Raw genomic sequence first — 54494 nt, 5'->3', positions numbered from 1 at the left:
CGCCGCGCGCGCCGTCGACGGGATCAGCTTCGACATCGAGGAGGGCGAGACGCTCGGCCTCGTCGGCGAGTCCGGGTGCGGGAAGTCGACCGCGGCGAGCTCCGTCATCCACCTGGAGGAGCCGACCTCGGGAGAGGTCATCTTCAACGGGAACGGCCGGAAGGGCGCGACGCGTAACCCCGACGGGACCCACCCCAACGACGTGACGGAGTTCGACGACGAGGAGATGATGGAGTTCCGACGGGGCGCCCAGATGATCTTCCAGGACCCGTCGTCGAGCTTCGACCCGCGGGTGTCCGTCGGCAACGCGGTCGGCGAGCTGCTCAAGGTTCACGGCATGAGCGACCGCCACCGGCGCCGCGCGATCGTCGAGGACCTGCTTGAACGCGTCGGGCTCTCGGCGAACGACTTCGACCGGTACCCGCACGAGTTCTCCGGCGGGCAGAAACAGCGGATCGCGCTCGCCCGGGCGCTCGTGTTGAACCCGGACCTCATCATCGCCGACGAGCCGGTGAGCGCGCTCGACGTCTCCATCCAGGCGGAGATCCTCTCGCTGATCAACGACCTCCAGGACGAGTTCGGGCTGTCGCTGCTGTTCATCAGCCACGACATGTCCGTCATCCGTCAGATCTGCGACCGCGTCGCCGTGATGTACCTCGGCGAGATCGTCGAGATCGGCCCGGTCGAGGAGATCTTCACCAACCCGCAGCACCCCTACACGGAGGCGCTGCTGTCCTCGATCCCGACGCCGGACCCGCGCGCGAGCGTCGGCGGCATCGAGCTGAAGGGCACCGTCCCGAGCCCGACGAACCCGCCGAGCGGCTGTCGGTTCCACACGCGGTGTCACAAGGTGATCCAGCCGGACGGCGTCGACGTCGATCAGGAGGACTGGCGGGGGCTGTTGAACCTGCGCGACAACGTCAACGCCGGCGAGATCGACGTCGAAGGAGTCCGCGAGAACGTCGCCGCCAGCGGCACCGAGCCGACCAGCGCGGAGATCCGCGCGGAGATCCGCCGCGAGTTCGACATCGGCGAGACCGTCGACGACCCCGAACTCGAACGGACGCTCTCGGAGGCGCTCGATCTCCTCATCGAGGAGGACGAGGAACAGGCCGGAAGCGTTCTGTCGGACGCGATCACGACGCCGTGCGCCGAGACGGAGCCGCAGCGCACGGCGCACTCGGCCGACCACGAGTCCGCCTGCCTCCTCCACGGGGAGCGCGCGCCCGCGGAGCCGAACCCCGCGGACGACTGATCCGGGCGCGGCTCGGGTCGGAGATATTTACTCGGCCGCCGGACCGACCGACGACGGATCGATCCGTCTCGGTTCCGGAACGTCCGCGTCCGGCGAGGCCACCGCCACGTCTCCGCGCGGTTCCCCGTCCGATTCGCCGTCGCCGTCCGGCGGCGCGAGCACTGCCGTCGCACCGACCGAGAGCGGCGCGACGAGCCCGGCCGCGAGCGCCGGCGGATCGGAGAAGGGGCGACGGAGGACGACGCGCGTCCCCGCGTCCATCGCGACGGCCTCGACGGCCGCCGCCGCGGTCGAACACAACTCGCGGTGGCTGAACGCCCGGTCCGGCGCGACGACGGCGTCGTCGTCGGGGGCGACGTCGCTCGGCGGGGTTCCCGGATTCTCGCTCCACAGCTCCTGTTCCCAGTGCGTGGTCTCGGGGCGCTCCGGCGACCCGCCGAACGCGGCGAGGTTCGTGCCCGGCGCCGGGTCGAAGGCGGCGGCTGTCGCGACGGGCGCGAGCACGACGCGGTCGCCGGCCTCGATCCCCGCCGCCGGGTCGAACCGGACCGGTGCGCCGACGGCGGCGGCGCCGAGGAACGCGAGCGTCGTGTGAAACCCCGGCGTCGGGTCGACCGCGACGGTCGCACCCGTGCGGACGCCGAGGTACCGGAGCACGTTCGCCGCCTTGTACCCGTTCGTGATCAGGTCGTGGTAGCTCCGCTCCCGGCCGTCCGCCGTGACGAGCGCCGTCTCGCGAGTGCGTCGGTCGCGCGCGAGCAGATCCCCGACGAGGTCCATAAGCGATGTTCGGAGCGCGCGAGCCTTAACGCTGCGGCGTCGGCGAAACGGGTCCGGGACCGTACCGAGTCGGAGCCGGCGTCACGGGGCGCCGGCGATGACCATCTTCGAGCCGTCGGCCGAGAAGGCGAGGTCCCGGGTGGACCCGGGGTCGACGCGGACCGCGTCGCCGGGAGCGAGGTCGACGGCGTCCCCGTCGACGGTGAGCGTCGCCTCGCCGTGGAGCAGCACGTACACCTCCTCGTGGTCGGCGTCGGCGTGGTCGTGTTCCATCCCCTCCCAGCCGGCGTCTGCCTCGACGACGGTCACGCCGAGGCGCTCGCAGTCGAGCGCGTCGCGGAGGAAGTACATGCCGGGCGCGCGGGGTTCGACGTCGTCGTAGGCGGTCGTGTCGTAGCCCATGCCTCGACGGACGACTCGAAAGGCCGAAAAGCTACGGCCCTCGGAAGGAGGGCGCCCCGACCGCCGGGCGAGGACCCCGCTCAGAACGAGCTCTTCAGCTTCTCGAAGAACCCGCCGCCGACGTCGATGTCCTCGCCGCCGGCCTCCGCGAACGCCTCCAGCGCCTCGCGCTGCTCGTCGTTGAGCGACTCGGGGACGACGACGGCGACCTGCACGTAGAGGTCGCCACGTCCGCGGCGCCGAAGCCGGGGCATTCCCTTCCCCTGGAGGCGGAACGTCTCGCCGCTCTGCGTCCCGGCGGGGACGTCCATCTCGACGCTGCCGTCGACCGTCTCCACCTCGACGGTGTCGCCGAAGACGGCCTGCGGGAAGGAGATGGCCTCGTTGACCCGGAGGTCGTCGCCGTCGCGCTCGAACCGGTCGCCGACGTCGACGTCGACCTCGATGAGCAGGTCGCCTTTCGGGCCGCCGTTCTCGCCGGGCGCGCCCTCGCGCTCCATCCGGAGGCTCTGTCCGGAGCGGATCCCGGCGGGTATCTCGACCGAGAGCGTCGCCTCCTCGCGGACGACGCCGTCGCCGCCGCAGTCGGAACAGTCCTCGCTGTACAGCTCGCCCTCGCCCTCGCAGCGGGGACACGTCGACGTCTGCTGGACGCGGCCGAGCGGCGTCTGCTGGACCTGCTGGACCTGCCCGCGACCGTTACACTGCGGACACGTCTCCACGTCCGCGTCCGGGGGATGGCCCGCGCCGTCGCAGGTGGCGCAGGTGGTGGGTCGCGTGAGCGTGACCTCCTTGGTCGCGCCCTCGAACGCCTCTTCGAGGTCGATGGTCAGCCCCGTCTTGAGGTCGCGCCCCTGCCGCGGCCGGTTGCCGCCGCCACCGCCGCCGCGGCCGCGACCGCCGCCGCCACCGAAGAACTGGTTGAAGATGTCCTCGAAGCCGCCGGCGCCCCCGGCGCCGCCCGCGCCGCCGAAGGGTCCGCCGGCGCCGCCCGGGCCACCGCCGCCGGTCGCGCCGCGCTTGTCGGCCTCGGTGAAGCGGTCGTGGCCCATCTGGTCGTACTGCTGTCGCTTCTGCTCGTCGGTGAGCACCTCCTTCGCCTTCTGGATCTTCTTGAACCGCTCCTCGGCGTTCTCGTCGTCGCTGACGTCGGGGTGGTGTTCGGCGGCCTGCTTGCGGTACGCCTTCTTTATCTCCTCCTCGCTGGCGTCCCGCGACACGCCGAGGACGTCGTAGAAATCTTCGCTCATGCGTTGCGTTCGTTGGTTGGTGTTGATCGACGGGTCGATTTAAACGGCGGGGTCGCGGCGTCGAGAATCGGGTCGGAGCGGCCTACTCCTCGTCGTCGTCCACGTCCTCGAAGTCGGCGTCGACGTACTCCTCGTCGTCGCCGTCGGGCCCGGCGCCGCCGGGGCCCGCCGCGCCGCCCGGACCGGCGGCGCCGCCCATGCCACCCATGCCGCCGGGACCGGCGCCGCCCGCGCCGCCCGGACCGGCCTGCGCGGCCTGGCCCTCGTACATCTGCTTGCCGATCTCCTGGAGCTCCTCGGTGAGCGCCTCGGTGGCGGACTCGATCTCGTCGGTGTCGGCGTCCTCGTCTTCGAGCACGTCCTCGACGTCCTCGATCGCCGCCTCGATGTCGGCGACGAGCGCGTCGTCGTCGAGCTCCTCCTCGTTCTCTTCGAGCAGGGTCTCGGCGCGCTGGATCGTCGTCTCGGCCTCGTTGCGGGCCTCGATCCGCTCGCGGCGGGCCTCGTCCTCTTCGGCGTGCTTCTCGGCCTCCTCTTGCATCTCCTCGATCTCCTCGTCGGAGAGGCCGACGCCGCCCTCGATGGTGATCGACTCGGCGTTGCCCGAGCCCTGATCCTCGGCCTCGACGTTGACGATGCCGTTCTCGTCGATGTTGAACGAGACCTCGATCTGCGGGGTGCCCGCGGGCGCCGGCGGGATGCCGGACAGCTGGAACGCGCCGAGCAGCTCGTTCTCCTCGGCGATCTCGCGTTCGCCCTGGAAGACGCGGACGTTGACGGAGGTCTGGTTGTCAGCGGCCGTGGTGAACACCTTCGACTCCTCGGTGGGGATCGTGGTGTTCTTCTCGATGAGCCGCTCGAAGAGGCCGCCCTTCACCTCGATCCCGAGCGAGAGCGGGGTGACGTCCAACAGCACGATGTCGTCGACGTCGCCGGAGAGCACGCCGCCCTGGACCGCCGCGCCGAGCGCGACCGCCTCGTCGGGGTTGACGTTCTTCTTCGGCTCCTGCCCGACGAGCTCCTCGACCTGCTCCTGGACCTGCGGCATCCGCGTGGAGCCGCCGACGAGGATGACCTCGTCGATGTCGGACTTCGAGTAGTCGGCGTCGGCGAGCGCCTGCTCGGTCGGCTCGACGGTGCGCTCGATGAGGTCCGAGGTGAGGTTCTCGAACGTCGCGCGGGTGACGGACTGTTCGAGGTGGACCGGGCCGCTGTCGGTCGCGGTGATGAACGGGAGGTTGACCGTGGTCTCCTTCTTGTTCGACAGTTCGATCTTCGCCTCCTCGGCGGCGTCTTTCAGCCGCTGGAGCGCCTGCCGGTCGTCGCGGAGGTCGATCCCGTGGTCGTTCTGGAACTCGTCGGCCAGGTGGTCGATGAGCGCCTCGTCCCAGTCGTCGCCGCCGAGGTCGTTGTCCCCGTTCGTGGCGACGACCTCGTAGACGCCGCCGCCGAGGTCGAGGACCGACACGTCGAACGTGCCGCCGCCGAGGTCGTACACGAGGACGGTCTGGTCGGACTCGTCGTCGAGGCCGTACGCCATGGAGGCCGCGGTCGGCTCGTTGACGATGCGTTCGACCTCGAAGCCGGCGATCTCGCCGGCGTCCTTCGTCGCCTGGCGCTGCTTGTCGTTGAAGTAGGCGGGGACGGTGATGACCGCCTTCTCGACGTCGTCGCCGAGGTACTCCTCGGCGTCGCGTTTGATCTTCTGGAGGATCATCGCCGAGACCTGCTCCGGCGTGTAGTCGTCGTCGCCGATCTCGACGGTGTAGTCGTCGTCGCCCATGTGCCGCTTGATCGACTGGATCGTGCGGTCGGGGTTCTGGACGGCCTGGTTCTTCGCCGGCTTGCCGACGAGGCGCTCGCCGTCGTCGGCGAAGGCGACGACCGACGGGGTGGTCCGGTCGCCTTCCGCGTTGGCGATGATCTCGGGCTCGTCGCCCTCCATCACCGCGAACGCGGAGTTGGTGGTACCGAGGTCGATACCGAGAATCTTGTTGCTCGCCATCTTGGTCATAGGTAGCGGCTTGTTTCGGTTAAAGGTTACTAGATGCTGCCATACGGCCGCACAAACGAACCCGCTGCCGTCGTGCGATTTCTCGATCGTGTGAGTCGCTCACATCGATGTATTTATACAGATCCGCAAACGCAGCGGCTCCGGGACGGAAGGGGGAAGGTCACTTGCCACGACCGGGCCGCTGAGATCGGGGCGTCGAGCCCCCGCAGCGGCTCAGATGCCACTCACGAGGTCTTCGAGCACGGCCTCGGGGTCGTCCGCCTTCGCGACGCCGGAGGCCAGCAGGACGCCGGCGGCGCCGAGGTCGCCGGCGGTCGACACGTCCTCGCCGGTCGAGACGCCGGCGCCGCAGAACACGTCGACCGCGGGGTCGACGGCCTCGGCGGCCGCGACCGCGTCCTCGACGATCCCCGGGTCGGCGGTGGCGACGGAGACGTCGCCGCCGATGAGCGCGGGGGGCTCGACGGCGACCGCGTCGGGGCCGAGCGCGGCCGCGGCGCCGACCTGCGCGGGGTTGTTCGCGCAGACGATCGTCTCCAGGTCGGCCCGCTCGGCCGCCCGCACGGAGCCGTCGACGTCCGCGAGCTTCAGCCGGTTCTCGGAGTGGTTGATCAGCGTCCCCTCGGCGCCGTTGTCGGCGACGGCCTCAGCGAGCGTCGAGCCCGTGTGCGAGCCGTGCCCGTTCGGCGAGACGTGCTGCGCCCACGTCTCGACGCCGGTCTCGGCGACGCGGGCGACGTCCGCGGCCTGCGGCGAGACGGCGATGCGCGCGCCGGACGCCTCGGCGACGTCGCGGGCCGCGGTCGCTACCTCGATCGGATCGCACGGGTACGCCTTGAGGTTCACCAGGATGAACATACCCACGCTGGGGGAGCGCGGCGCAAATAGGTTCGTGCTTCGCGCACGCCGCGCCCGGCGGCGGCCCGGTTCGCCGGTCCCCGCCCGAACCCCGGTTCCCGAGGACGGTCGCGGTCCCGGGAGCAGAAACGTCCTTATACCCCGCTGTTGTGGGTCGGACAAGGGATGTCCCTCATCGAGCTCATCGCGGGCGTGGAGGCGCACGAGGCCACGCTGACCGTGTTCAACGCCGATCCGGCGGTGACCGACGAACTCCGGGAGCACTTCGCCGACCGCAACGTCCGGATCGTCGACGACCAGACCGCCTCGGGCCCGGAGGAGTTCGCCGTCCTCGCGCGGGACGGGGAGTTCGTCACGGCCGTGACCGTCGACGAACTGCTGTCGCGGCCGGGCGAGGGGGAAACGGCGGCCACCGGCGTGGGAGTCGCCGAGTCCGACGAGGGAGGCGGCGAATCGAGGGAACGAGGCGGCGCGGGTGACCGCGTCGGGCGGCCGGTGTTGGACCACCTCGACGAGACGATGTTCACCTCCTACTCCCGGGAGGACATGGTCGCCGCGTCGAGGGAGATCGAGGACCGCGCGTGGCGGGTCGGCGACGGCGAGCTCCACGCGGGGTTCCAGACGCTCGACGTGCTCACCGGCGAGGCGGACACCTACGACCTGCTCGGCGAGAAGGAGCGGCTCGACGTCCACGCGTACGCGGCCGACGAGGGCGACGCGCCCGACGTGGAACACTACACCGTCCACGTCGGCGAGACCGCCGAGATCCGCGAGACGTGGTTCGTCGCGTACGACGGGGGCGGCTACGACGAGGCGAAGTGCGCGCTGCTCGCCGAGGAGCGCGCGCCGGGCGAGTTCTACGGCTTCTGGAGCTACGACCCCGAGACCGTCGATTACATCATCGACTACCTCACGGAGCGGTACGGCGGCTCGGAGCAGACGGACGACGGCGGCGCGACGGTGTGACCGCCCGCCCGTCCCCGGCGACCGCGTGGCTGTCGGCCGCGACGGTCGTCGCGGCGGTCGCGACCGCGGGGAGCCTCTGGTTCAGCCTCGGACTCGGGCTCGTGCCCTGCGACCTGTGCTGGTACCAGCGGATCCTCATGTACCCGCTCGTCGCGGTCCTTGGGGTCGCGACCGTCGAGCGGCGGCCCGCGGTCTGGCGGACCGCGCTGCCGCTCGTGTCCGTCGGCCTCCCGCTCGCCGCGTACCACTCGTACCTCCAGGCGACGATGACGCAGTGTACGGTCGGCGGCCCCTGTGCGACCGTTCAGTGGCAGAGCCCGCTGCTCGGGCTCACGATCCCGAACCTGTCGCTCGTCGCGTTCGGACTGCTCGCGGTCGCGCTGGTCGGGCTCCGGCGACGCGTCTGAGAAAGGGCAGTCGAGGGGAAACGAGAAGGTCGGGCGGGGCGAGCGGGCCGGTCAGTCCTTCCGCTTGACGACGTCGCCGAGCGTCATCGTGCCCGCGTCGTCGGTCTCCCAGTCGGCGTCGTCGGCCGACTGGCCCTCGACCAGGGAGATGTCGAGCGCGCGTTCGAGCTTCCGCTGGACCTCGTCGGTCGGGAGGGTGTCGCCGCGTTCGAGCTTGCGGATGAGGCTCGCCTTCTCGTTGAGCTGGTCGGCCAGCTCCTCCTGGCTCAGCCCGCGCGACTCGCGGGCCTCCCGGATCCGCTCGTCGTAGTCGGTGGCGATCTCGTCCATGTCGTCGAACATGTCGCGGCGGCGGGTCGAGCTCCCCGAGGAGCCACCGGAGCCCGAGGAGCCGGACGACGAGGACGACTTCCCGGTGCTGGAGCTGGTGGAGTACTTGCCGCCGCCGGAGCTCGTCGACTCGTCGCGGACCTCGGTGCCGAAGTCCGTACACGAGCTACAGAGCTCCAGTTCGGCGCCTTCGACCTTCGTCGTCGTCAGCGAGGCCTCCTCGGCGCCACACATCTCACACTGGGGCATACGCGACGCTAACGCTCCCGTTGGTATAAAGGGTGTGCCGCGGCGTCGCGGGGAGGGTCCGCGGCGCGTCGCCCGCCGCCGACCGCGCGGCCGCAATCGTGCCGCGGCCGGTACCGACTTGTCACCGGGGGCGGGAGAGTGGGTATGGACGTCCACGTCACGCGCTCGACCCTCCGAGGGACCGCCCGCGCGCCGCCGTCGAAGAGCTACACGCACCGCGCGCTCCTCGCCGCGGGGTACAGCGACGGCGCGACCGTCGAGTCGCCGCTCGTCTCCGCCGACACGCGGGCGACCGCCCGCGCGGTCACCGCGTTCGGCGGGGCGGTCGCGCCCGCGGGGGCCGACGGCGGAGCCGAGGCCGAGCCGGACCTCGCCGACGCGCTCGCCGTCGAGGGGTTCGGCGGCCGCCCCGTCGTCCCGGACGACGTGATCGACTGCGCGAACTCGGGGACGACGATGCGGCTCGTCACGGCCGCGGCCGCGCTCGCCGACGGCGCCACCGTCCTCACCGGGGACGGGTCGCTGCGCTCGCGGCCGCAAGGTCCGCTCCTCGACGCGCTCGGCGACCTCGGCGTCCGCGCGGAGTCGACGCGGTCGAACGGGCAGGCCCCGCTCGTGGTCGCCGGCCCGCTCGCGGGCGGCGAGGTGGCGATCCCGGGCGACGTCTCCTCGCAGTACGTCACCGCGCTGCTGATGGCCGGCGCGGTCACCGACGAGGGGGTCGAGGTCGAGCTCACGACCGAGCTCAAGTCCGCGCCGTACGTCGACATCACGCTCGAACTGCTCGCCGACTTCGGCGTCGAGGCGACGCCGGTCGACGCCGACGGCGACCCGCTCGACGGCGCCGCGGGCGCGGCCGGCTTCTCGGTCCCGGGCGGGCAGACGTACGCGCCGAGCGGCGGGACGTACGCGGTGCCCGGCGACTTCTCGTCCATCTCGTACCTGCTCGGCGCGGGCGCGGTCGCGGCCGACCCCGGCGAGGCGGTCCGGATCGAGGGCGCGCGACCGAGCGCGCAGGGTGACGCCGCGATCGTCGGAATCGTCGAGGAGATGGGCGCGGCCGTCGACTGGGACCGCGAGGCCGGCGAGATCGCGGTCGAGCGCGCCGACCTCACCGGCGTCACCGTCGACGTGGGCGACACCCCCGACCTCCTCCCGACGATCGCCGCGCTCGGCGCGGTCGCGGACGGCGACACCCGGATCGAGAACTGCGAGCACGTCCGCTACAAGGAGACGGACCGCGTCTCGGCGATGGCCGAGGAACTCGGAAAGATGGGCGCGGAGACCACGGAGGAGCCCGACGTGCTCACGGTCCACGGCTCCGAGAGCGACCTTCGGGGCGCGACGGTCGACGGCCGCGGCGACCACCGGATCGTGATGGCGCTGTCCGTCGCCGCGCTCGCGGCCGAGGGGACGACGACGGTCCGCGGCGCCGAGCACGTCGACGTCTCGTTCCCCGGCTTCTTCGACGCGATGGCCGATCTCGGGATGGACGTCGAGCGCGAGGGAGCCGAGTAGAACTCGTACGCGTCGAAGCCCCGCTCCCGACAAACGGCGGCGTAACCGACCGCGTCTCAGGGCGCTCGGGCGCGTGGGTCCGACAGAATTATTGTCAGAGAATAAGGGTATAAGTCGTGGACGTACGCGAACCGGAGAGCGCGGCGGAGGTTCGGGCCGGAAGGGAACTGACCGTTCGGGCGTGGGCGGAGGGCTACGGGGACCTCCTCTCGCCGGACGCGCTGTCGACGATAGAGGAGGTGATGCTCGACCAGGACTTCGAACAGGAACACGCGGAGTTCACCGGGTCGGAGGTCGACAACCGCGCGCTCGTCGCGGTCGCCGACGACGGGGCGGGTGGTTCGACGACCGTCGTCGGCTGGGCGACCCTCGTGTGGGACGACGAGTGGACCGGCGAGTTCGTCGGCGACGACGAGGCGGAGCTCCGGGCCTGTTACGTCGACCCCGAGCATCAGGGCGCCGGCGTCGGGGGCGCGCTGGTCGAGGCGGTCCTGTCGCGCGTTCCGACGGGGTACGATCGCCTCGTCTTGGAGGCGTTCGAAGCCCACGACGAGAGCCGCGCGTTCTACGAGGGGCAGGGATTCGAGCCGCGCGCGACGGGCGAGATCGTCGTGGTCGGCGAGTCGAACCCGTCGGTCGTCTACGCGCGGGAGTGCTGAGCGCGGCGGACGGTGCCGCGACCCGCGCCGAGCGGGGCCTCGGGGCCCGCGCGATCGCCTTCTCGGGACCGACGGGTACAGGTGTCCGCCGAAACGAAACGGGCATATGGACGACATCGACGTCGAGCCCGTCGACCGAGTCGACGGGCCCGAAGACGAGGGGGGAGACGGCGCCGCCGTCGAGCCCGCGGAGACGGACGAGGCGCTGACCGTCGACGACGACCTCGCCGACCTCCCGGCGGGCGTCGACGCGCCCGACTACGTGCTGTACGGCGGGAAGGGCGGCGTGGGGAAGACGACGATGGCGGCCGCGACGGGGCTCGCCTCGGCCGCGGGCGGCGTCCGGACGCTCGTCGTCTCCACCGACCCCGCGCACTCGCTGTCGGACACCTACGAGACGGAGATCCCGGCAGAGCCCGCGCGCATCCGCGAGGACCTGCCCCTGTACGCCGCGGAGATCGACCCCGACGCCGCGATGGAAGAGGGGATGTTCGGCGCCGACGCCGACCCGCTCGGCGGGCTCGGCGAGATGGGCGACGCGATGGGCGGGATGGGCCCCGGCGGCGAGACGGGCGACGAAGCCGGCGAGGGCGAGGGGCTCGGCGGCCTCCTCGGCGGGACGATGCCGGGCGCCGACGAGGCCGCGGCGATGCGCCAGCTGCTGGAGTACCTCGACGACCCGCGCTTCGACCGCGTCGTCGTCGACACCGCGCCGACCGGCCACACGCTCCGGCTGCTCCAACTGCCCGAGATCATGGACTCGATGCTGGGGCGCGTGATGAAGCTCCGCCAGCGCTTCTCCGGGATGATGGACGGACTCAAGGGGATGTTCGGCGGGGGCGACGACGAGCCCGACCCGTCGGCCGACCTCGACGAGCTCCGCGAGCGCATCGAGCGCCTGCGGGCCGTCCTCCGCGACCCGGCGAAGACCGACTTCCGCGTCGTGATGATCCCCGAGGAGATGAGCGTCGTCGAGTCCGAGCGGCTGGTCGCGCGCCTCGACGAGTTCTCGATCCCGGTGGACACGCTCGTCGTGAACCGGGTGATGGAGGGCGTCGGCGACGTGACCGGCGGGAGCGGCGCGGGCATCGACCCCGACTGGGTGGTCGAGCCGAACCCGGACACCTGCGAGTTCTGCGCGCGCCGCTGGGAGGTCCAGAAGAACGCGCTCCGCGAGGCCACCGACCTGTTCCGCGGCCGCGAGGTGAAGCGCGTGCCGCTGCTCGCGAACGAGGTGCGCGGCGAGGCCGCGCTGCGGGTCGTGGCCGCCTGCCTGAGCTGAGCGGCGCCGGCCGATCCGACCTCGCGCCCGTCGCCGCTACTCGGGCGCGCTCCCGAGGATCCGGTCCCGGACAAGCTCCGCGACCCCGGTGAGGTGCGCCTGTCCGAACAGCCCGACGAGGACCGCGCCGATGGTGTTGTAGGTGAGGTCTTTGACGGTGTCGTCGAGGCCGTGCTGCGCGAGCGGCATGTCGATGCCCGTCTCCGTCGCGACGATGTCGAGCCCGAACTCGAACAGCTCCCAGAGCACGCCGAACGCGAGCACGACGACGACGATGAAGACGAACGCGAACCGCGGCGGGATGCGGATGCCGTCGCTGTGGAGGTCGACGGCCCGGAGCGTCGTGTACCCGACCGCGGCGACCAGCGAGGCCGACAGCGCGTGAGTCATGTGGTCCCACCACTCGACGCGGGCGTAGAACCCGGCGGACCCGACCGTGTGGAGGAACACCGCCATCGTGATCCACAGGGCGAGCCACGGGTCCAGGGGGAGGTCGTACCGCCGTTCCAGCGTCGCCGGGACCAGCGTGACGAGGAAAGCGATGATCCCGTTGCTTATGGCCTTCTGCTCGCCGGCGAGGAAGCCGTAGGCCACGATGGCGATCAGGAGGACCTGCATCGCGCCGGTGAGGCGCCGCTGCGACCGGATGGAGGGGCGCGGGAGGAGCCTCATCGCCGCACCACCCGTCGGATGGCGCGGCGGAGGCGGCGCCCGCGGCCGCGGAAGTAGCCGTCGAAGAGGAGCCCCGCGGCGAGCCCCGCCAGCGTGACGTACAGCCACTCGATCATCAGCGCGTCGTTCGTCGTGAGGTACGCCGTCCCGCCGCGCAGGTCGAGGTTCCAGCGCAGCACCGTCCACACCGCCGCCGTCGCCAGCGTCGCCATCACGACGAAGACGACCGCGAACCAGTGGGTCACCCGCAGCGACGTGAACATGTGGAGGTCGACGGTGACCACGAGCGCCAGCGCCGCGATGGCGACGTAGGTGGCGAACGTCCCTAGCTCGCCGCCGAACACCGCGCGCACGAGGACCGGCAGCAGCGCGAGGCCGACCAGTTCCGCCGGCAGCATCGCCCGCCAGTCCCGCGCCGCGACCGTCGGCGCGAGGACGACCGCCCCGAGGCCGACGACGATGACCGCCGAGAGGAGGTCGTAGTCGAGCGCGCTCTCGACGAGCACCCCCGCCAGGACCGCGATCATCGTCCACGCCGCGAGCGCGTTGAACCGCCCGTCGCGGACCAGCCGCGCCAGCCGGTCCTCGACGGTCTCCGGCTCCCCGGCGTCCCGCTCGGCGCCGTCGTCGCCGCGGCGGCGTCGGTCTCCGTCCATACCCGGTAGGGAGACCGGCGAGGGTTATAACCTGTTGCTCCGGCCCGGGCACCGACCGCGGAGCGCGGCCCGTCGGGGCGGTCGCACGGCGAACGGACGACCTTTTAGCCCACACGACCGTCCGATCGGTATGAACTGCCGGCGGTGCGGGACCCCGTTAGAGAAGCCCGGGGACTACTGTCTGACCTGTAACACCGCCAACGCCGACGCCGTCGTCGCCGAGTTCGAGCCCGACCGCGCGCACCTGACGCTGCTGGACGAGGACGACGTCGTGGGGGAGACGACCGTCACCACGCGCCCGGAGGACCGGGAGCGGCTAAGCGAGGTCCAACTGCGGAACTTCGCGGGCCGCGTGGCCGACGAGATCCGTCGGAAGCGCCCCGAGACCGTCTACGCCGCCGGGGAGCGCGAGCCGCTCCGCGAGACGCGCGCACAGCTCCACCACGAGTTCTACCGCGTGCCGGACGGCGGCGCGAGCGAGGGCGCCCACGACGGGGCCGGAACCGCGGGCGACCCCTCGGACGACGACCGCGAGGCGGACGTGAGCCCGGTCGTTCGCTGGGTCCTCGACCGCCGGGGGGACCGGTCGCTCGCGGTGGTCGAGACGCCGCCGCGGGAGAAGATCGGCGGCTCGCACTCGACGCTCATCGGCGACCGCAAGGGGCGGAAGGCCGTCCAGACCGTCGCGGAACACCCGCACGTCAAGAAGATCGTTCCCGGCCCCATCGACGCCGGCGGGACGGGCTCGCGGACCGGCCTCCGAGCGAAGGCGACGCGCGCGGGGACGAACGGCAACGTCCGACTGCTCCTCCGGGACGGCTCCAGCGTCCAGGAGAACCGGATCGTCACCACGGCGATGGACCGCGAGACCGGCGAGCGCGTCCGCGAGGACCTCAACGAGGCGCTCCGTGACGCCGAGCTCCAGGACGCGTAAGCGCGGGGCCGCCGCCGGGCGGGGGCGGTCGTCCGCCGCGCGCACCGACGGTCGGATCCGTCCGTCGATGCCCCGATCCCGGGCGTGACGGCCGGAGCCGTCCGCTGCTGTCCGCCCCTTCTTCGCGGGCTTTTTCACGAAATCGGCCGTTTCGAGCGACGTGAGTTCCCTCGTCACGCTCGGTGCGGGCGTCGTCTTCGGCCTGGCGCTCGCGGCGCCGCCCGGGCCGATGAACGCGGTGATCGCCGAGGAGTCCGTCCTCCGCGGCCGCCTCGCCGGCTTCCGGGCCGGGCTCGGCGCGGCGACCGCCGACGCGATCTTCTTCGTCCTCGCGTACGTCGGCGTCGTCGCGGTCGTCGAGTCGTTCCCGCTGTTACAGGGCCTCATGGTCGCGGTCGGCGGCGTGCTGATGCTGTACTTCGCCGCCGGGGCCGCCCGGGGGGCCCGGGAGTCGTTCCGGCCGACCGCCGGCGAGGAGCCGATGGTCGCGGAGGGGAAGGGGTTCCGCAAGGCGCTGGTGCTCGCCCTGACGAACCCGTACCAGGTGCTGTTCTGGCTGACGATCGGCGTCGGGCTGCTTCAGCCGGGCGAGCTCGACGTGCTCGCGCGGCTCCCCGTGGTCGGGAGCGACCTCGCGGGGACGCTCGTGGTCGCGACCGGCTCGCCGGCGCTCATCGGCGGGTTCTTCCTCGGCGTGCTGACGTGGATCGTCGGCTTCCCGACCGGGCTCGTCGCCGCCGAGCGCCGGATCGAGACGTTCGCGCCGATCGTCGCGGTGCTGTCCGCGGTCGTGCTCGCCGGGTTCGGCGTGTACTTCCTCTACGACGCGGCGACGACGCTGGCCGCCCTCGGCGCGTAGCGGGCGACCGCTCGCGCCCGCCGCCCGGCCGCGTCCGCGCGGCCCGCGACGCGCATGGACAACGGCTTTGACCCGTCGGCGCGACCGCCCGATATGTTCGAGAAGACGACGTGGATCAAGCTCCCGCGGAACGTCCTCGTGGGACACGACGTCATCGACGACCTCGGCGAGGCGGTCGGCGAGCTCTACCTGACGGGGCGGCCGCTGATCGTGACGAGCCCGACGCCGAACGAGATCGCCGGCGACCGCGTCCGGGCGCAGTTCGACGACCCCGCGACCGCCGTCGTCGAGGACGCCTCCTTCGACGCGGTCGAGGAGCTGAAGGCGACCGCCGAGGCGGTCGACCCCGGCTACCTGATCGCCCTCGGCGGCGGGAAGCCGATCGACATCGCGAAGATGGCCGCCGACCACCTCGACGTCGGCTTCGTCTCCGTCCCGACCGTCGCCTCCCACGACGGCATCGTCTCCGGCCGCTCCTCGATCCCCGAGGGCGACACGCGCCACTCGGTCGCGGCCGACCCCCCGCTCGCCGTCGTCGCGGACACGACGCTGCTCGCTGAGGCGCCGTGGCGGCTCACCACCGCCGGCTGCGCCGACATCATCTCCAACTACACCGCCGTGAAGGACTGGCGGCTCGCCCGCCGCCTCCGCAACGTCGAGTACAGCGAGTACGCGGGCGCGCTCTCGGAGATGACCGCGGAGCTGCTCGTCGAGAACGCCGACATGATCCGCCCGGGCCTAGAGGAGTCGGCGTGGGTGGTCGTGAAGGCGCTCGTCTCCTCCGGCGTCGCGATGTCCATCGCGGGCTCCTCGCGGCCCGCCTCCGGCGCGGAGCACCTCATCTCCCACCAGCTGGACCGCATCGCGCCCGGCAAGGCGCTTCACGGCCACCAGGTCGGCGTCGCCTCGATCATGACGGAGTACCTCCACAGCGGCGAGAACGGGCGGTGGGCGGCGATCCGCGACGCGCTCGCCGAGCTCGACGCCCCCACGACCGCCGCCGAGCTGGGGATCGACGACGCCGAGCTGATCGCCGCCCTGACGAGCGCCCACGAGATCCGCGACCGCTACACGATCCTCCAGGGCGGGATCAACGAGTCGGCCGCGGTAGAGGTCGCGACCGCGACGGGTGTCATCGACGAATGACCCCGCCTCGGGCGCGCGGGCCGTCGATCGGTCCCGGCACGGGGCGGGCCGCGACCCCCGCCCGCTTCCGGCGACGGCGGCCGCGCTCGAAAGGCCAATAACGCTCCCGGGAGTACACCTGATATGTCCACCGCCAGCGTTCGCGAGCGGGCCAAGGAGCGGGCCACCGCCATCACCGTCCTCCTCACCGTCGTCGGCTACGGCGCGGTCGGCGGCGTCTTCCTGGTCCCCGAGTTCCAGGCGCTGTTCCCGACGCTCACGCAGGAGACCGTGAACCTCCTCGCGCACGCCATCGCCGTCGTCAACACGTTGGCCGTGATCAGCCTCTCGCTCGGGTGGTACTGGATCCGCAACGACGAGGTGAAGAAGCACGCCGCGGCGATGACGACCTCGTTCGCGCTCATCCTCCTGTTCCTCGGGATGTACCTCCCGAAGGTCGCCGGCGGCGGCACCAAGGAGTTCGTGCTGGACTCGTCGTACGCGTGGGTCCCGCTGTGGGACTGGGTGTACCCGGCGTACCTGCTCATGCTCGCGATCCACATCGTCCTCTCCGTGGTCTCGGTGCCGGTCGTGCTGTACGCCATCGTCCTCGGGCTCACTCACACGGAGCGGGAGCTTCGGAACGAGACGCCGCACCGCCGCGTCGGCCGGATCGCGGCGAGCGCGTGGATCCTCTCGCTCGTCCTCGGCGTCGTCACCTACCTCCTGTTGAACCACCTGTACGACTCGACGTTCGCGGCCGCCGAGGCCGCGACGGCCCTGCTTCCGGCCGTGCCGGTCTGACCGCTCCCCGCCGACCCGCCGGCCGGACGCCCGCTTCCGGCCGCCCCCGCCGCCACCGAAACGCTTGAGCGGCGCCCGCGACACCGCTACCCATGACCGACTGGATCGGCGAGACGTTCACGAGCGACGCGGGCTGGAACCACCTCACCGACCTCGTCGACGTCGGCGACCGGATGGCCGGGTCCCCGGGCGAGCGCGAGGGGCTGGAGCTGACCCGCGACGCGTTCGCCGACGCCGGCGCGCGCAACGCCGCGGTCGAGGAGTTCGAGATACAGGGCTGGGAGCGCGGCGACAGCGCGGTCCGGGACGCCGCGAGCGGCGACCCCGTCGCGGTCGGCCCGAACGCCTGTATCGCGCTGCCCCGGAGCCCGAGCGGCGAGGCGGCCGGCGAGTTCGTCGACCTCGGCTACGGCGTCCCCGAGGACTTCGAGGCCGACCTGGAGGGGAAGGTCGTCATGGTCTCGTCGGACACCCCCGACTCCGTCGACCGCTTCATCCACCGCCGGGAGAAGTACTACCGCGCGGTCGACGCGGGCGCCGCCGCCTTCGTCTTCGCCAACCACGTCGAGGGGACCCTCCCGCCGACCGGCAGCGTCGGGACCGCGGACGACCCGATCGGCGCGGTCCCCGCGGTCGGCGTCTCGAAGGAGGTCGGCGCCCGCCTCGCGCGCCGGAACGAGGGCGACGAGCTCGCAGTCGCGGTCGACTGCGAGACCCCGACCGCGACGAGCGGGAACGCCGTCGCAGAGCTCGGCCCCGACACCGACGAGCACCTGATCGTCTCCTCGCACGTCGACGCGCACGACCTCGCGCAGGGCGCGATGGACAACGGCGCGGGCACGGCGACGATAGTCGAGGTCGCGCGGGCGCTCGCGAGGCGCGAAGACGAGCTCGGCGTGCGGGTGCGGTTCGCCGCGTTCGGCGCCGAGGAGGTCGGGCTCGTCGGCTCGTCGGTGGCCGCCGAGGCGGCCGACAGGGACGCGGTCCGCGCCGTCGTCAACGTCGACAGCAACGTGTTCGGACGGACGCTCCGCGTCGACCACCACGACTTCGACGCGCTGGCGGCGGCCGCCGAGCGCGTGAGCGACCGCTTCGATCACCCGATCTCGACGGGCGAAGCGCTCGTCCCGCACAGCGACCACTGGCCGTTCGTGAAGCGAGGAATTCCTGGGTACATGATCTCCGGCGAAACCGAGGGGCGCGGCCGCGGGTGGGGTCACACCCACGCGGACACGCTCGACAAGCTGGAGTCGCGGAACCTCCGGGAGCAGGCGATCCTGCTGACCGAACTGGTCGTCGACCTCGCTGAGGCCGACGCGTCGATCCCGCGCCGGGACACCGACGAGATCGCGGCGGCGCTCGAAGCGGAGGGGAAGGCGACGGGTATGAAGCTCACCGGCGACTGGGCGTTCTGAGGCGGCGAAAGCGGGGAAAACGGGACGCAGGTTGGGGGTTCGTCAGGCGACGACGAACTGGTTCCAGAACCCCTCGACGAGGAAGAACAGCGCGAAGTACGACGACCAGATCAGCACGACGAGCGAGGCGGCGATCGAGCTCTTCGGCGCCTCGATCTCCATGTCGTTGCGGGCCTCGACGTTGCGGGCCTCCAGCTCGAAGAAGTCGGCGATGAACATCGCGAGCACGAGCACGGAGAGGATCGTCCCCCGCACGGGCGCGGTGAGGATGAACACGAACGAGAGGAGGACGAGCCCGACGTTCGTGAAGACGTGGGGCGTGTACGCCTCCACGCTGTCGGCGTCCTGACCCTGTTCGACGTGCCGCCTGTGCGCGAGGTGCCGGGTCGCGAGGTTCGCGACTGTCATCACGAATATCGCGTACGGCAGCGCCGGCCCGGCGGCCGACAGCCAGTCGAGGGGTACGAGGAACTGCAGTGGGTCCATATCCACCATTTCCGTTCACGACGTATTAGAGTGTTTCCGATCGGCGCTCAGGCCGCGGGGCGGGTGACGCCGCCGCGGACGGGGGACGGGCCGCCGGTCACTCCGCCGTCGGGGCGAGGAGATCGACCCGCGCCGCGACCTCGATGGCGACCGCGCGGTGCGGCTCGACGGTCCCGCGCCGCGTCCCGTCGACGACCAGCGCGACCGGCTCCTCCTCGCGCTCGACGGTGACCCTGACGCCGCCGCTCGCGACCCAGGTGTCGGGTCGCGTGGTGAACGGCGAGACCGGGACGACCGCGAGCCCGCCGCCCGGCGACACCACCGGCCCGCCGGCCGCCGCCGCGTACCCGTCGCTGCCGAACGGCGTCGCGACCACGGCGCCGTCCGCGCGCACCGACGCCGACTCCCCGTCGTCGAGCGCGATCTCGAACTCGGAGATCCGGGCCGGCGCCGCCGTCACGAACGCGACGTCCGCGACCGCGACCCGGCGCTCGCCGTCGCCGGCGTCGTCGACCGCTAAGAGCGGGTGCCCGACGCGGGAGAACCCCTCGACCGCGTCCGAAGTGTCGTCGAGCCCGTCGACCACGGTCGCGACCCGCTCGGTCGCGCGGTCGGGGTCGACCGCGTGACGGCCGCCGCCGACCGGGAGGACCGGCGCCGGCCGCGCGTCGCTCGCCGCCGCGCGCATCGCCTCCCGAAGCGCGGCGTCCCCGACCGCGACGACCGCGTCCGCCGCGGAGCGGTCGACGAGGCGGGCGCCCGCGGCGGTCGCCGCCGATCGGATCGCCGCCGCCGGGTCGCCGTCGCCGAGAACCGCGAGGCCGCGCGTCGGCTCACTCATGCGCGAGGGTGGGACGAGCGGCGGTGAAAAGCTCTCGGTTCGTCGGCGGACACCTTGGCGTCGCTCGCGGGGGAGCGAAGCGGAAGGAGAACGGAGACGAGAGGTGAACGGTTCAGTTCGCGGCCGCGTCGTCCTCGCCGTCGTTGAGGGCGTCGCGGAGCTGGCGGCTTGCGGGGATGAGGACCCAGAACGTCAGCGCGCCGAGGATCATCAGCCAGAACAGCACGTCGCCGGCGAGCAGGCCGACCTCGCCGTACGCCGTGTTCACGCCCTCCGCCGGGTTCACGAGCTGCGAGATCTGGTAGTACGACGGCGTCCGGTACCAGCCGCCGAAGGTGATCCACCCGAGACCGCCGATCGTGAACAGGGCGAAGCCCTTCATGAACTCGTCTGCCATTATCTCACGTTTCGCTGGAGTCGTCTTGAGACTTTCCCATCCCTTGTCCGCGGAACCGGGTCCCGAGCACGTACACGGCGGTCCCGAGGACGATGAAGCCCACGCCGGTGATGGCCATGATCGCGACGAGCACGTCCTCCGGCGGGAGGATCCCCGCGTTGTCGAGCAGGTAGACGATGGTCGTCCGGACGAAGCTGATCTGGAGCGTCGCGGCGTCGATGAGCGTGAACCCGATGAAGTACGTGACGACCGCGGCCAGCGTCGAGAAGACGGTGACTGCCTTGTACAGCCGGAACGGGACGACGACCTCCCGGCCGCTCGGTCCGTCCCGCGGGCCGGTCGGCTCGTTGCGCGGGTCGGCGTCGTCGTCGGCCGCGATCGGGTCGCCGGTCTCGTCGAACGCCTGCGAGGCGTCGCCGTCTGTTGAGGATGACATGTGTGACACGGGAAGGCGGAACGGTGACCGCGACCGCGCGTCGGTCACGGGGTCGCGGCGGGCGGGTCTCGGCCGCTTACTTCGGCGGGCGCAGCATGTAGTACCGGCGGTTGAGGTCGTACATGTACCCCTCGCGCATCGTCTTCAGCACCGCGTAGGTGATGACGCCGCCCGCGATGGGCAACATGAACACGAGCGAGAACAGCAGCTCGAGCGGGACCGAGAAGAAGTTCTGGATGGCCAGCACCGCCAGCGTGATCGCCAGGATGACCCCGGTCACGCCGAGCGCGGCCCAGCCGGGCTCCTCGACGGGGCGGCGCGCGTTCCCCTTGTTGAGGAAGGGGACGAGCGTGATGACGCCGAAGATGGCGCCGTGGGCCACGAGCCCGTACAGCTCGTTGGACATGACGATGTTCCCACCCAGCACGGCGAGCTCGGGGTTGATCGGGCTGAGCTTCAGCAGGCCGAACGACCAGTAGAGGTACCAGTCGGGCAGGATGATCGCCGGCGTCGACCCGGGGTTCGCCGGGTCCCCGAAGTGCGAGGGGAGGATCGAGGCCACGAGCAGGATGACCCCGAGGAAGAACGAGGTGATAGCGAGGTTGCGGATCGTCTCGTGGGGCCACGTCGGGAAGCCGAGCACGTCGCGCTCGACGTACGTCGACTCCGCGCGCAGGTCCTCGTCCTCGCGCCGGGAGCGCTCGAAGTACTGGTAGGTGAGCTGGGCGAGCCCCTGGCTGCGCTCCTTCCGCTCGGACCAGGTCGGCGTCTCGTCGTCCGGCGGGACCGTCGCCGGCGGCCCGCCGTCGGTCCGCGCCTCGTCGTCGGTGCCTCCGTCCGTCATGGGGGTGGTGTCGTCGGTCATTGGATTAGTGCGGCTCCGCGATGCCCTGCACCCAGACGATGCCGACGTGGATCGCGATGAGCGCGGTGACCACGAACGGCAGCACGAACACGTGCAGGATGTACATTCTCACGAGCGTCGCCTGTCCGAGGGTGAACCCGCCGAACAGCAACTGGGCCGCCCACTCGCCCACGATGGGGGTCGCGAGCGCCAGTTCGACGCCGATCTGCGCCGCCCAGAAGGACAGCTGCTTCCACGGGAGGACGTACCCGGAGAACCCGAACAGCAGCGTCAGGGCGATGAGCACGACGCCGAGGATCCAGTTGACCTCGCGCGGCTCCTTGTACGCGCCGGTGAAGTAGACGCGCAGCATGTGGAGGAACACCGCCGCCACCATGAACTGCGCCGCCCAGCGGTGGATCGACCGGAGCATGAAGCCGAACTGGACGTCCTGCATGATCATCACCATCGAGTCGTACGCAGCGGTCGGGTCGCCCTGCGCCGCCGCCCCCGCGGTCGACGGCGCGTAGTAGAACCCGAGCATGGCGCCGGACACCGCCGCGAGCAGGTACGCGATGATGGAGAGGGACCCGAGCGAGTACAGCGGGTACCAGTACCAGAACTTGTTGTCCAGGTCGTACTGTTCGGTGTGGCTCTTCGGCATCTGGAGGTTCGCGCGGTAGTACATCGTCTCCAGCAGCTCGAGGTAGTCGACGATGCGGAGCCGCTTGTCCAGCCAGATGAGCGTGGTCAGGAACGCCGTCTCGATGGCGGTGAGGTCCTGGCTCTTGAGCCACGCGTTGTGGTCCATGTCGTCTTGTTTTTTCAGACTCATTGTCGGATCACTTCTTGTAGTACGGGTACACCGCGCGTTTCAGCGTCTCCGCGAGCCCGCCGGTGTCGATGCCTTTGCCTTCCTTGTCCTCCTCGCGGACGTACAGGTCCTCCCACTTGCGGCGGCGCTTCTTCACGATCATCACGTCCGGAAGGAACTCTTTCCGGTACAGGAGGAGGATGAACGCGAGATCAATAAAGATGAAGGCCAGGAGCGCGCCGACGTACATGTTCCCCGCCTCCGTCGACGCCCACGCGGACATCAGCCCGTAGGTGAAAAGCGAGACGAAGACGACCTCGATGACCGTGAGGAGGACGATCGCGATCGCGGCGGCGGTGCTCTCGCGGGCCGGCTCGTACCGGTGGATGTCCCCGTACGAGGAGTTGCCGGAGCTCATCTCGCACCCCCGTGGCCGGTGTGGGCCGACTCGCCGTACTTGAGCATGTAGAACGTGAACACGAACGTCATCCCGATGCCGAGCATCGCGGAGATGCCGACCCAGTGGGCATGGAGGGGGACGCCGACCTTGGCGATGTCCTCCGGCCACCCGGTGTTCGCCCCGCCGGTCTCGACGGTGGCGACGTCCTCACCGACGGCGATGCCGCCGTGCATGCCGACCGCGGTGTGGGGAACGCAGTGGTAGTGGGTGATGCCGGCGTCCTCGCTCGACGTCTCGTACTCGTAGGTGTACCCCTCCTCGCCGACGGGGTCTCCGCTGTCGAGGCTGGCCGGGCCGCCGTCGTCGACGGTCTGGACGTTGTGGTCGCCGCCCGCGCCCGTCCACTCCCAGGTGATCGTCGTCCCCTCGTCGACCCAGACCAGGGTCGGGTCGAACGCGAGGCCGTTGCTCCCGGCGCCGACCGAGATGGTCACCGAGTCCTGCCCGCGGGCGTCGGTGTACGACCCGCCGTTGCCGCTCGACGCGCCGCTCGGCCAGTCGGGCTGTACCTCCTGTGCAGCCGCCGTTCCGGTCGCCCCGGCGGAGGCCGCGACGGCGGCGGTCGCGCCGCCGGCCGTCCGCACGAAGTCCCGCCTTTTCATACGGTTTCACTCAGGACGGGCCCCGCTTAAACCCTCCGACTGAAACCGCCGACGTGGAGGAGGTTGGAGGGGCTGAGACGGCCGAAATCGGCGTAATTACTCGTCTCGGTCGCGGTCGGTCGCGGCGGCGTCGCGGTCGGTCACGACGCCGTCCTCCACGGGCACGAACTCGGGGCGCTCCTTCGCCTCGCGGAGCGCCCGCAGCCGCTCCCGGTACTCCTCCGAACGGAACCGGTCGGAGAGCCGCGCGTTCGCCACCATCGCGAAGAGGAAGACGCCCACCAGCAGGAAGACGATCCCCATCACCGGAGCGACGATGGTTCCGAGGTCGGCCACGGCGCTCGCGACGAGGAGCGCCGCGCCGGCGAGCACCTGGATCGCGGCGACGACCTGTACCACGAGGTTGCCGAACTCGCCGGAGCCCTCGGGGACGCTGTCGGGGTGCGGGAGCGACCAGTCCTCCGGCGGCTCGGGCACCTCGTACGAGTCCATCGCCGCGAGCGCGACGACGGGCTCGATGTCCCGGAGCACCGTCCCCTCGCCGCGGACCTCGCCCGTGGGGCGGATGATCGCGTACCCCTCGTCGGAGTAGACGAGGATGCGTTCCTCGCCGTCCTCGCGGACGCGCTCCAGGACCCCGAACACGTCCCGGGTCGCGATCCGGGACTTCAGCTCGGCGTCGACGCGGTCTAAGAGTCGGTCGCCGGTGATCCACGTGTCGGGGTCGAACGCGGCGTCCCACTCCTCGGCGCTCATCCGGGCCATGTCGGACGGGCCGAAGTCGTCGAAGTCGTACTCCGACTCGACGCGCTCGCGGAGGGCCTCGATGTCGGCCTGGTCGTTTCGGGTCCCCTCGTCGGCCGTCGAGCTCCCTCCGTCCTCGCCCGTCGGTCCGGGGTCGTCCGGACCGTCGGGAGCCGGATCGGCCGACTCCTCCGGCGGCGACTCCGACTCCGAGCGCGTCGAGGTGTCCTCCATCACCCCGGCGGTACGTGCTCCTGACGCTAACTGTTTTCGTCCGCGCCCGGCGGCCGGGAAGACGCGACGGGAGCCGGGCGACCGCGTCGCCGGACGCGGATCGCGGGGCTTTACGCGCCGGAGCACGTACCCGACGACATGGTCGACGAGTCGGTCATCGCGGCGCTCGCCGGGGTGTCCGTGACGACGAGCCTCCCGTTCCTCCTGTACGGGGCCTGGATCATGATCGACGCGGAAACGGTGTCGTGGAACGTGCTGATGCGGCACCTCCGGTACATCCTCGTCGGGCTGGTGCTCACGACGGTCCCCATCGTCACTTGGATGATCCCGCGCGTCCTCGACCAGGTGAGCGGGATGGCGATCCTCCACGCGTTCTTCGGGGTTCAGGCGTACGCCCTGCTGGCGTTCGCGCTCACCGGCATCGTGCGGATCTTCCAGGCGAAGCGGAACGCGGACGCCTACGAGGACCCCAGCGTGGACATCGACGAGCTCCACGAGGACATGGGCCACTGGCGGAAACGCCTCAGGGCCGGCGTCGCGGGGTTCATGCTGCTGTGGCTGTGCGCGTGGGTGACCGGGCTCTACCGGCTGGTCACGCTCCACTTCGGGTCGGCGTTTTAGGCCCGGTCTCCCCGACCGACAGGTTCAATCCGGGTTTGGCCCTAACGGTGGTATCGTGGCAGTCACCTTCGACCTCTTCGGGACCCTCGTCGACGTCGAGTACCCGTCAGACCCGGCGGAAGCGGTCGCGCGCGAACTGGAGTCCCGCGACGTGACGGTCCCCGACGACTGGCACGTCGCGTACGGCGAGCAGCACGTCGAGGCGCCGGCCGGGGCAGAGGTCCCCCTCCCCGCGCACGTCGCCCGCGCGCTCGACTCGCGGGGCGTCGACGCGCCCCAGAACGTCGCCAGGCACGCCGTGATCGCGGCGTTCGACCCCGACGTGACCCGGCGCGACGACGCGCTCGACGCGGTCCGGGGCGCCGCCGAGCGCGGCCCGGTCGGCCTCCTCTCGAACTGCGCGGTCCCCGAGCTCGTCCCGCGGACGCTGATCCGCGCGGGGCTCCGCGGCGAGTTCGACGCGGTCACGACGAGCGTCGGCTGCGGTTGGCGGAAGCCGCATCCCTCCGCGTTCGAGGCCGCGGCCGAGGCGCTCGGGACCGCCACCACCGGGCTCGTCCACGTCGGCGACGACGCCGAGACCGACGGCGGAATCGTCGCCGCGGGCGGCCGCTTCGTCGACGTGACTGAGACGCCGCTGTCCGAGGTCGTCGGCGAACTCGAAGCGGAGCCGTAGGCGGGACCGACGGCGCCGGACGCCGTCTCTCCCCGGTCCTCAGTCGAGCGCCCCGATCACTCGAACTCCCCGCCGAGCAGGACGTATCCGAGCCCGAGCGTCACGCCCCAGAGGCCGTGTCCAAGGAGCCCGATGCGCGGGAGGTTCGGGAGCGTCGCCGGCACGCCGACCGCCCGGAGCCAGACCGGCATGACGACGCCGGCGGCGGCGAGCCAGAGCGTCACCCCCCACGCGAGGCCGGCGACGCTCGCGCCGAGGGGGCGACCCGCGAACCGGGCGAGGCCCGAGCGCGACGCGCCGGCGACAAAGAGGAGCGCGAAGACGACGCTGTGAAACAGGTGTGTGACCCAGCCGACGACCGCGTTCTCGACGCCGTACAGCGCGCCGATCACCGGGAGGACGTCGCCCGTCACCCAGTAGAGCGCGCCCATCGCGACGCCCGCGCCGAGTCCGGCGGCCACCGCGCGGCGTAGGGCCGGGTACTCGACGCCGACCGTGGCCGCCGCCGCGTCAACGCTGGCCTTCGGGAGCCGCACCGTGATCCGCTGTTCGTCGCCGCCGTCGACGCGGACCGAACCGTCGTACTCGCCGACGAGCAGGGACGCCGCCTGGAGGGCGAACCCGTTCGTCGGGTCGTCGTACTCGGGGAAGGAGCCGCGCTCGAGGACGTCCCGCTGCCGGTCGGACGGCGGGCTCCCGTCGTCGGCGAGCGTCACCGAGGCGGCGTGACGCTCCGCGTCGGTCTCGATTCGCACGCGCTCCGCGCCCCGTGCGTCGACGGCGTGTTCGATCAGGCGCTCGAACACCGCCGGAAGCCGGTCGTCGGCCCGGACCGTGAGCGACCTCGCCGAGTCGGCGTCGAGGCCCTCGACCTCGACGGCCGGGGTTCGACCCCCGTCGTCGCCCACCGAATCGACGGCCTCCCGGACCGCCGCCGGGAGCGGGACCGCCTCGTCGGCCGGGTCGTCCGCGATGGTGCCGACCCCGTTGACGGTCGATTCGATCCGGGCGGCGCCGCGGCGGATCGCGTCGACGGAGCGGTCCCGGTCGGCGTCCTCGCCCCGGAGGAGTTCCGCGTGGCCGTCGATGATCGTCGCCGCGTTCAATACCTCGTGCCGGAGGAGGCGGTTGATGAACCGCGCTCGGTTCGCGCCGCGCATGATCGTCGTCCGCCGCCGGCGCAGTGACGCCTTTCGGTGGCCGTTCAGCATGCCGCCGACGGCGCCCGCGAGCAGGACGTTGGCGACGAGCAGCTGGGTCCCGACCGCCGCGCCGACCATGTCCACGCCGGTCGCCGCGACGGTGACCGCGAGCGCGGCCGCCATCGCACCGACGCCGAGCAGACAGCCGCGGCTGACATCGGCGACGTACGCCGGCGCGAACGCTCCGACGGCGAGCGCGACGCCGGCAACGGTGAGGGCGAGCCCGACGACGAGGGACCCGACGGTTGCGGCGGTGGCGACCGCACCGCCTGATATCATGACCGTCTCCGCGACGAAGAGCCGGGTGATGACAAATCCCAGCGCGGCGACGACCTGACCGCCGTACCCGCCGAGGAGTCGGGTCGCGGGCGACCGGTCGCCGGGAGGCGCTGCCATGCGCGGATCGTTCCGGTTGCCGACGTATAACTACGGCGGCGAAACGTCCCACGAGTCGCTGATCCGGCCCTCGGCGCGGAGCTTCTCTAAGTGCGCGACGACCGTCGCTCGGGCGAGGTCCCGCACGCCGGTGAGGTCTTTTTCGTAGGCGGCGTCGACGACCGACTCGACGTCGGTCGCGCCGGCATCGATCGCGGCGGTCACGTCGCGCTCGCGGTCGATCCGGTGGTCGATCAGCCGCTGACAGGTCGCCTGGGGATCGTCGATCGGCGGCCCGTGCCCGGGGAGCAAGCGACCGTAGCCGGCGTCGCGGACCCGTTCGAGGCTCGCGAGGTACGCGGACAGGTCGCCCTCGGGCGCGGCGACCGCGACGCTCCCCTCGGCGACGGCGAGGTCGCCACAGCACAGCACCGCGCGCCCGGGGGCGTCGGGGTCGCCGGCCGCGAACGCGAGGTGGTCCGGCGCGTGCCCCGGGGTGTCGACGGCGCGGACGGCAGTGCCCGCGACCCGCTCGCCCGGCGCGACAGTCTCGTCCGGCTCGGTCCCGGTCGCCGCGGCGAACCGGTCCGCGTGGCCCTCGCGGGCGACGACGGTCGCCCCCGTCGCGGCGGCGTAGTCGGTGACCGCGCCGACGTGGTCCGGGTGGGCGTGGGTGACCGTTACGGCCTCGAGGCCGGGATCACCGGGACGGTCCGCCGCGACAGCCGCGTCGAGCGCGTCCGTCCGAGCGGCCGGGTCGATCAGCACGCCGTCAACGACGTACGCGTTGGTTGTCCCGCCGGGGGCACGCGTGTCGACCGGGACCTCGACACGGGTGACCGCGGGGTCGCGGGGCCGCTCCGCGTCGCCGGGGTCGTCGGCCGCCATCGCTCAGTCCCCGCGGCCGAGCGACGACCGCGCGGCCGGACCGGGGCCGGATCCGCGTCGGTCGCGGCCCGGGATCGGCACGTCGGTGTCGCCGGCGACCGCGTACGCGGCGAGGTCGACGGTCCCCGGGGCGACCGCGTCGACGGCCCCAATCGAGTCGTACGGACGGCCGACGACGATGTCCCCGGCCGTGCTCCGGTTGATCCCGGGGATCGCCGTCAGCTCGTCCATCGACGCCGCGTTCACGTCGAGCGGGTACGGAACGCCCGTCACGGAGCGGTAGCCGTGGTCGGTGATCGCCACGTCGATGCTGGTGCCTAACTCGCGCTCGCCGGGGACCGCGACCAGCAGCGCGTAGGTGCCGAGCTGGCGCCCGAACGTCTTGCCGTCCTGGTGGTACTCCAGGTGGACGTCCGGGAGGACGGTCCCCGGCGGGACCACGCGGTCGAGCATCGGGTTGTCGATGGTCTCGCGCACCTCGCGCTTGTACGCCTGAAACTGGTCTTTGTGTTCCTGTGCGACCTCGGCGCCCGTCTCGGCCATCTCCGTGCCGGCGAACGCCATCACCTGCCGGATGTTGATCCGGCGGAGCATCAGCCCCTCGTCGTAGACGGTCTGGAGGAAGCGCTTGTTGTGCTCGTACGTCTCCGGTCGCTCGCCGGTCAGTCCGTGGACGAGGTTGATCCCGGGGAGCAGCTTCGGCAGCCGCGGCGAGGCGTCCGGGCCGGTGGAGGGACCGGTGACGCGGGAGGCGTCGCCGGGCGTCGTCGTCGGCTCGTCCCCGGGGCGCCAGCCGCCCTCCTCGTTGACGACCCGGACCGCCTCCAGGCACTCCTCGGCGGTGACGAGCAGGTTGTTCTCCTCTTGGACCACGGGGTCGGCCGACTCCAGCCCGAACGCGGCCGTGTCGCCGGGCGTGTTGTGCTCGGCGATGACGCGGATCGCCTCGCGGGACGCCTCGGGGTAGTCGGTGATCGTCACCGGGTTCATGTTGTCGAGGTGAAGCGTCCGGAGGTCGGGCGCGACCGCGCGGATCCCGCCGTACAGCTCCCGGAGCGCGTCGGGGTTCGGCGCCTCGCCGTCGCCGCCGAACGCGAGGATGTCGGCCTGCCGCCCGAGCCGGAAGTGCTTGACCCCGCGGTTCGAGAGCGCGTCGACCTCGTCGACGACCGACCGCGCCGCGCGGAACGCCGGGTCGCCGTAGAGCGGCTCGGTACAGAACGAGCAGCGGTACGCGCAGCCGCGGGAGGTCTCCATCTCGCAGATGAGGTAGTCGGGGTGGTTCGGGTGCTGCTCGACGACGAACGCCCCCCGCCGCGCCCAGCGGTCGACCTCCTCGTTCGTCCGCATCCGGTTGCCGTACCCCTCTAACCCCTCGCGGACGAGGTCATGGGCCGCGGCCTCGACGTCGCCCATCGCGACGAAGTCGTAGTCGAGGTCGTCGCGCTGCGTCTCCTGCGCGCCCGCGTTCTCCTCGCCGACCCCGAACCGCACGGGACCCCCAAGGAGCGTCACGCCGTCCGCGGTCCAGCCGAGTTCGCGGACCTCGTCCGGCTCCGCGGGGGTGCCGCCGACGTACTTGCCGGGCACCGTCATCCCGCCGACGTACACCATCAGGTCCGCGTCCGCCACGTCGGCGTGCTTCGAGCGGTCATCGCGGAGTTCGTCGATGGTGTGATACGTGATCTGCGACTCCGGGACGCCCGCGTCGACGAGCGCCCCGGCCGTGTACCGCGGGTACGTCGAGAGGTACGGCGGGACGCCGAAGTGGGCCGGCTCGTCGACGTACCCGTCGACGATGGTGACGGCGAGGTCGTTCGGGTCGGCCGGGAGCGACCCCCGGGCCGACGCGGGCGAATCGGTCATGTTACCTTCCGTAGTCGGCCGAGAGGGGAAAAGCGTGCGGAAGGTCTGCCGGGATGGTCGCCGGATCGCTTATATCGGAACGCGCGGAAGCGCCGGCCATGCCCTCCGAGACGCCCGCGACCGCCGAGACGCGCTCGGATGACGGTCCCCCCTCGGCCGCCGACGAGCCCTCTCGATGGAAACGAATCGGAAACGCGGTTTCGCTCGCCGCGCTCTGCGCGCTCGCCGCGATACAGTTCCTCGGCGCCGACCCCCGACCCTAGGGGCTCGCGGCCGGGTGGGCCGCGGCGACCGCGTTCGGCCTCGGACCGGTCGCGTGGCTCGCCCGCGACCGCCTCTCGCCGGAACGCTACGAGACGCTGACCTACGTCGCCTTCGGCGTCGCGATCCTCGCCGTCTCCGTCGGGCTGGGCGTCGCGCTCGCGTTCGGGGTCCCGTATTACCCGTACGGTCCCGGCTTCCTCGCCGGCGTGGCGGTCGGCATCGCAGTTGTCGCGGTCGCCGAGCGCACGATCGTTCCGGAGCGCATGCGCGGCGCGGGTATCTGACCGCCGCGCGGCGCGTTCGGCGCTCCCGGGTCGCCGCCGCCACGCCGTTTAAGCCCTCGCCGACACAACTGGCTCGTATATGCCATCGACGATGGAGGTCAAGTGCGAGAGCGACGACTGCGAGCTGGACATGTTCGAGAACCACTACACGTACGACGTGCCGGACGACCACGCCGTGGAGGACCTCTCGTGTCCGTACTGCGGGGGGAGCGACCTGGTCGAAATCGAGGTGTGAGCCGTGGGCCGACTCGTTGAGACCGGTCGCTCGGCGCTCCGGAGCGCCCTCGAACGCGTCGGTCGCGGGTGGGGGCGCGTCCAGGAGCGGCGCCCGCTCTCCACCGACCTCCTCGAGAGCGACGACGCGTACCTCGTCGTCTTCGACGCCCCCGGCGTCCGCGGCGAGGACGTCGACGTCACCTTCCTCGACCGCACCGTCGAGGTGAACCTCGAACGCTTCCGCGACTTCTACGACGGATACGACCTCGTCTTCCCCGGCCGCGGCGTCTCGCTGTCCGGGCGCGTCGACCTCCCGCGCGACGCCGAGGTGACGCCCGAGGGCGCGAACGCGACGCTCACGCGCAACGGGACGCTCCACGTCGAGATACCCAAACGCGGCGGGTCGAGCGACGTCGACGTCGTCGAAGAGAGCGACTGAATCTCCCTTTTCCCGTCCCGCACCGGCGGGCTACTCCCCGTCCGTCCGGTTCGACAGCGACATCCCCTCCGTGATCTCGAAGGACTCGTCGCCGTCGAACCGCGCGGGGTCGAACGCGCCGATCCACGGCGAGTCCGACGCGTCGACCGCGACGCCCGCGAGCGACGCGAGCACGCCCTCGGCGACCGTCTCGCCCGTCGCCGGCGCGCGCATGAACCCGTGTCCTTGCCACCCGGCGGCGACGAAGAGCGTCGGGCCCGCCTCGGCGCCCGCGTCGACCGGCCCCATCACCGGGTCGCCGTCGGGCGTCGCGGTACAGAGCCCGGCCCACGCCCGCGCGTCGGCGAGGTCGCGGCCGGTGCCCGCCGAGCGACCGGGGGCGTCGCCGCGGGCGAGCCGCTCGTCGAGGACGGCCCCGACGTCCTCGCGGAACCAGTCGTCCGCCTCCCGGCGGTAGTCGTCCGGATCGGCCGGGACCGGTTCGGTGCCGTCGCCCGCGAGCAGGCCGTCCGGATGCGGGCGGAGGTACGCGTCCGCGGTGGCGTCGTAGACCATCGGGCCGTCGTAGGCGTCCCGGGCCACGAGCGCCTGAACGCGGTAGGGGACGACCGGGACCGAGACGCCCGCGTCCGCGAGCAGCGAGCGCGTGTGCGCCCCGGCCGCGACGACGACCGCGTCGAACGCGCGCCGCTCGGCCGCCGGTGCCCCGCCGTCAGCGTCGCCGCGGACCCGTATCTCGCGCCCCGCGTCGGTCCGCGGGCCGATTTCCACCGCCGTTTCCGTCTCGACCGCGACGCCCTCGCGAGCGGCGCGCTCGCCGAGCGCGCGGACGTAGCTCGGGGGATCCGTCCACCCCGCGCCCTCCGCGACCGCGGCGACGGCGAGGTCGTCGGTCCGGAGCGACGGGAAGCGGTCGCGGAGCGCGTCGGGCGCGACGACCGACACCTCGCGGCCGTGCTCGCGCATGCGGTCGACCATCGCCGGGACGGCGTCGGCGTCCGGGTCGCCCTCGCGGACCGCGATGACGTACGGGCACGCGGCGAAGGAGAAGCCGGGCAGCGAGCGGTCGAACGCGCGGAACCGCTCCAGCGCGCGGGCGCCGACCGCGGCGTCGACGTCCTCGGCGTAGGCGTCGTAGAGGAGCCCGGCCGCGCGCCCGGAGCTCTCGGCCGCCAAGTCCCCGCGCTCGTAGAGCGTCACGTCGGCGCCGCGCGCCGCGAGGTCGTGCGCGGCGGTGACGCCGACCGCGCCGCCGCCGACGACCGCGACCGACGGGCCGGGCTCGTCTGCTTCGGTCATGAATCTGGACACGCGAGCGACGACGAAAAGCCACCGGGACGACGACAGTTGCGTATACACTACTGCGGTGGCGCGTGCCTGCGAGCGGCCGCCGGAGGCGGTCGCGAGTCAGCACGCGCGAGGGAGTAGTCGCCCGAAGCGGAGCGAGGGCGACTGACGAGGCTGGGGAGGCGCGAGGGGCGGTCGTGGTGCGGGCGGGACTCAAAGGGGCAGTCGCGAGGCCGCAGTAGGCGACGTAAGCACCGCAGCGAGCGGAGCGAGCGAGGAGCGCAACGAGCGTACTGCGGCCTCGCGACTGGGGCTTTGGCGGAGTTCCCCGTAGTGGCAACGACGTAGTGCCGAGCGACTGGGGCTTTGGCGGTGTTCACCGCCGACCTACCATCATCGATGTATCAGCGAGTAATTGGGGTTTTGGCGGAGCCTCTCGTTTGCTCTCCGTCGATCGATTATCTGTAGGGTACGCAGAATGCGGCGTCTTACTCTGCGTTCGACCGGTGACACGCGTGTCCCCGCCCACGTTATAGGCGTCGAACCCCACGTTCCGAACATGAATCAGCTCGTGAACGGCGAGTGGCGCACGGACACCTACGAGGCGACCGACGAGGAGGGCGCGTTCCAGCGCGGCGAGACCACCTTCCGGAACTGGATCGCCGGCAGCGACGTGCCGGAGCACGTCGACGCGGAGCCGGACGAGCGCTTCCAGCCGGAGGCCGGCCGGTACCACCTGTACGTCTCGTACGCCTGCCCGTGGGCGCACCGGACCCTGCTCGCCCGGTCCCTCTTGGGCCTCGAAGACGCGATCAGCGTCTCGGTCGTCGACCCGTGGCGCGGCGAGGACGGCTGGCAGTTCAGCCCGGAGAAGGACGGCTGTACGCGGGACCACCTCCGCGACAGCGACTACCTTCGGGAGCTGTACGTCGAGGCCGACCCCGACGCCACCTGCCGGGTGACCGTCCCCGTGCTGTGGGACAAAGAGGAGGAGACCATCGTCAACAACGAGTCGCGCGAGGTCCTGCGGATGCTCTCGACCGCGTTCGCCGATCTCGGCAACGGCGCCTCGCTGCTCCCCGACGCGGACGACGACGCGACCGTCGCGGACGTCGACGAGGTGATCACGGACATCTACGAGCCGATCAACAACGGCGTCTACCGCGCCGGGTTCGCCACCTCGCAGGAGGCGTACGACGAGGCCATCGACGACCTCTTCGACGCGCTCGACCGCTACGACGATCACCTCGCCAATCAGCGGTACCTCGTCGGCGACTCCCTGACGGAGGCGGACATCTGCATGTTCACCACCCTGATCCGCTTCGATCAGGTGTACCACACGCACTTCATGTGTAACCGGAAGTTCGTCCACCAGTACGACAACCTCTGGCCGTACCTGCGCGACCTCTACCAGACGCCGGGCGTCGCCGAGACGGTGAACATGGCCCACATCAAGGAGCACTACTACACCACGCACCCCGACGTGACCCCCTCGGGCATCATCGCGCGCGGGCCCGACCTCGACTTCGAGGCCGAGCACGACCGCGAGCGGCTCGGCGGCGAGGCGCCGACGCCGGCCGCGGACGACTGAGGCGGCCGCGTCGTCGAAAGAATCGAAGGAGTAGAAAAATCGAGACGGGGCGGTCGGGTCCGCTACCCTTCCATCCCGCCGAACGAGAGGCCGTCCTCGACGGAGCGCTGGGCCGCGAAGTAGACGATCGCCACCGGGAGCGCGAACAGGTTCGCGAACGCCGCGAACCGCGTCCACGGCGTCGAGAACCGGCCCTCGGTCGCGATGTTGTACAGCTCCACCGAGAGCGGGTAGTTCTCGGGGCGCAGCAGCGTCTGCGCGATGATGAACTCGTTCCAGCCGGCCAGCCAGACGAAGATCAGGACGACGGCGAGCCCCGGCTTCGTCAGCGGGAGGATCACCTCCCGGATCGTGTCGAGGAAGCTCGCGCCGTCGACCATCGCCGCCTCCTCGTAGGAGACGGGGATGTTGTCCATGTACGTCTTCAGCAGCCACGTGTTGAACGGGATCGCCGACGCGGCGTAGAAGAGCCCGAGGACGAACAGGTTGTTCGTGAGCCCGTAGGTGCTGAACAGCGAGTACAGCGCCACGAGCGTCGCGATCGACAGGCCGGCGCCGATCTGGGTGAAGAGGACGTAGCCGTAGAGGATGCGCTTGCGGCCGACGAACTTGCGACGGGAGAACGCGTACGCCGCCGGGACGATCATCCCGAAGCCGGCCGCGAGCGTCACGCTGACGATGTAGAGGCTGTTGAACACGGCCCCGGGACCGGTCTCCGTGCCGGCCCACCGGAAGCTCACGAGCCCGTCCGCGCCGCCGAGGACCAGCTGGGGGTACCCCCAGTCGCCGTCGACGAAGAAGAAGTCAGACTCGAAGATCACCCACCGGTACGCGCCGAGGTTGTACGTCGACGGGTCCGGGAAGATGCCGCTCGTGTTGAACAGCCGCGACCCCTCCGCGAGCGACGCGGTCGTGATCCAGAACAGCGGGAACAGCAGCACGAGCACCATCGCGAGGCCGAACAGCGTCATCAGCACGCTCTTGGCCACGTCCCAGGCGCTGCGTTTCCCAGTGCGGACATCGTATATCGCCCGCTGGATCACCACGACGAACCGCTTCGGCGCGGTCGCGAGGCCGATCAGCTTCGAGCGGACCAGCCCGACCGCGCCGGCGACCAGCGCGGCCGCGGACTCGAGGGGGTTCATTCGTCACCCACCCCCTCGGCGAGGCCGCCGTAGCGCACGGCGACGTACATGAACAGCCCGACGAACCCGATCCCGACGATCAGGATCGCGGCCGACAGGCCGAACTGGTTGAACGTGATCGCCTCGCGGTAGCCGTACACGATGATCAGCTCGTTCTGTCTCGACGGCCCGCCCTGGTTGAACACCCACGGGATCAGGAACTGCTGGAACGACGTCGCGGCCGTGAGGATCGACGCGAACAGCACCGGCCCCTTGATCGCGGGCAGCGTCACGGTCCGGAACCGCTGGAGCGCCCCCGCGCCGTCGACCATCGCGGCCTCGTGGAGCGACTTCGGCACGTCCTGGAGGGCGCTCACGATGATGATCACCATGAACGGGTACGCCAGCCACACCTCGGTGGTGACGTACGCGAAGAACGCCTCCCAGCGGCCGCTGAGGAACCCGATGGGCACGTCGAAGAGCAGGGCCTGCGGGGCCGACAGCGACGACATCACGTCGTTGTACCGGCCCAGGATGGTGTTGAACACGCCGAAGCGCGCGTCGCTGAACATCCCGCGCCAGACGGTGATCGTGAAGATGCCGGGGAACCCCAGCGGGACGATCACCGCGGCGCGCATGTAGCGCTTGCCCGCGACCCGCACGTGGTTCAAGAGGAGAGCGATCCCCACGGCGAGGATCACCTTGATCACGAGCGAGACGGCGACGAACAGCCACGTCGTCGTCATCGACGTCCAGAACTGCGAGTCGCCGATCAGCTGGACATAGTTCGCCAGCCCGATCAGCTCGGCGCCGCCGCCGATCACCGACCCGGCGAACGTCGCGTCGGTGAGGGAGATGTAGAAGAGGTAGAAGATCGGGTACAGCATGAAACTCGAGAAGAGCAGCACGCCGGGCGCGACGAGGAGCAGCCCCCAGTCGCGACTGGAGAACGGCAGCGCCGACCGCAGGCGCGCCAGTCCGCTCACGCCGGTTCCGGGTTGCGAAGAGGCCATCGCTCCGGGCGGTGCCTACAGCGCCTCCCGGATCTCGGAGGCTGCCTGGTCGAGCGCGGCGTCGCTGTCCTGCTCGTCGTTGAAGACGCGCTCCAGCGCCTCCGTCACGGGCGTCCAGACGCTGTCCATGTCCGGGTGCGTCGGGATCGGGACGCCGTGGTCGACCTGCTGGGCGAACGCCTGGACCTCCGAGGAGAGGTCGCCGTTGCCCACCACGTCGGCCAGGACGGGGATGTACCCCTGCTCGGCGGCGTTGGTCTGGATGATCTCCTCGTTGGTGGTGTACCACTCGGCGAGGCCGGTCGCCGCGTCGACCGTGGACTGGTCGGCGTCGGCCAGCATCGACGAGAAGTAGAACAGCTGGATGCCCGAGTAGGTGCGCGGGTGGTTCCCGTCGATGGTCGGCAGCGTCGCGACGCCGAGGTTCTCGATCGAGTCCTGGAGGTTCCCGAGCTCCCACGGGCCGTTGATCGCGAACGGCGCGAGGCCGTCCGCGAACGCGACGATCTGCGACTCGTAGCCGGGGTCGGCCGGGACGTACTGCGACACCGTCTCGAGGGCGTCGATCCCGCGCTTACACGCGTCGCTGTCGACGCCGACCTCGAGGTTCTGCTCGTCGAAGATGTTCCCGCCGTACGCCTGGAGGAACCCGCTGGCGAAGTACGGGTCCGTCACGGGGTACGAGAGGCCGTACTGGCCGTTCTCGGGATCGTGGTGCTCCTCCATGATCGAGACCATCTCCTCTAGGGTCTCCGGCGGCTCGTCGACCATGTCCTCGTTGTAGAACAGCGTGACGGTCTCGGAGGCGAACGGGAGCCCGTAGAGCCCGTCGTTGAACTGCGCGGCCTCGCGCGCCGCCTGCGTGTAGCTGTCGAGCGAGACGTCGACGTCGTCGCTCGCGTCGTAGAGGAACGGCGGGTCCTCGCGGACCGCGAACCGACCGACCCAGTCGTGCGCCCAGATCCACGAGTCGGGGCCGTCGCCGGCCGGGATCGCGGTTTCGAGCTGCTGGTCGAGCTCGCCGCCGGGCGCCTCCTTGTTGATGGTGTTGCCCGTCTCCGACTCGTACTGGTTGATGTACTCGGTGATGGCCTCGTCCTCGGCGTCGGAGAGGTCCGTCCACAGCCGCGCGGACCCGGTGTTCCCGCCGTCGGAACCGTCGCTTCCGTCCGACCCGTCGGAGCCGTCCGACCCGTCGGAGCCGTCACCGCCGTCGCCGCCGTCGCCGCCAGTGCTGATACAGCCCGCGAGCCCCGCGAGCGCAGTCGTTCCCCCCATCGCCTTGAGCAGCGTTCTACGTTTCTCGTTCATGTGGCCAGAACAAATGATGAATTATATTTTCATACATTTAGTGTTTGGGGTACGTTCCGATCGATCGGGATCGATCCGCGTCGACCGAGTCGTTCGACGATCGACTCGACCGATTCGAAAGAGCGGTTTCCGCTCGGGAGGGCCGGTTTCGGCCGGTTCTGCCAGGGTGACCGAGTCGGACGGGCAGAGTGCGAATATTTGAGAAGAGATTATTCACCATATATCAGGAAAACAGCAAAGAACTCATATGCCAGCGGACCGGTCTTCAGGGAAATGGCACGCGTCACGCTCGACACGCTCCGGAAGGAGTTCGACCGAGGAACCATCGTCGCCGTCGACGACCTGGACCTGGAGATCGACGACGGGGAGTTCGTGACCGTGGTCGGGCCGTCGGGGTGCGGGAAGACGACCACGCTCCGGATGGTCGCGGGGCTCGAAGAGCCGACCTCCGGCACCGTCAGCTTCGACGACGAGGACGTCACCGACATCCACGCGAAGGAGCGCCCGGTCGCGATGGTGTTCCAGAACTACGCGCTGTACCCCCACAAGACGGTCCGCGAGAACATGGCGTTCGGGCTCAAGATGAGCACGGACATGACGAAGGAGGAGCGCCACGAGCGCGTCCGCGAGATGGCCGAGATGATGGGCATCGAGGACCTGCTCGACGACAAGCCCGACGAGCTCTCGGGCGGGCAGAAGCAGCGCGTCGCGCTCGGCCGCGCCATCGCGCGCGAGCCCGAGGTGTTCCTCTTCGACGAGCCGCTCTCGAACCTCGACGCGAAGCTCCGCACGGAGATGCGCGCCGAGATCCAGAAGCTCCAGAAGGAGTTCGGCGTCACGGCGATGTACGTCACCCACGACCAGGAGGAGGCGATGACGATGGGCGACCGCCTCGCCATCCTGAACGACGGGGAGCTCCAGCAGGTCGGCGCCCCCACGGAAGTGTACCAGAACCCGGTCAACGAGTTCGTCGCCGGCTTCATCGGCTCGCCGTCGATGAACTTCCTCGACGTCGACGTGGAGACCGACGGGACGACGGCGACGATCCGGGACGAGGCGTCCGGGCTCGCGTTCCCGCTCAGCCGCGACTACGTCGCGGGCCACGACCTCGAGAGCGGCCCGTACACCCTCGGCGTCCGCCCCGAGAACATCGAGGTCGTCGAGCAGCCGACGGGCGAGGAGACCCTCACGGCGACCGTCGAGGTCGTCGAGCCCATCGGCTCCGACAACTACGTCCACCTCGACGTGAGCGAGGACTTCCTCGCGCGGTCGCCCGCGGACGTCCAGCCCGAGGCCGGCGACGAGGTCGGCGTCACCTTCGACGAGGCGGACCTCCACCTGTTCGACCCCGAGACCGGCGAGGACGTGTTCCTGACCGAGGAGGAGATCGCGGCCGCGGTCGCTTAGGGAGGGTCGAGTTTCGGAGCGGGCGGCGGCGTGTGAACCGATCGTTCGTACTTTCTCGCTGAATCCGAGACGGACATCGTGAGTTCCGCTGCTCGGTGGGGACCCGCCGTTTCGGCAGTGAACACCGCCAAATCCTCGGCCGCGACGACTCGATGCGCTCGGAGGCGCGCGCCACCGCGGATTTGTATACAGATCGAGCCGCGTCGCGGCGAGCCGTCCGTCTCGCGTCGCCGCCGACAACGGCTTGAAGTGCGCGCTCGTCGGACGGTCCGTAAGCATGGAGCCGCCAGACATCGAGCGGTTGGACGAGCGGACCGTCCAGCGGATCGCGGCCGGCGAGGTCGTCGAGCGCCCCGCGAGCGTCGTGAAAGAGCTGGTCGAGAACAGCCTCGACGCGGGCGCGAGCCGCGTGGCGGTGTCGGTCGAGTCGGGCGGCACCGATGGGATCCGCGTGCGCGACGACGGCGTCGGCATCCCCGAAGACCAGTTGGACGCCGCCGTCGCGGAGCACGCCACCTCGAAGATCGGCGACATCGAGGACCTCGACCGCGGCGTCGGCACCCTCGGCTTCCGCGGCGAGGCCCTGTACACCGTCGGCGCCGTCTCCCGGCTCACCGTCCGCTCGCGCCCCCCGGACGCCGAGGCCGGCGCGGAGATCACCGTCGAGGGCGGCGAGGTCGGCGAGGTCCGCCCGGCGGGCTGTCCCGCGGGCACGACCGTCGAGGTCGACGACCTCTTCTTCAACACGCCCGCCCGCGAGAAGTTCCTCAAGCGGACGGCGACGGAGTTCGACCACGTGAACACGGTCGTGACGAGCTACGCGCTCGCGAACCCGGACGTGGCGGTCTCGTTAGAACACGACGGCCGCGAGACGTTCGCGACCGAGGGGAACGGCGACCTCCGGTCGGCCGTCCTCGCCGTCTACGGCCGCGAGGTCGCCGAGTCGATGATCGACGTGGACTGGACGCCCGAGGGGAGTGAGGCGGACGGGACGGCCGACGCCGACGGCGCCCCGGTCAAGCGCGTGACGGGGCTCGTCTCGCACCCCGAGACGGCGCGCTCGACGCGCGACTACCTCTCGACGTACGTCAACGGGCGGTACGTCACCGCGAGCGCGCTCCGCGAGGCGACCCTCGACGCCTACGGCGGCCAGCTGGCCCCCGACCGCTACCCGTTCGCCGTCCTCTTCGTCGAGGTCCCGGCCGGCGACGTGGACGTGAACGTCCACCCGCGCAAGCTGGAGGTCCGCTTCGACGAGGAGCCGGCGGTCCGCTCGGCGGTCGAGACGGCCGTCGAGGACGCCCTCCTCGACCACGGGCTGATCCGCTCGACGGCGCCCCGCGGGCAGTCGGCGCCCGACGAGACCGCGGTCGTCCCGGAGACGCCCGACTTCGAGGCCGTCGGGGGCGCGGACACCGACCACGAACGCGCCGCGCGCGAGGGGCGCGAGCCGGCGACCGAGTCCGCGGCGTCGGGCGACCCGACGGACGCCGGAGACGGCTCAGACAGCGCTCGCTACGGCGAGATCCCCCGATCCGACGAGGGTAGCGCCTGGGCTGACGAGGACGCCACCCGATCCGACGATGACACCGACCGGGCCGACGCCGACGCGGCCGAGGGCGACGACGACCCGTCGGCGCCGACCGAGCTGGACCCCGCGGACGACGCGGCGTGGTCGGTCGACGGGCTGAGTGGCGAGGGCGCGTCGACGGACGGACCGGCCGGGGAACAGACGGATTCCGGGCGCACCGACGCGGGCGGCGACGCGCGCCCGTCCCCGCGAAGCTGGCAGTCGGACCCCGCGGACCGCGACGCCGAGTCGACGACGGAGACCGACGAGGTCGCGGGGGCGACCGGCGACGCCGCGGAGACGCTGACCGACGCGGGCGACCGGGACCTCGATTCGCCGGACGGCGGGTCGCAGTCCGGCGCTCCGTCTGTCGGCGACGGACCCGACCGCGCCGCGGCGGCGGGCGGCGAGGAGGAGAACCGGTCCCTCGCGGACAAGTCGTCGCCGTCTCCGCGGGCGCGCTCCGCGACGCGGCAGCGGACCCTCGGCGGCGAGGGGACCGAGCGCGAGCGCGAGTTCGACTCGCTGCCCTCGCTGCGGGTGCTGGGACAGCTCCACGAGACGTACGTCGTCGCCGAGGCGCCCGACGGGCTGGTGCTGATCGACCAGCACGCGGCCGACGAGCGGGTGAACTACGAGCGGCTGAAGTCGGTGTTCGCGGACGGCGCGGACGCGCAGGCGCTCGCGGAGCCGGTCCGCATCGAGCTGACGGCGCGCGAGGCGGCGCTGTTCGAGGAGTTCGTCGACGACCTCGCGGGGATCGGGTTCCGGGCCGAGCGCGCGGGCGACCGCGAGGTCGCGGTGACCGCGGTCCCCGCCGTCTTCGACGCCGCGCTCGACCCCGACCTCCTGCGTGACGCGCTGTCCGCGCTGGTCGACGACGCCGCCGCGGGCGACGAGCCGGTCGCCGACGCGGTCGACGAGCTGCTCGCCGACCTCGCCTGTTACCCCTCAGTCACGGGGAACACCTCGCTCACCGAGGGACGGGTCGTCGACCTCCTCGACCGGCTCGACGCCTGCGAGAACCCGTACGCCTGCCCGCACGGGCGCCCGGTCGTGATCCGGCTCGACCGCGAGGAGATCGGGTCGCGATTCGAGCGCGACTACCCGGGCCACGGCGGGCGACGCGCGGAGTAGCGTCCGCCGGGAGCGACCCTGACGAGGCGGGGACGCGGAGCCCGACTCGCCCCCGATCCGAATATCACGGTTGATACCAGCGGGCCGCCGTTTAACACGTTGGTTTTCGTGATAGATCGTATGCCGATCGCAGCGGTAAAAGACAGCTACGGGGTGAAACTGGGGGTCGGGTACGTCGCGACGGGGGCGTTCATCGTCGCCGTCGGCGTGGTCACGAACGACGCGAACGCGACGGTCGTCGCGGCCGTCGCCGGCCTGTTGACCTTGGGCTCGATCAACGCGGCCGAGACGATCGCCAGCGTCACGGAGATCGGCGCGCAGACGCGGCGCGTCGCGAACGGCGACATCGACCGCGAGGTACGGTCGACACGAACTGACGAGTTCGGCGAGCTGGCGGGCTCCATCGAGGAGATGCGGGTCTCGCTGAAGGACCGGCTCGCGGAGATGGAGCGGACGCAGGACGAGCTCGAAGACGCGCGGGCGGAGGCGACGGAGATGGCCGAACGGTACCGCCGGACGGCCGACCGCTACGCCGAGGTGATGGAGGAGGCGGCGACCGGCGACCTCACGCGCCGGGTCGACGTCGACGCGAGCGACGAGAGCCTCGCGACCGTCGGGGAGTCGTTCAACCGGATGATGGACGACCTCCAGGCGACCGTGGAGACGGTCCGGGAGATGGCCGACCGCATCGAGGCCGACGCCGGCGAGATGGCGGAGATGAGCAACGAGGTCGAACAGCGCGTCGCCAGCGCGACCGGGAGCGCGACGACGATCCGGGGACAGGCGAGCGACCAGCGCGCGGAGCTGGAGTCCATCGCCGCCGACGTCGAGAACATCAGCGCCTCGGCCGAGGAGATCGCGGCGACCGTCGACGACCTGTCGGACCGGAGCGAGGCGGTCGCGGCGACGAGCGACGACGCGCGAAGCTCCTCCCAGAGCGCGCTCGACGAGATGGCCGAGGTCGAGTCGGAGGCCGAACGCGCCGTCGACCGAGTCGAGCGGCTCCAGGAGGGGATGGACGAGATCACCGAGATCGTCGACATCATCGGCGAGATCGCCGAGCAGACCGACATGCTCGCGCTGAACGCCTCGATCGAGGCGGCCCGCGCGGACGGATCGGGCGACGGGTTCAGCGTGGTCGCCGAGGAGGTGAAGGGGCTCGCCGAGGAGACGCAGTCGCGCGCGAACGAGATCGACGAGATGATAGACGAAATCGCCGACCAGACCGAGGAGGTGACGGTGTCGATCCGCTCGACGCAGGAGCGCGTCCAGAACGGGACCGACACCGTCGAGTCGACGCTCTCCGACATCGAGTCGATCGCCGACTCCGTCGACGAGATCAGCGGGTCGCTCGCGGAGATCCGCCGGACGACCGCCGACCAGGCGAACACGGTACAGGACACGGCGGAGTCCGTCGACGAGATCACGGAGCTCAGCACTGAGACCGCCGAGACGGCCGAGGAGACGGCGGCGGAGATACAGGAGGGACAGTCGGTCGTCGAGGACGTGTCCGACTCGCTGCGCGAGTTCCAGACCGACGCCGTGACGACGCTCCAAGACCGCGTCGCGGCCTTCACCGTCGAGGGGAGCGACGCCGGGACCGGTGGCCCGGCCGCCGAGGGCAGCGCCGGCCGCTCGCGGGCGACGACCGACGGGGGTGCGCGATGACGGGCGCCGTCACCGCCGCGTACTGGATCGCGGCCGTCGGCTTCCTCGTCGGCCTCGGGATCACGGCGGCGCTGTACGCGAACCTCAACGAGTCGGAGCACCGCGGCCGACTGGCGGCGCTGGCGGTGATCCCCGGGTTCGCCGGGCTCGCGTACGTCGGGATGGCGCTCGGAGTCGGGACCGTGACGGTGAACGGGAACGAGCTGGTCGGGCTCCGCTACGTCGACTGGATCGTCACCACGCCGCTGCTCGTCGGGTTCATCGGCTACGTCGCCGGCGCGTCGCGCCGCGCCATCGCGGGCGTGATGGTCGCCGACGCGCTGATGATCGCGTTCGGGGCCGGCGCGGTCGTCGCCGGCGGGACGCTCAGGTGGGTGCTGTTCGGCGTCTCGGCGCTGTTCCACGTCACGCTGTTCGCGTACCTGTACGTGATATTCCCGCGGTCGGTCCCCGACGACCCGATGCAGCGGGGGCTGTTCAGCCTGCTGAAGAACCACGTCGGGCTGCTGTGGCTCGCGTACCCGTTCGTCTGGCTGATGGGCCCGTCGGGGATCGGCTTCACCGGCGCGGTGGGCGCCGCGCTGACGTACGCCTTCCTCGACGTGCTGGCGAAGGTGCCGTACGTCTACTTCTTCTACGCGCGGCGGCAGGCGTTCACCGACGTGGTGTCCGCCGCGGCCGCGGACCGCGACGGCGCGGCCCCGTCGCTCGGCGACGAGACGCCGACCGGGGCCGACTGAGGCCTCGCGGGGGCCTCGCGCCCCCCGACCGGTCGAGGCACCCCCGACGACGGCGACCGCAGAGAGGTACGTTTTAGGCGACTGCGACGGACCCAGCGGTATGGAACGCGTAGCGATCGTCGGCGCGTCGATGACCCGGTTCGGGCAGCGCGACGCCTGGGTGCGGGAGCTGCTGGCGGAGGCGGGCGCGGCCGCGCTCGACGACGCCGGCGTCGACGGCGACGACCTCGATCACCTGTACGTCTCGAACATGGCCAGCGGCGAGTTCGAGGGGCAGACCGGCGTCCCGAACGCCCTCGCCCACGACCTCGCCGCGCAGCCGGCCTACACCGCGCGGGTCGACCAGACCTCCTCGTCGGGCGGCGCGGGCGTGTACGCCGCGTGGCAGTCGGTCGCGTCCGGCGCGAGCGACCTCACGATGCTCGTCGGCGGCGAGAAGATGACCCACCGGACGACCGCGGAGGCGACCGACGTGATCGCGTCGCTCACGCACCCGGTCGAGTACAAGCACGGCGTGACGCTCCCCTCGTTCGCGGGGCTCACCGCGCGGCTCTACCTCGACGAGTACGACGCGCCCCGCGAGAGCCTCGGGAAGGTCGCGGTGAAGAACCACAGGAACGGCGTCGACAACCCGCACGCGCAGTTTCAGAAGGAGGTCGACCTCGACACCGTCCTCGACTCGCCGGTCGTCGCCGACCCCCTCCGGCTGTACGACTTCTGTCCGATCACGGACGGCTCGGCGGCGCTCGTGTTCTGCCCCGAGTCCGTCGCCGAGGAGTACGCGCCGGACGGCAGCTACGCCGTGATCAGCGGGATCGGCGGCGCGACCGACACCCACGTCGTCCACGAGCGCGCGGACCCGACGACGATGGGCGGGGTCGTCGACTCCTCCGAGGTCGCCTACGAGATGGCCGGCATCGGTCCGGACGACGTGGACGTGGCGGAGCTCCACGACATGTTCACCATCCTGGAGTTCCTCCAGAGCGAGGACCTCGGCTTCTTCGAGAAGGGCGAGGGGTGGAAGGCGGTCGAGGAGGGCGTCACCGACCGCGACGGCGACCTGCCGATCAACACCTCGGGCGGACTCAAGTCGAAGGGCCACCCCCTCGGGGCGAGCGGCGTCGCGCAGGTGTACGAGATATTCAAGCAGGTCACGGGCGACGCCGGTCCGCGACAGGTCGAGGCCGACACGGGCCTCGCCTGTAACGTCGGCGGGTTCGGGAACTGCGTGACCACCACCATCCTGGAGGGAAGCCAATGAGCGACAACGAGACGACCGACGGCGAAGACGGGGCATCGCCCGGCGAGGAACCGACCTTCGAGGCGGCGGAGTACGCGGACGGGGCGGTCACCTACCCGCCCCACACCGTGAGCCCGGACGGCGCCGAGCGCGTCGGGACGGTCGACCTCCGCGAGTACGAGGGCCGGGTCGTCACGTGGACGACCTCGACCGCGACGCCGCCGGGCGTCCGCGAGCCCAACACCCTCGCCATCGTCGAGTTCGAGATGGGCGACGACTACGACGGGCCGCCGGTCCGCGCGCTCGGACAGGTAGCTGAGCGGGGCGACGCGGGAGCCGGCGACGACGGGGGGGCCGAGGATGGCGAGCAGTTCGACGTCGCCATCGGCGACCGCGTCGAGCCCGTCCACGCCGGCGAACTGCGCGAGCCGGGAGCCGGCATCCGCGAGCCGGAGAGCCAGGACTGGGACGGGTTCCGGTTCCGCCCGGTCGAGTAGCGGTCCCCTCTCGGGCGGCACGAACTCAGGCACGGAACCGCGACGCGTCGCTGTCGGTGAGCGGCCCGAGCCGCTCCGCGTGGACCCTGTCGAGCGTGTAGACGTCCGGGCGGTACCGTATCTCCTCGGTCACGCCGTGAGCGTCCCGGAGCCGGCGCCGCACCCGGTCGACGTCCGCGCGGTCGAAGTAGTTCGGAGTGAACACCAGCACCGCGTGAGCGGTCTCGCCGAAGGCCTCGCGGCCGGCGCGGGTCGTGACCTTCGCGTCCCAGAACCGGCCGGCCGCGACGTCCTCGACCACGCCCTCCCAGAAGTCGTCGACCGCCGCCGCGGGGCGCTCGACGAGCCACTTCCCGCTCAGGTACGTCGTCTCCAGCGCGAGGCGGTCGGCGTCGCGGACCGTCTCGGGGTCGGTCGGGAGCGCGTCCGCCCGCGCCCGGTCGACCCCCGGCAGGTCGGCCTCGGTCGTCGCGGCTGGTCGGATCACATCGTGAGTCGGGAAGTAGGCGTCGCGGGCCTGTCGCGGGAACCCGGTCACGTGCTTGACCCGGAGCCAGTGCCACCCGGCCTCGTCGATCGCGGTCGGCGACCGGTCGGTGACCATGGCGTCGGTTCGGCGCCGCGGGTGAAAACGATCCCGTCCGTCGCGACGCGGACGAGGGCTCGCGGCGCTCAGACCCGTCGGTAGTCGCCGAGCCGCGTCCCGTCGAGCAGGTACGCGTCGGCGGCGGGCAACGCGGCGGGGAGGTACGGCGCGAGGAACGACTGCCCCTCGACGTTGACCCAGGTCCCGCCCGAGCGTTCGTTGAACGCGGGGAAGACGACGAGTTCCGGCGAGTCGGCCGCGCGGTCACCCTCGTCGCCCGACTCGGTGAACGCCGCGGGGTCGAACTCCCCGCGGAGCCACGCGCGCTCGACGCGCGAGCCGCCGACGGCGTCCTCCAGCCGCACCTGCGGGTGCTCGTGGCCGGTACACACCACGTCGGCGTCGAGGAGGTCGGGGGCCGGCCACGTGTGGCCGTGGCAGACGCCGACGGCTCCCGGGGAGTCGCCGAGCAGCCCGCCCTCGGGATCGATCACGTCGAGGTCGTCCGCGAACGCCGCCGCGACGCCCGCGTCGTGGTTCCCCTCGACGAGCGTCATCGGGACGCGGTCGGTGACTGCGCGGACCAGCGTCTCCAGTTCCTCGCGCTCGTCGCCGTCGGGCGCGCCGATGCGGTGCGCGAGGTCGCCGAGGACCACGAGCCGGTCGGCGTCGGTCTCGGCGATCAGCCCGCAGAGCCGCTCGCGGCGCGCGTCGGCGCGGGAGTCCAGTTCGACGCCGCGCTCGTAGCGCAGGCCGACCTCGATGCCGGCGTGAACGTCGGCGACGAGCAGCGCGCGCTCGCCGCCGAGGTCGGCCACGGCGGCCGGCTCGCCGACGACCGGCTCCACCCGCGCCATCAGATCGGCTTGAGCAGCCCGTCGCCGGGCTCGTAACACTGCCCGCTCATCAGCGCGTCCTGGATGGCGTCCTCGACCGCGCCGGGGTCGACGCCGTGGTTGTCGGCGACGCGCTCGACGACCGCCTCGCGGGGCGCGCCGTCGCCGTCGTCGAGGTCGCCCATCGCCGCGACCGCGGCGGCTTCGAGGTCGACATCCTCGTCGGCCTCGGTCGCGTCGGCCTTGTCGTCCTCGGTCGGTTCGGCGGCCTCGGTCGCCGGGTCGGCCGGCTCGCTCTCCTCGGTCGCGGCGCCGGTCGCCTCGTCCGCGGCCGCCGCGGGGTCGTCGACCGGTTCCTCGGCGAGGTCCTCGGGGTCCGGCACGTCGATGTCGGCCTCGCCGGGCTCGTCGACCTCGGTGCCGGTCGCGAAGTCGGTGCCGAACTCGGACTCGATCTCCTCGCGCTCCTCGTCGTCGAGCTGGTACATGTCGTCGGCGTCGGCGTCCGGGTCGAGGTCCGCGGTCGCGTCCGCCTCGCTCCCGTCGTCGAACGCCACGTCGCCGCCGGCGTCGAAGTCGCCGAGCCCGCCGTCGTCGGACCCCGCGTCGGCCGCCGCCGCGTCCGCGTCGTTCGCGTCATCGATCGATTCGGGATCGGCGGTCGAAGCGGACGCCGGCCCTGCCGCGTCGTCCGTCGGCGGCCCGGCGGCGTCGGTCGACGCCTCGGTCGAGTCGCCAAGAGAGGAGTCGGTCTCGGTGGACGACGAGTCGTCGTCGACGGTTGCCCCGGAATCGGCGGTTGTCCCGGAGTCAGCGGTCGCCCCGGAGTCGGCGGTCGATTCCGGCTCAGCGTCCGGGTCCGACTCCGCGCTCGGGTCGGCGTCGCTCGCGCCGGGAGACGGTTCCGCCTCGGGGGCGCTCGCCTCGCTCGGGGTTCGGTCGGTATCGGTCGTCGCCGCCGGCTCGGCGACCGTCACGTCGGTCTCCGGGAGCGGACCGAGCGCGGCCTCGCCGCCCTCGTCGGGGGCGAGGTCGAGGGCGCGGACCTCGTCGCGGTCGCCCGCGATCATCTCCAGGGCGTCGACCGCGAGCCGGCGGACCGCCTCGGCGTAGGCCGCGGTGGTGCCGTAGTGGTCGATGGCTTTCGGGATCCCGGCGGCCAGCGGGGCGGGGGCGCCGCCCGCCTCCAGCGCCGCGCGGAGGTCGTCGCCCCGCAGGTCGGAGTCGAGCGCCCGCGCGAACACCGCGAGGCGGTCGAGCGTCGCCTCCGCGGCGGAGACGACCCAGCGGTCGCGGGTGTCGGCGTCGACCTCGTTGAGGCTCTCCGGGCGGACGGAGGTGAACACGCGGTCGGAGTCCTCCGGCTCGAAGGTGCGGGCCTTCCCGGTGAGCGCGACGAACGCCGGCGGGTCGGCGCGTTCGAGGAACGTCTGCGCCTCGGGCTGGTACTGGCCCGCGTAGGTGACGAACGCGCCGGAGGGGTCGACGACGCGGCCGCGCCGCGTCTCGTCGTTGACGCGCTCGACTTCGGTGAGCACGCCGGCGGTGAACAGGCGGTTCACGCGCGCGCCGGTCGGGGTGACGACGTAGTTCGGGGCGCGCTCCTCGTTGCTCTCGGAGTACGACAGCGAGGCGTCGTCGAACTCCGCGGCGAACACCCGGTAGGCGACCTCCCGCGTGCCCGGCCCGTCGTCGCTCATTCGCCCACCTCCGCGAGCGCGGCGCGGGCGTGCTCGGCCGGGTCGTCGTCGGCGAGCGCGAACTCGACCGCGTCGAGGGTGGCGCCGTAGTCGTCGACCGAGAGGTTCCCGCGGACGCGGTAGGCGCGTCCGACGAGCGAGTCGGCGATGTCGTCGGCGACGACCTGCTTGTCCATCGCGTCCTTCGCGGCTTCGAGGGCGTCGTCGAGCCCGCCGCCGTACACCTCGGCGGTGAGCTCGTCGTCGAGGACGACGGTGACGGTGTCGGTGCCGTCGTCGAGGATGGCCTTCACGCGCAGGTCGTCCTCGCCGTCCACGTCGCCGTGGCTCCGGCACTGACCGTTCTGGACGACGCGACCGCACTCGGGGCAGCGCTCGATGAGCCCGGAGCCGTCCCGGACCTCCAGCACGTTCCCGACGACCTCGACGTCGAACATGCCGCCGGAGCCGACCGCGTCGGCGACCGACAGCCGGGGTGCGTCCTCGGCGACCTCGACGGGGTCGGGGAGCGGCGTCACCGTCGAGAACTCCGTGAGGTTGATCGAGGGGACGCCGCGGAACTCCCGGACGTACACGTCCTCGATACGGAGGTCCGCGCCGACCGTTATCTCGGAGCGGGGCTGCCAGTCGGTGAAGGGGAGCTTCGCCGTCTCGTCGCCGACGACCCCCTCCAGGATCTCCGTCTCGCCGTCGCGGCCGGAGATGGTCTTCTCGTCGACCTCCAGCACGCGGACCTCGACGTTGCGGCCGCGGTCGCCGGCCGCGATGTCGACGAGGCTCCGGTCGCCGCCGACCTCGCGGTCGACCTCGACGGGCTCGTCGGCGATGGCGACCGTCGTCGAGTCGTTAAGGTTGAGCTCCGGCTCCCCCTCCCACTCGCGGACGCCGGCGTTGCCGATCGTCAGCGAGTCGCCCGGCTCGAAGCCGAAGTCCTGCCACGCGGTGTAGGAGATGACGCCGGTCTCGTCGGCGACCTCCCCCTCGCGGATCGTGAGGTCGTCGCCCTGGTATCGGATGGTGCGCGTCCCCTGCGTCAGCACGCGGACGGTGACCGTCACGCCGTCGTTCTCGGTGGTTATCTCGCCCACGTCGACGGCGTCGGGCGTCGGCGACGACCCGCCGCCGCCCCCGCCGTGCTTCCGGCGGACGCTCTGTTTCGCCTCGTCGATGGGGACGCTGTACTCCAGTAGGTTCTGTAGGTCGGCTTTGACCTCCTCTTTGTCGACGCCGAGGTCGGAGGCGAGCTCCTCGGCATGGCTGTTGACGTCCATCGAAGCGAGGTTCGGCGCGGCCGCACAAAAGGATTCACACCGTTCGAGCCGGCGGCGGACGGGAGCGCGGCGTCCGCGACTGCCGATGAGATCGCGGCGTCCGCGACGGCCGATGGGATTACAGCGCCCGCGACGGCCGGTAGGGCTAAACCGCCCCCGTCCGCAACGTGGGGCATGGACGAGATCGACGTCGACGCGCGGATCACCGACGACCGCACGGTCATCGACGTGACGGGCACGAGGGACGTCGCCGTCGTCGTGCGGTCCGCGGACGGCGAGCGGATCTACCTCCCGCCCGAGGGGTTCGACGACCCGGTCGGCGGATCGCCGTACACCTCGCCGTATCAGGGCGCCGGCGCCGGCGGCGAGGAGAGCCCGTACGGCGGGACGACCGGCAGCACGCGCGGCGTGATGGAGACCGCGGACGGCTTCCGGGTCACGCACCCGCAGCCGGCGACGGAGTTCGACGTGTATCGGGGCGACGAGGACTGAGCCCGCCGCGGGCGGCGGACGGGCGGGGACTAGACCGGGGGTTCAGGCGACGTCTTCGTACACGGCGAGCGTGTCCTCGGCCACGTCCAGCCACTCGCGGCGCTCGTACTCCGGCGGCTCCTCGCGGTCGAGCGCCTCGATGAGCCCGTCGACGATCGACTCCGAGTCCGTCGCGACCTCGACGAGGCAGCCGTCGGGGAGCACCTCCGCGACGCCGGACGGGGTGGCGACGACCTGCGTCCCGGCCTCTAACGCCTCCGTGATCGTGATCCCGAACGGCTCCGCGTACGACGGCGAGACGAACGCGTCCGAGGCGGCGTAGTAGTCGCCGAGCTCCGCCTCGGGGACGTAGCCGACGAACTCGACGCGGTCGTCGATGCCGAGCAGCTCCGCGAACCGCTTGAGCTGGTCGGTCTGGTGGCCGGAGCCGCCGACGACGAGCGTCACGTCGCGGCGGCGCAGCTTCTTGACGGCGTACAGGAGGTGGGAGATCCCCTTCTGGTCGGTGTGGCGGCCGACGAAGAACAGCATCTCGCCGTCGATGCCGAGGTCCTCGCGCACGTCCTTGCCGGAGAACGTCGGCGTCGAGAAGCCGTTGTACACGACCCGCGAGTCCGCGTCGTACAGCTCCCGGATGTCCGAGCGGACGATCTCGCTGACCGCGATGTTCGTGTCGGCGGCGTTCGCGAGGCGGCGCTCGGTCTCGACCTCGCGGCTCGGCGGGTCGATGTTGCGGTCGCTCGCCAGCGAGTGGAACGAGGAGACCCAGGTGGCGTCGGACGCGCGGGCGGCGGCGCGGCCGGGGCCGTACCCGAACCAGTCGTGCGTGTGGATCACGTCGTGGTCGGGCGCGAGCTCGGCGAAGCGGTCGGAGAGCTCGCCGACGCGCGCCGCGACGTCGCCCTCGCCGGTCTCGACGGGTTCGAGGCCCGGCTCGTCGTCGGGGGCGAACTCCGCGGGCAACACCAGGGTGACCTCGACCCCGAGTTCGTCGCGGAGCCCGGTGAACAGTTCCCCTACGTGGACGTCGAGCCCGCCGGTGATGTTCGGCGGGAACCCCCACCCCAGCATGAGTACGCTCGGCGGCATACACCCTCGTTTCTGGAGTCACCACTTAGGTATGCCCCTCGTGGCGTGGGAGAACGGAGAGACGGCGGGCGAGGAGAGGAGTCGGCGGGGGACGCTGTCGGATCGCGCTCAGGCCGCGCGGACCGCGTCGCGCAGCGCGTCGGTGCGCTCGGTGATCGAGCCGGCGGCGTCCGCGAGCACGTCGAGCGGGTCGCCCTCCTCGGCCTTGACCGTGAGGACGGGCTCGGTCTGCCCCCCGGACTGCTCGGGGTTCATGTCGTAGGTCGCGGCCGCGACGTCGTCCGACTCCAGCAGGGCGCCCTTCAGCACGTTCATGAACGTGTGGTCCTCGCCCGCGATCTCGATGTGGAGTTCCGTGTCGGTCTTCTCGATGACCCGCAGTTCCATGTCCGAGAGGTCGGGCGAGCGGCGTTTCAAGCTTTCGTCTCCCGGATATCGCCGGATGCGGACGGGTCGCACGCACCCGGAAAGCACTTCCATCGCCCGCCGAGACGGCGGGTATGTCCGCCGATCGACCCGCGATCCGACGGTTACCGCTCGACGAGGCGGCCCTCCGCCGGTACGCGGCCGACCTGTGGCTCCCGTACAACCGGGACCTCGCCGACGCCGTGGCGGCCCACGACCTCGCCGACTGGCCCGAGGAGCGCTTCGTCGAGCGACACGTGGCGTTCGCCCGGGACCGACTGGAGGAGGCGGGGAGCCGCGGCTGGGTCGCCGCGACCGCCGGCGACGGCACGGACGACGCCGGAGTCGACCCCGCGACCGCCGACGTGACCGACCCCGCCCTCGACCTCGTGGGGCTGCTGATGACGAGCGTCGACGAGTGTCCCGACCCGTTCGACCGCCCGGACCGACTGGTGATCGGCGAGATATACGTCGCGGAGCCGTTCCGCGGCACCGGCCTCGCCGAGCGGTTCGTCGAGCGCGCGGTCGCCGACGCCCGCGACCACGGCTGCGAACAGCTCCGGCTCGACGTCGACGTCGACAACGAGCGGGCCGTGGCGTTCTACGAGCGGATCGGGTTCGAGGACTACCGCAAGCAGATGACGATGGCGGTCGACCCCGGGTGACCCCGACCGTCAGGCGGCTCCGCGAGGCGGACGTGCGGCCGCTTGTCGAGGAGCTGTGGCTGCCGTTCGCCCGGGAGATGGAGCCGGTCGCGGACCGGAACCGCCTCGCCGACGACGTGGACCTCGTCGCCGCGGGCGTGGCGCACCGCGAGGACCGCCTCGCCGACGACGAGGCGCTGACGTGGGTCGCCGTCGACGGCGGCGGCCTCGTCGGCTACGCCGCCGCGAGCGTCGAGTCGTCGGCGCCCGTGTTCGCCGCCGGCGACCGGCTCCACGTCGGCGAGCTGTACGTCCGCGAGCCGTACCGCGGCGAGGGCGTCGCCGGCGACCTCTGCGACCGGGTCGACGCGGCGGCCGCGGCCCGCGGCTGCGAGCGCGTGACGCTCGACGTGGACGCGGGCAACGAGCGCGCCAGGGCGTTCTACGAGAAGCGGGGGTTCGACGTGGCGCGGCACCGCATGGTCGACCGCGTCGACGAGAAGTGAGCCCCCGGCGCCGCCGCTGGACGGTCGATAAACGCAAAACGGGTCGCGTCGGTCGGCCGAGGGGTTACTCGTCGGCGTCGACCGCGACTTCGTCGGCGTCGACGTCGACGGACGCCTCCTCCTCGGCGGCGACCTCGCTCGGGCGCGCTTCGAGGGTCAGCTTCTGGACCTCGACGCGGCGGAGCGGGTAGATCTCCTTGGCGTCGCCGTAGATGGCCGACGAGAGGTTCCCGTCGACGATGGCGTCGACGAACGCCTCGAAGGTGCGCTCCTCGGCGGCGGCGTGGACCTTGTCGATCATCACGCGGCGGATCGCCTTCTCCTGGGAGCGGTCCGCCTTCTTCGTCGTCAGCGCGACGGGCTGGACGCGGATGCGGTAGTCGTCCGTCGTCAGCACCGTGATCGACGCCTCGACCTTCGAGGCGCCGCGGCGGACGAGCGAGCGCAGGTAGTCGCGCGTCAGCTCGTACTTGATGAACTCGGTGTACGCCGAGTCGCTGCCCACGTCGGTGATCTTGAACGTCAGCTTCGTGTTGTTCGCGTTGGAGTCGCCCGTCAGCTGGTCGAGCGTCGTCGTGATCGTGCGGCCGACGACCTGCTGGGGCTCCTCGGCGAGGGTCTCGCCGAGCTCCTGCCGGTCGAACTGTTCGGGCGCCAGCACGGTGTACCAGCGCTTCTGTTCTCTGCTCTTGGATACGGATCGTTCGCTCATGTGTCGGGTTGTGTGTCGGTGTCGGTCGTCTGCGGTTCGTCTGCGGAGTCGAGGGAGTCGGCGTTCGCGGCGTCGGCGTCCGTAGCGGCGGTCGCGTGGTCGCGTGCGCGTTCGATCACGCGGTCGGCGACGCGCAGGTTCACGAGGTGGTCGTCCAGCGTCGACTGGAGCCCGCCGGTTGTCGGCCGCTCGACCGCGCAGGCGACGACGTCGCCGTCGACGCGCGTGCGCATCGAGTCGGTCTCGTCCGGGGCGAGCGCGGCCGCGACCGTCGCGGCGTCGGCGTGCTCGGTCCGGACCGTCGCGGTCCGTGCCGCGTCGGCGTCCGGCGAGGCGTCGCACGCCATCTCAGATCGCCTCCCGAAGCGCGGCCAGTGCCGCCGTGACGTCGGCGTCGCCGGGGTCGTTCGCGTCCGTCGCGACCGAGACGCCGCCGCGTTCGGGGGTGCCCCAGCCGTCGCCGCCGACCTCGCCGGCGGCGGCCCGGCAGGCGTCGCCGAGGTCGGTCGGCTCGCCGGTCGCGTCGCCCGCTGCGCGGCCACCG

Annotated in this window: 58 protein-coding genes and 1 pseudogene (1 of these 59 running past the window's edge); 26 read left to right on the top strand and 33 right to left on the bottom strand. The window is 71.5% G+C overall.

The features are described from left to right. A protein-coding gene (locus tag EXE44_RS13165; protein WP_137717527.1) for an ABC transporter ATP-binding protein crosses the window boundary here: on the top strand, positions 1-1255 show its 3' portion. Its footprint begins 80 nt before the window's first position; only the last 1255 of its 1335 coding nucleotides appear in the window; its start codon lies beyond the left edge, outside the window; it ends in the stop codon at positions 1253-1255. A 27-nt stretch (positions 1256-1282) separates the two neighbouring features. Here EXE44_RS13165 and EXE44_RS13160 read toward each other — a convergent pair whose 3' ends face one another. From EXE44_RS13160 to tpiA, 5 genes are all read right to left on the bottom strand, one after another. Continuing rightward, a complete protein-coding gene (locus tag EXE44_RS13160; RefSeq protein WP_137717526.1) occupies positions 1283-2035 on the bottom strand; it encodes a hypothetical protein in 753 nt (250 codons plus the stop codon). 81 nt (positions 2036-2116) lie between these two features. Next, positions 2117-2437 carry a cupin domain-containing protein gene (locus EXE44_RS13155; protein ID WP_121561840.1) on the bottom strand — a complete coding sequence of 107 codons (321 nt, stop codon included), beginning with the start codon at positions 2435-2437 and terminating at the stop codon, positions 2117-2119. 80 nt (positions 2438-2517) lie between these two features. Beyond that, positions 2518-3687, bottom strand: coding sequence for a molecular chaperone DnaJ (gene dnaJ / locus EXE44_RS13150; RefSeq protein ID WP_121561839.1), 1170 nt, complete (start codon positions 3685-3687; stop codon positions 2518-2520). A gap of 82 nt (positions 3688-3769) precedes the next feature. Further along, positions 3770-5701, bottom strand: a complete 1932-nt coding sequence (dnaK, locus tag EXE44_RS13145; RefSeq protein ID WP_137717525.1) for a molecular chaperone DnaK — start codon at positions 5699-5701, stop codon at positions 3770-3772. A gap of 213 nt (positions 5702-5914) precedes the next feature. After that, a complete protein-coding gene (gene tpiA, locus EXE44_RS13140; protein ID WP_137717524.1) occupies positions 5915-6559 on the bottom strand; it encodes a triose-phosphate isomerase in 645 nt (214 codons plus the stop codon). A gap of 165 nt (positions 6560-6724) precedes the next feature. Between tpiA and EXE44_RS13135 the strand changes: the two genes are divergently transcribed. Further along, positions 6725-7525: a DICT sensory domain-containing protein gene (locus EXE44_RS13135; protein ID WP_137717523.1), complete on the top strand. Its 801-nt coding sequence runs from the start codon at positions 6725-6727 to the stop codon at positions 7523-7525. Then, entirely contained in the window at positions 7522-7932 is a 411-nt protein-coding gene (locus EXE44_RS13130) for a disulfide bond formation protein B (RefSeq protein ID WP_137717522.1), read from the top strand. The genes EXE44_RS13135 and EXE44_RS13130 overlap by 4 nt, the downstream gene beginning before the upstream one ends. A 51-nt stretch (positions 7933-7983) precedes the next feature. Here the strand turns inward: EXE44_RS13130 and EXE44_RS13125 are convergent, their stop codons facing one another. Continuing rightward, complete coding sequence (locus EXE44_RS13125) at positions 7984-8511, bottom strand: multiprotein bridging factor aMBF1 (protein WP_121561834.1); 528 nt, start codon at positions 8509-8511, stop codon at positions 7984-7986. Between the two features lie 144 nt (positions 8512-8655). Between EXE44_RS13125 and aroA the strand changes: the two genes are divergently transcribed. The 3 genes from aroA (at position 8656) to EXE44_RS13110 (ending at position 11970) form a co-directional block, all read left to right on the top strand. Continuing rightward, on the top strand, positions 8656-10029 hold the full coding sequence (aroA, locus tag EXE44_RS13120; protein ID WP_137717521.1) for a 3-phosphoshikimate 1-carboxyvinyltransferase: 1374 nt from the start codon (positions 8656-8658) through the stop codon (positions 10027-10029). A gap of 116 nt (positions 10030-10145) precedes the next feature. Next, positions 10146-10688, top strand: coding sequence for a GNAT family N-acetyltransferase (locus tag EXE44_RS13115; RefSeq protein ID WP_137717520.1), 543 nt, complete (start codon positions 10146-10148; stop codon positions 10686-10688). Between the two features lie 106 nt (positions 10689-10794). Continuing rightward, on the top strand, positions 10795-11970 hold the full coding sequence (locus tag EXE44_RS13110; protein ID WP_137717519.1) for a TRC40/GET3/ArsA family transport-energizing ATPase: 1176 nt from the start codon (positions 10795-10797) through the stop codon (positions 11968-11970). 36 nt (positions 11971-12006) lie between these two features. On the opposite strand, the gene EXE44_RS13105 is transcribed toward EXE44_RS13110, so the two are convergent. Together EXE44_RS13105 and EXE44_RS13100 are read right to left on the bottom strand one after the other, a co-directional pair. Next, positions 12007-12642, bottom strand: coding sequence for a hypothetical protein (locus EXE44_RS13105; protein WP_137717518.1), 636 nt, complete (start codon positions 12640-12642; stop codon positions 12007-12009). Beyond that, entirely contained in the window at positions 12639-13298 is a 660-nt protein-coding gene (locus EXE44_RS13100) for a hypothetical protein (protein WP_137717517.1), read from the bottom strand. The genes EXE44_RS13105 and EXE44_RS13100 overlap by 4 nt, the downstream gene beginning before the upstream one ends. A gap of 130 nt (positions 13299-13428) precedes the next feature. On the opposite strand from EXE44_RS13100, the gene EXE44_RS13095 reads away from it, so the two are divergent. The 5 genes from EXE44_RS13095 to EXE44_RS13075 all read left to right on the top strand — a co-directional run bounded on the left by EXE44_RS13095 (position 13429) and on the right by EXE44_RS13075 (position 18435). After that, positions 13429-14232: a DUF2103 domain-containing protein gene (locus EXE44_RS13095; protein ID WP_137717516.1), complete on the top strand. Its 804-nt coding sequence runs from the start codon at positions 13429-13431 to the stop codon at positions 14230-14232. 160 nt (positions 14233-14392) lie between these two features. Beyond that, positions 14393-15091 carry a LysE family translocator gene (locus tag EXE44_RS13090; RefSeq protein WP_137717515.1) on the top strand — a complete coding sequence of 233 codons (699 nt, stop codon included), beginning with the start codon at positions 14393-14395 and terminating at the stop codon, positions 15089-15091. A 93-nt stretch (positions 15092-15184) separates the two neighbouring features. Further along, positions 15185-16237 (top strand): NAD(P)-dependent glycerol-1-phosphate dehydrogenase, encoded by a 1053-nt coding sequence (locus EXE44_RS13085; RefSeq protein WP_137717514.1) that lies wholly within the window; start codon positions 15185-15187, stop codon positions 16235-16237. A 123-nt stretch (positions 16238-16360) separates the two neighbouring features. After that, positions 16361-17020: a DUF420 domain-containing protein gene (locus tag EXE44_RS13080; protein ID WP_137717513.1), complete on the top strand. Its 660-nt coding sequence runs from the start codon at positions 16361-16363 to the stop codon at positions 17018-17020. A gap of 92 nt (positions 17021-17112) precedes the next feature. Beyond that, the gene (locus tag EXE44_RS13075; protein ID WP_137717512.1) at positions 17113-18435 is read left to right on the top strand and encodes a M28 family peptidase; all 1323 of its coding nucleotides are present in this window, start codon (positions 17113-17115) and stop codon (positions 18433-18435) included. Between the two features lie 42 nt (positions 18436-18477). Here the strand turns inward: EXE44_RS13075 and EXE44_RS13070 are convergent, their stop codons facing one another. The 9 genes from EXE44_RS13070 to EXE44_RS13030 form a co-directional block, all read right to left on the bottom strand. Beyond that, a complete protein-coding gene (locus tag EXE44_RS13070; RefSeq protein ID WP_137717511.1) occupies positions 18478-18921 on the bottom strand; it encodes a hypothetical protein in 444 nt (147 codons plus the stop codon). A 97-nt stretch (positions 18922-19018) separates the two neighbouring features. Continuing rightward, complete coding sequence (locus tag EXE44_RS13065; RefSeq protein ID WP_137717510.1) at positions 19019-19762, bottom strand: NAD(+)/NADH kinase; 744 nt, start codon at positions 19760-19762, stop codon at positions 19019-19021. A 112-nt stretch (positions 19763-19874) separates the two neighbouring features. Beyond that, complete coding sequence (locus tag EXE44_RS13060) at positions 19875-20159, bottom strand: hypothetical protein (protein WP_137717509.1); 285 nt, start codon at positions 20157-20159, stop codon at positions 19875-19877. Positions 20160-20163: 4 nt separating this feature from the next. Continuing rightward, positions 20164-20595, bottom strand: coding sequence for a hypothetical protein (locus EXE44_RS13055; protein ID WP_053771623.1), 432 nt, complete (start codon positions 20593-20595; stop codon positions 20164-20166). Positions 20596-20671: 76 nt separating this feature from the next. Next, entirely contained in the window at positions 20672-21460 is a 789-nt protein-coding gene (locus tag EXE44_RS13050) for a cytochrome bc complex cytochrome b subunit (protein ID WP_137717508.1), read from the bottom strand. A 4-nt stretch (positions 21461-21464) separates the two neighbouring features. Then, positions 21465-22274 carry a cytochrome bc complex cytochrome b subunit gene (locus tag EXE44_RS13045; RefSeq protein ID WP_053771625.1) on the bottom strand — a complete coding sequence of 270 codons (810 nt, stop codon included), beginning with the start codon at positions 22272-22274 and terminating at the stop codon, positions 21465-21467. Positions 22275-22281: 7 nt separating this feature from the next. Beyond that, complete coding sequence (locus EXE44_RS13040; RefSeq protein ID WP_137717507.1) at positions 22282-22671, bottom strand: hypothetical protein; 390 nt, start codon at positions 22669-22671, stop codon at positions 22282-22284. Next, a complete protein-coding gene (locus EXE44_RS13035) occupies positions 22668-23315 on the bottom strand; it encodes a halocyanin domain-containing protein (protein WP_137717506.1) in 648 nt (215 codons plus the stop codon). The genes EXE44_RS13040 and EXE44_RS13035 overlap by 4 nt, the downstream gene beginning before the upstream one ends. 96 nt (positions 23316-23411) lie before the next feature. Next, on the bottom strand, positions 23412-24293 hold the full coding sequence (locus tag EXE44_RS13030) for a hypothetical protein (RefSeq protein WP_137717505.1): 882 nt from the start codon (positions 24291-24293) through the stop codon (positions 23412-23414). A gap of 138 nt (positions 24294-24431) precedes the next feature. Between EXE44_RS13030 and EXE44_RS13025 the strand changes: the two genes are divergently transcribed. Together EXE44_RS13025 and EXE44_RS13020 are read left to right on the top strand one after the other, a co-directional pair. Further along, on the top strand, positions 24432-24914 hold the full coding sequence (locus tag EXE44_RS13025) for a hypothetical protein (RefSeq protein WP_053771629.1): 483 nt from the start codon (positions 24432-24434) through the stop codon (positions 24912-24914). 55 nt (positions 24915-24969) lie between these two features. After that, the gene (locus EXE44_RS13020) at positions 24970-25590 is read left to right on the top strand and encodes an HAD family hydrolase (protein WP_137717504.1); all 621 of its coding nucleotides are present in this window, start codon (positions 24970-24972) and stop codon (positions 25588-25590) included. Positions 25591-25646: 56 nt separating this feature from the next. Here the strand turns inward: EXE44_RS13020 and EXE44_RS13015 are convergent, their stop codons facing one another. Genes EXE44_RS13015 through EXE44_RS13005 form a run of 3 tightly spaced genes read right to left on the bottom strand, consistent with a single transcriptional unit; the run spans position 25647 to position 29921 of the window. Continuing rightward, positions 25647-27188 (bottom strand): hypothetical protein, encoded by a 1542-nt coding sequence (locus EXE44_RS13015; RefSeq protein WP_137717503.1) that lies wholly within the window; start codon positions 27186-27188, stop codon positions 25647-25649. A gap of 30 nt (positions 27189-27218) precedes the next feature. Beyond that, on the bottom strand, positions 27219-28055 hold the full coding sequence (locus EXE44_RS13010) for an MBL fold metallo-hydrolase (RefSeq protein WP_137717502.1): 837 nt from the start codon (positions 28053-28055) through the stop codon (positions 27219-27221). 3 nt (positions 28056-28058) lie between these two features. Continuing rightward, positions 28059-29921 carry a radical SAM protein gene (locus tag EXE44_RS13005; protein WP_137717501.1) on the bottom strand — a complete coding sequence of 621 codons (1863 nt, stop codon included), beginning with the start codon at positions 29919-29921 and terminating at the stop codon, positions 28059-28061. A gap of 98 nt (positions 29922-30019) precedes the next feature. Here EXE44_RS13005 and EXE44_RS21960 point away from each other — a divergent pair, with 98 nt between their 5' ends. The 3 genes from EXE44_RS21960 (at position 30020) to EXE44_RS12995 (ending at position 31124) form a co-directional block, all read left to right on the top strand. Beyond that, complete coding sequence (locus tag EXE44_RS21960) at positions 30020-30184, top strand: hypothetical protein (protein WP_321167242.1); 165 nt, start codon at positions 30020-30022, stop codon at positions 30182-30184. Between the two features lie 364 nt (positions 30185-30548). After that, positions 30549-30704, top strand: a complete 156-nt coding sequence (locus EXE44_RS20795; RefSeq protein WP_008581677.1) for a hypothetical protein — start codon at positions 30549-30551, stop codon at positions 30702-30704. A 3-nt stretch (positions 30705-30707) separates the two neighbouring features. After that, the gene (locus tag EXE44_RS12995; RefSeq protein WP_137717500.1) at positions 30708-31124 is read left to right on the top strand and encodes an Hsp20/alpha crystallin family protein; all 417 of its coding nucleotides are present in this window, start codon (positions 30708-30710) and stop codon (positions 31122-31124) included. A gap of 30 nt (positions 31125-31154) precedes the next feature. Here the strand turns inward: EXE44_RS12995 and EXE44_RS12990 are convergent, their stop codons facing one another. Then, positions 31155-32423: an FAD-binding oxidoreductase gene (locus EXE44_RS12990; RefSeq protein ID WP_137717499.1), complete on the bottom strand. Its 1269-nt coding sequence runs from the start codon at positions 32421-32423 to the stop codon at positions 31155-31157. A gap of 547 nt (positions 32424-32970) precedes the next feature. On the opposite strand from EXE44_RS12990, the gene EXE44_RS12985 reads away from it, so the two are divergent. Continuing rightward, the gene (locus EXE44_RS12985) at positions 32971-34002 is read left to right on the top strand and encodes a glutathione S-transferase family protein (RefSeq protein ID WP_137717498.1); all 1032 of its coding nucleotides are present in this window, start codon (positions 32971-32973) and stop codon (positions 34000-34002) included. A gap of 62 nt (positions 34003-34064) precedes the next feature. On the opposite strand, the gene EXE44_RS12980 is transcribed toward EXE44_RS12985, so the two are convergent. From EXE44_RS12980 to EXE44_RS12970, 3 genes are read right to left on the bottom strand one after another with little or no spacing between them, the layout of a single operon-like run. Further along, positions 34065-35147 (bottom strand): sugar ABC transporter permease, encoded by a 1083-nt coding sequence (locus EXE44_RS12980; protein ID WP_137717497.1) that lies wholly within the window; start codon positions 35145-35147, stop codon positions 34065-34067. After that, the gene (locus EXE44_RS12975; RefSeq protein ID WP_121561810.1) at positions 35144-36139 is read right to left on the bottom strand and encodes a carbohydrate ABC transporter permease; all 996 of its coding nucleotides are present in this window, start codon (positions 36137-36139) and stop codon (positions 35144-35146) included. The genes EXE44_RS12980 and EXE44_RS12975 overlap by 4 nt, the downstream gene beginning before the upstream one ends. 15 nt (positions 36140-36154) lie before the next feature. Further along, the gene (locus EXE44_RS12970; RefSeq protein ID WP_241991835.1) at positions 36155-37450 is read right to left on the bottom strand and encodes an extracellular solute-binding protein; all 1296 of its coding nucleotides are present in this window, start codon (positions 37448-37450) and stop codon (positions 36155-36157) included. 273 nt (positions 37451-37723) lie between these two features. Here EXE44_RS12970 and EXE44_RS12965 point away from each other — a divergent pair, with 273 nt between their 5' ends. The 6 genes from EXE44_RS12965 to EXE44_RS12940 all read left to right on the top strand — a co-directional run bounded on the left by EXE44_RS12965 (position 37724) and on the right by EXE44_RS12940 (position 45709). Next, positions 37724-38857, top strand: coding sequence for an ABC transporter ATP-binding protein (locus tag EXE44_RS12965; protein WP_137717496.1), 1134 nt, complete (start codon positions 37724-37726; stop codon positions 38855-38857). A 277-nt stretch (positions 38858-39134) separates the two neighbouring features. Further along, positions 39135-41564: a DNA mismatch repair endonuclease MutL gene (gene mutL / locus EXE44_RS12960; RefSeq protein WP_137717495.1), complete on the top strand. Its 2430-nt coding sequence runs from the start codon at positions 39135-39137 to the stop codon at positions 41562-41564. Between the two features lie 120 nt (positions 41565-41684). Further along, on the top strand, positions 41685-43232 hold the full coding sequence (locus tag EXE44_RS12955) for a methyl-accepting chemotaxis protein (protein ID WP_241991834.1): 1548 nt from the start codon (positions 41685-41687) through the stop codon (positions 43230-43232). Further along, positions 43229-43972: a bacteriorhodopsin gene (locus tag EXE44_RS12950; RefSeq protein ID WP_137717494.1), complete on the top strand. Its 744-nt coding sequence runs from the start codon at positions 43229-43231 to the stop codon at positions 43970-43972. The genes EXE44_RS12955 and EXE44_RS12950 overlap by 4 nt, the downstream gene beginning before the upstream one ends. A 100-nt stretch (positions 43973-44072) precedes the next feature. Continuing rightward, positions 44073-45233: a thiolase family protein gene (locus EXE44_RS12945; RefSeq protein ID WP_137717493.1), complete on the top strand. Its 1161-nt coding sequence runs from the start codon at positions 44073-44075 to the stop codon at positions 45231-45233. Continuing rightward, positions 45230-45709: a hypothetical protein gene (locus EXE44_RS12940; protein ID WP_137717492.1), complete on the top strand. Its 480-nt coding sequence runs from the start codon at positions 45230-45232 to the stop codon at positions 45707-45709. The genes EXE44_RS12945 and EXE44_RS12940 overlap by 4 nt, the downstream gene beginning before the upstream one ends. A gap of 25 nt (positions 45710-45734) precedes the next feature. Here EXE44_RS12940 and EXE44_RS12935 read toward each other — a convergent pair whose 3' ends face one another. The 4 genes from EXE44_RS12935 to EXE44_RS12920 all read right to left on the bottom strand — a co-directional run bounded on the left by EXE44_RS12935 (position 45735) and on the right by EXE44_RS12920 (position 50102). Further along, positions 45735-46313 carry a putative phosphothreonine lyase domain-containg protein gene (locus tag EXE44_RS12935; protein ID WP_137717491.1) on the bottom strand — a complete coding sequence of 193 codons (579 nt, stop codon included), beginning with the start codon at positions 46311-46313 and terminating at the stop codon, positions 45735-45737. A gap of 68 nt (positions 46314-46381) precedes the next feature. Beyond that, positions 46382-47152 (bottom strand): metallophosphoesterase, encoded by a 771-nt coding sequence (locus EXE44_RS12930; protein WP_137717490.1) that lies wholly within the window; start codon positions 47150-47152, stop codon positions 46382-46384. Further along, entirely contained in the window at positions 47152-48831 is a 1680-nt protein-coding gene (locus tag EXE44_RS12925; RefSeq protein ID WP_137717489.1) for a hypothetical protein, read from the bottom strand. Before EXE44_RS12925 ends, EXE44_RS12930 begins: the two co-directional genes overlap by 1 nt. Beyond that, entirely contained in the window at positions 48828-50102 is a 1275-nt protein-coding gene (locus EXE44_RS12920; RefSeq protein ID WP_137717488.1) for a Single-stranded DNA binding protein, read from the bottom strand. The genes EXE44_RS12925 and EXE44_RS12920 overlap by 4 nt, the downstream gene beginning before the upstream one ends. Before the next feature lie 174 nt (positions 50103-50276). Between EXE44_RS12920 and EXE44_RS12915 the strand changes: the two genes are divergently transcribed. Continuing rightward, positions 50277-50594 carry a hypothetical protein gene (locus EXE44_RS12915; RefSeq protein ID WP_137717487.1) on the top strand — a complete coding sequence of 106 codons (318 nt, stop codon included), beginning with the start codon at positions 50277-50279 and terminating at the stop codon, positions 50592-50594. A 42-nt stretch (positions 50595-50636) separates the two neighbouring features. On the opposite strand, the gene EXE44_RS12910 is transcribed toward EXE44_RS12915, so the two are convergent. Together EXE44_RS12910 and EXE44_RS12905 are read right to left on the bottom strand one after the other, a co-directional pair. After that, a complete protein-coding gene (locus tag EXE44_RS12910) occupies positions 50637-51665 on the bottom strand; it encodes a glycosyltransferase family 4 protein (protein WP_137717540.1) in 1029 nt (342 codons plus the stop codon). A 126-nt stretch (positions 51666-51791) separates the two neighbouring features. Then, a complete protein-coding gene (locus tag EXE44_RS12905; protein WP_004596453.1) occupies positions 51792-52070 on the bottom strand; it encodes a DNA-directed RNA polymerase subunit L in 279 nt (92 codons plus the stop codon). 113 nt (positions 52071-52183) lie between these two features. Here EXE44_RS12905 and EXE44_RS12900 point away from each other — a divergent pair, with 113 nt between their 5' ends. Then, positions 52184-52753 (top strand): GNAT family N-acetyltransferase, encoded by a 570-nt coding sequence (locus EXE44_RS12900; RefSeq protein ID WP_137717486.1) that lies wholly within the window; start codon positions 52184-52186, stop codon positions 52751-52753. After that, on the top strand, positions 52750-53238 hold the full coding sequence (locus EXE44_RS12895; protein WP_241991833.1) for a GNAT family N-acetyltransferase: 489 nt from the start codon (positions 52750-52752) through the stop codon (positions 53236-53238). The genes EXE44_RS12900 and EXE44_RS12895 overlap by 4 nt, the downstream gene beginning before the upstream one ends. Before the next feature lie 64 nt (positions 53239-53302). Here EXE44_RS12895 and EXE44_RS12890 read toward each other — a convergent pair whose 3' ends face one another. From EXE44_RS12890 to EXE44_RS12880, 3 genes and pseudogenes are all read right to left on the bottom strand, one after another. Further along, on the bottom strand, positions 53303-53950 hold the full coding sequence (locus tag EXE44_RS12890; protein ID WP_137717485.1) for a 30S ribosomal protein S3ae: 648 nt from the start codon (positions 53948-53950) through the stop codon (positions 53303-53305). Next, a complete protein-coding gene (locus tag EXE44_RS12885) occupies positions 53947-54297 on the bottom strand; it encodes a KEOPS complex subunit Pcc1 (RefSeq protein WP_137717484.1) in 351 nt (116 codons plus the stop codon). Before EXE44_RS12885 ends, EXE44_RS12890 begins: the two co-directional genes overlap by 4 nt. 1 nt (position 54298) lies before the next feature. Further along, positions 54299-54494, bottom strand: a pseudogene (locus tag EXE44_RS12880) (exonuclease RecJ); the annotation flags it as partial.

The organism is Halorubrum sp. SS7 (assembly GCF_005435055.1).
GTDB lineage: Archaea > Halobacteriota > Halobacteria > Halobacteriales > Haloferacaceae > Halorubrum > Halorubrum salinarum.
The sequence above is the reverse complement of the archived record's forward strand: the minus strand, read 5'-3'. Positions and strand labels throughout refer to the sequence as shown.

Bases quoted from the DNA above. Each gene is read 5' to 3' on its own strand.
- EXE44_RS13160 (WP_137717526.1), bottom strand. From the start codon at position 2,035: ATGGACCTCGTCGGGGATCTGCTCGCGCGCGACCGACGCACTCGCGAG.
- EXE44_RS13155 (WP_121561840.1), bottom strand. From the start codon at position 2,437: ATGGGCTACGACACGACCGCCTACGACGACGTCGAACCCCGCGCGCCC.
- dnaJ (WP_121561839.1), bottom strand. From the start codon at position 3,687: ATGAGCGAAGATTTCTACGACGTCCTCGGCGTGTCGCGGGACGCCAGC.
- dnaK (WP_137717525.1), bottom strand. From the start codon at position 5,701: ATGACCAAGATGGCGAGCAACAAGATTCTCGGTATCGACCTCGGTACC.
- tpiA (WP_137717524.1), bottom strand. From the start codon at position 6,559: ATGTTCATCCTGGTGAACCTCAAGGCGTACCCGTGCGATCCGATCGAG.
- EXE44_RS13135 (WP_137717523.1), top strand. From the start codon at position 6,725: ATGTCCCTCATCGAGCTCATCGCGGGCGTGGAGGCGCACGAGGCCACG.
- EXE44_RS13125 (WP_121561834.1), bottom strand. From the start codon at position 8,511: ATGCCCCAGTGTGAGATGTGTGGCGCCGAGGAGGCCTCGCTGACGACG.
- aroA (WP_137717521.1), top strand. From the start codon at position 8,656: ATGGACGTCCACGTCACGCGCTCGACCCTCCGAGGGACCGCCCGCGCG.
- EXE44_RS13110 (WP_137717519.1), top strand. From the start codon at position 10,795: ATGGACGACATCGACGTCGAGCCCGTCGACCGAGTCGACGGGCCCGAA.
- EXE44_RS13105 (WP_137717518.1), bottom strand. From the start codon at position 12,642: ATGAGGCTCCTCCCGCGCCCCTCCATCCGGTCGCAGCGGCGCCTCACC.
- EXE44_RS13100 (WP_137717517.1), bottom strand. From the start codon at position 13,298: ATGGACGGAGACCGACGCCGCCGCGGCGACGACGGCGCCGAGCGGGAC.
- EXE44_RS13095 (WP_137717516.1), top strand. From the start codon at position 13,429: ATGAACTGCCGGCGGTGCGGGACCCCGTTAGAGAAGCCCGGGGACTAC.
- EXE44_RS13085 (WP_137717514.1), top strand. From the start codon at position 15,185: ATGTTCGAGAAGACGACGTGGATCAAGCTCCCGCGGAACGTCCTCGTG.
- EXE44_RS13080 (WP_137717513.1), top strand. From the start codon at position 16,361: ATGTCCACCGCCAGCGTTCGCGAGCGGGCCAAGGAGCGGGCCACCGCC.
- EXE44_RS13075 (WP_137717512.1), top strand. From the start codon at position 17,113: ATGACCGACTGGATCGGCGAGACGTTCACGAGCGACGCGGGCTGGAAC.
- EXE44_RS13070 (WP_137717511.1), bottom strand. From the start codon at position 18,921: ATGGACCCACTGCAGTTCCTCGTACCCCTCGACTGGCTGTCGGCCGCC.
- EXE44_RS13065 (WP_137717510.1), bottom strand. From the start codon at position 19,762: ATGAGTGAGCCGACGCGCGGCCTCGCGGTTCTCGGCGACGGCGACCCG.
- EXE44_RS13060 (WP_137717509.1), bottom strand. From the start codon at position 20,159: ATGGCAGACGAGTTCATGAAGGGCTTCGCCCTGTTCACGATCGGCGGT.
- EXE44_RS13055 (WP_053771623.1), bottom strand. From the start codon at position 20,595: ATGTCATCCTCAACAGACGGCGACGCCTCGCAGGCGTTCGACGAGACC.
- EXE44_RS13050 (WP_137717508.1), bottom strand. From the start codon at position 21,460: ATGACCGACGACACCACCCCCATGACGGACGGAGGCACCGACGACGAG.
- EXE44_RS13045 (WP_053771625.1), bottom strand. From the start codon at position 22,274: ATGAGTCTGAAAAAACAAGACGACATGGACCACAACGCGTGGCTCAAG.
- EXE44_RS13040 (WP_137717507.1), bottom strand. From the start codon at position 22,671: ATGAGCTCCGGCAACTCCTCGTACGGGGACATCCACCGGTACGAGCCG.
- EXE44_RS13035 (WP_137717506.1), bottom strand. From the start codon at position 23,315: ATGAAAAGGCGGGACTTCGTGCGGACGGCCGGCGGCGCGACCGCCGCC.
- EXE44_RS13030 (WP_137717505.1), bottom strand. From the start codon at position 24,293: ATGGAGGACACCTCGACGCGCTCGGAGTCGGAGTCGCCGCCGGAGGAG.
- EXE44_RS13025 (WP_053771629.1), top strand. From the start codon at position 24,432: ATGGTCGACGAGTCGGTCATCGCGGCGCTCGCCGGGGTGTCCGTGACG.
- EXE44_RS13015 (WP_137717503.1), bottom strand. From the start codon at position 27,188: ATGGCAGCGCCTCCCGGCGACCGGTCGCCCGCGACCCGACTCCTCGGC.
- EXE44_RS13010 (WP_137717502.1), bottom strand. From the start codon at position 28,055: ATGGCGGCCGACGACCCCGGCGACGCGGAGCGGCCCCGCGACCCCGCG.
- EXE44_RS13005 (WP_137717501.1), bottom strand. From the start codon at position 29,921: ATGACCGATTCGCCCGCGTCGGCCCGGGGGTCGCTCCCGGCCGACCCG.
- EXE44_RS21960 (WP_321167242.1), top strand. From the start codon at position 30,020: ATGCCCTCCGAGACGCCCGCGACCGCCGAGACGCGCTCGGATGACGGT.
- EXE44_RS20795 (WP_008581677.1), top strand. From the start codon at position 30,549: ATGCCATCGACGATGGAGGTCAAGTGCGAGAGCGACGACTGCGAGCTG.
- EXE44_RS12990 (WP_137717499.1), bottom strand. From the start codon at position 32,423: ATGACCGAAGCAGACGAGCCCGGCCCGTCGGTCGCGGTCGTCGGCGGC.
- EXE44_RS12985 (WP_137717498.1), top strand. From the start codon at position 32,971: ATGAATCAGCTCGTGAACGGCGAGTGGCGCACGGACACCTACGAGGCG.
- EXE44_RS12980 (WP_137717497.1), bottom strand. From the start codon at position 35,147: ATGAACCCCCTCGAGTCCGCGGCCGCGCTGGTCGCCGGCGCGGTCGGG.
- EXE44_RS12975 (WP_121561810.1), bottom strand. From the start codon at position 36,139: ATGGCCTCTTCGCAACCCGGAACCGGCGTGAGCGGACTGGCGCGCCTG.
- EXE44_RS12970 (WP_241991835.1), bottom strand. From the start codon at position 37,450: ATGAACGAGAAACGTAGAACGCTGCTCAAGGCGATGGGGGGAACGACT.
- EXE44_RS12965 (WP_137717496.1), top strand. From the start codon at position 37,724: ATGGCACGCGTCACGCTCGACACGCTCCGGAAGGAGTTCGACCGAGGA.
- mutL (WP_137717495.1), top strand. From the start codon at position 39,135: ATGGAGCCGCCAGACATCGAGCGGTTGGACGAGCGGACCGTCCAGCGG.
- EXE44_RS12955 (WP_241991834.1), top strand. From the start codon at position 41,685: ATGCCGATCGCAGCGGTAAAAGACAGCTACGGGGTGAAACTGGGGGTC.
- EXE44_RS12950 (WP_137717494.1), top strand. From the start codon at position 43,229: ATGACGGGCGCCGTCACCGCCGCGTACTGGATCGCGGCCGTCGGCTTC.
- EXE44_RS12945 (WP_137717493.1), top strand. From the start codon at position 44,073: ATGGAACGCGTAGCGATCGTCGGCGCGTCGATGACCCGGTTCGGGCAG.
- EXE44_RS12940 (WP_137717492.1), top strand. From the start codon at position 45,230: ATGAGCGACAACGAGACGACCGACGGCGAAGACGGGGCATCGCCCGGC.
- EXE44_RS12935 (WP_137717491.1), bottom strand. From the start codon at position 46,313: ATGGTCACCGACCGGTCGCCGACCGCGATCGACGAGGCCGGGTGGCAC.
- EXE44_RS12930 (WP_137717490.1), bottom strand. From the start codon at position 47,152: ATGGCGCGGGTGGAGCCGGTCGTCGGCGAGCCGGCCGCCGTGGCCGAC.
- EXE44_RS12925 (WP_137717489.1), bottom strand. From the start codon at position 48,831: ATGAGCGACGACGGGCCGGGCACGCGGGAGGTCGCCTACCGGGTGTTC.
- EXE44_RS12920 (WP_137717488.1), bottom strand. From the start codon at position 50,102: ATGGACGTCAACAGCCATGCCGAGGAGCTCGCCTCCGACCTCGGCGTC.
- EXE44_RS12915 (WP_137717487.1), top strand. From the start codon at position 50,277: ATGGACGAGATCGACGTCGACGCGCGGATCACCGACGACCGCACGGTC.
- EXE44_RS12910 (WP_137717540.1), bottom strand. From the start codon at position 51,665: ATGCTGGGGTGGGGGTTCCCGCCGAACATCACCGGCGGGCTCGACGTC.
- EXE44_RS12905 (WP_004596453.1), bottom strand. From the start codon at position 52,070: ATGGAACTGCGGGTCATCGAGAAGACCGACACGGAACTCCACATCGAG.
- EXE44_RS12900 (WP_137717486.1), top strand. From the start codon at position 52,184: ATGTCCGCCGATCGACCCGCGATCCGACGGTTACCGCTCGACGAGGCG.
- EXE44_RS12890 (WP_137717485.1), bottom strand. From the start codon at position 53,950: ATGAGCGAACGATCCGTATCCAAGAGCAGAGAACAGAAGCGCTGGTAC.
- EXE44_RS12885 (WP_137717484.1), bottom strand. From the start codon at position 54,297: ATGGCGTGCGACGCCTCGCCGGACGCCGACGCGGCACGGACCGCGACG.